Raw genomic sequence first — 56,695 nt, 5'->3', positions numbered from 1 at the left:
CGCGGAAATCCGTCAAATACATGAATGCCGGTATGCGGGTTGCGAACTTGATCAGTTTTTCCTGAACCAGCTTACGCTTCGACTTGAACTCTTTTTCCTCAGCGGAAAGCTCTTTCCTTTCCGTGTCAGTGATGTCGCCGGATTTGGCCTTGCCTTTTAGTTCTTTGACTTTCTCGCTTTTGTTGATGATAGTCTCGATGATGTTGTCGCCGAGCGACCGCCACCCTTCGATCCGCTCAACCGCTTTCATTGCCTCTTTATTGTCCATGATCCGGCCCAGGGTGTCGTTATCGACGTTGACCAAAAGTGCGCTTTCCCACTTTCGGGCGAGAAGTGTGGCAGAGGTTCCGGCCATCGCAATGTCCAGAATACCACCCGCGTCAATCTGGGTCATATTCGCCCCGTCGTAGGCAAGTACGGGCAGGAACGATACGAGGTCACGAACTGCGTTTTCCGGGTTGGGTTCGTTGGGCGAAAGCCCAATGCCATATTCGGAAAGTTGTCGAAGCGCTCGGGTCGGTGCGAAGTCGAAGACGAAGCAGACTGGCTTGAGGACCTCCTCTTCGTTGGGGTCGTCGCCATTTGGGTTTTCGATCACCCAAGGGGATTGCACCCGGAACGCCGCCTGAAAATAGGTCTCGGGCGATTTCAGGTTGCGCAGCATCAGGATCGACGACCACTGCTTGACGGTCACGCCGGTCGTGAGCTTGCCGCAGGAAAGGGTGATCGACTTTGTGTCGAAGCCGTTGCCGATTGCCTTTCGAACGGGTGGCAGCGCTTCAAGCCCGATGCCCGCCGAAGTGCCAGCCGACACAACCGCGTTGTATTCATGCCAGAAGGTGTTCTGCCGCTCCGCCAACAGGTTCGCCATTGCGTGACAGGCGGCGACATTCGGCAGAAACCAGAATGAGTGCTGGAGATATGGCAACAGCCGAACGTCGGAATACGGAAATGGCGGGCGCGTTCCGGTTCTGAGATTGTCTACCGTGTGGGCGGCGTGCTGGCCTCTGATGATATTCAGCCAGGTTTGCACTTCGTCCTTGTGCTTGAACTCGGCGTCCGCACCGATGCCGGTTGCGGAAAAGAACTCGTTCAGATCGAACTCGTCAAATTCGCCCGCGCTGGCGACAGACAACAACTCATCGGGCATCTGGTAGGTCAGAAGCCGCATCTCTGGTAGTGCACCGTATGGGTTCCATTGGCTGGGGTTCTGCTCAGCGAACTTTGCCTTCGCTCTTTGCTCGTCAGTGTAAGTCCAATTGAAAATCTGTTCTTCGATGAACTCTCCCGTCGCCAGTGCCTTGAATGGCGTGCCTGACAGATAGAGGTAGGCCCGCGTCGTAATCGGCAAGAAATCGGCGTCATTGCTTGACAAGACTTGCAGGTCGTCGTTTACCTCGTCCAATCTCGGGTCATACTCTTGTTTGGTCTCCTTTTTTGCGACCGCTTCGTCTTCGCCTTCAAAGAGTTCCTTGGCCGTTTCGCGCCACGCACCGAAATGATATTCGTCGAACACCACCAAGTCCCAGTTGACCGCATGGAGCCATTCGTTGCGCGCCTTGATGTTGCCGTGCCGGTCCTTTCCCAGCATGTCCTGGAAAGACCCGAAATAGACTACGGGTTTGACCTTCTTAATATGAGTGGGGTCAGCGTCAGATTTGCGGGACAGGTATTGCCATCCATCGAAATCGACATGGTTTTCAAGGTCGGTCTGCCACGCGTCTTCAACCGCAGGTTTGAAGGTCAGTACCAGTACGCGCTTTGCCCTCATCTTTTTCGCAAGCTGGTAGGCGGTGAAAGTCTTGCCGAAGCGCATCTTGGCGTTCCAAAGAAAGCGCGGAACCGCATTCATGTCCTCGGCCCAGCGGGACATATAGTAGTCGTGGGTTTGCTCTACCGCCTCGCGCTGTTCGCGGCGCATGGGAAAAGTTTCGTGATGCGTGCCCGTGCGCTTTTGACCCGTGCGCAATTCGGTCAGGACGGTTTGCACATCGGCGAGCGAGCAGCGCATCCATTCTAGTGCCGGATTTTCGAAACCTTTAGTCTTAAGCGCATCGCGGACCTCGTGGTCGGTTATGATTGAGCCGTCTTGCCGTTCCGCAGGTTCATCAAGTTCAATGCGGTAGTTTGTGATCGCAGCAGTGTGGAGTTGCTCTCGCACACGTAAGCCCACATCCCGTGTGGTTTGCCCGATTTTGAGAAGTCCCTGATGGGCGGCATCTTCAATCGAATAGGCGTATATGCGCGGGCGGGCTTTGGGTTTTGGCTCAAGGATGTCGTCAACGGTTTGCGGCATCAGTCGTCCACCAGATTGTCGAATAGGTCCGTTTCCTGTGGGGCTATTTGCGACTCAATGAACGCTATTTCCTGGTGGGAAAGATCATAGCGACTATAGAGCTTTTGGTCCGTCCAAACATCTTCGGTAGATAGATCGGGGACGAAGGTATAGACGCTTTTTGCTGCGTCCTGTGTGGACTTTCGAAGAGAAACTAAAAACCTCACAAAGCGGGTGGATAAGTAGCGAGCATAGTTCGTGGCTTCGATTTCCGTTTCAAAATGACCGGCGACCAAATATGTCTCGGTACACGCTGTCCGTGGCTCGGCAATGATTGGTTTACTCAAGAACTTGGTTTCGATAGCCGCACTTGTTCCTTGAACTCGTGTCATTAGCACTTTCCACCTATCTATCAATTCAGGGTTGGTAGCGATGACAGTACGCTCAGTCCAAGCGATGCTCTGATTTTGAAAGAGTTTTATCGGGTCAGAAAGCCCATCAGGTTTTGGCGTGCCTTTGAAATTTGTAGGTAAACCGAAGGGTTTTCTGCTTGAAACTCTCTTCTCTAAAGTCGTCTCATTCTTCGATCTCACCTTGTTCAAGATGGGAACCGCCTCGTTTCTTCGGACAATCACGTCGTAATCATTCAAATGCCGATCAACTGCTGGGCCGGTAGGCTCCCCGTCCCAAATGGTTTGCATTGTGCAGGGACCGTTATGATCTCTGTCCCACACGAAATAGGAAATGCCACCGCGAATTTTGACGCCTGGGAATCCTTCGTAGAGCTTCGGGTAATCAACAATTGCGCGAAGGCTTTTGTCAGAAAGCATTCTCTTTCGGTACCCATCTAAACCTTTGCCACCAGCCATCCAACGTGAAGGTGTGACCATGACGCAAAAGTGCGGCTCCAACCTGAGCGCCTTTTCAACGAACAATTGGTAGATCGGCGCTGCGCTTGTGCCATGCCCGCCATCGTCCAATTGATAGGGTGGATTCCCGATTATTACGTCAAATTGCATGTCGTCTCCGAACAGCGCGGCCACGCGCTTTTTTATATTGCCCGTATGAATGAACGCGTAGGCGTGACTTTCCCTATCGTCGCCTCGGTCCAATTTCGTTCGGCTGGCTCCGCAATTGATGCATTTGCCCTTTTTGTCCCAGCTATGTTCCACCCGCTCAAACCAGACATTGCCAGCCTCGGTGTTGAACGCCCGCGTGATCGAATGCGGGCCGTTCGCGTGCTTGGAGCAGTAGAGCGAGCGCCGGGCAAGCATGGCCGTCAACTCGGTGATACCGATGCCGAAGACCTGCCGCGTCAGGATGTGATCCACACGCTCTTGCAGGTCGGGCATTCGTGGCTCAAGGCCGTTGATCAGGCGCTTTGTGATCTCCCGCAGAAACACGCCCGACTTGGTGCAGGGATCAAGGAAGGTGAGTGTTGGATCGGTCCAGATGCTCGCCCCGTCATTGTCTGTTGCCCAAGCCTGTTCCAGCGTGTCGAGCATCCGATTGGCGAACTCGGGCGGTGTGAACACCTCATCGTTGGACAGGTTGGCGATGCAGGATAGAACGTCCGGGTTCCGCCCGCGCAACGTGAAGGCGGCTTTGCTCATGCGGCGGCCACGGGCGCAGAGCCGCTTTGATTGGCCAGGTCTTTGATCGTCATGGTTGTATACGTTTTGCTGGGTTGAAAAATCTCATGCTTGCCCGCAAACAGCGACCCTTCCGCATTGAATGCGGATGCGCCTGTCAGAGCATCCAATCGGAAATCCCGGCGCTGAAACTTGCCCTTGCCGATGTAGCCCCACTCCGCGAAAGCAATTGGTTTGCCCTCGGCTGTCTTCATGGTCAGCGCATCCCCATGCACGAGGTTCACCGCAAGAACATGGGAGGCTGCGCGATAAAGATCATCTTCGGGTGAAAGGCGCAGATAGTCAGACATAACTTCAAGCATGTTGGCGCGACACTCCTTGATATTGTCTTCAAGGAGTTCGATGCCGTAGCAGCACATGAGACCCAATAGCGCGTGGTGCCGCTTGTTGAAACCGGACTTCCCGAACTTCAACTCTACTGCGGCGAGTTTTCGTTGCAGAATCGGCACGATGAAGTTGCCACTGCCGCAGGCCGGTTCAAGGAAGCGGGAATCAATCCGCTCCGTCTCACCTTTCACGAGGTCGAGCATAGCGTCTACCATCCAAGTCGGGGTGAAGACTTCGCCATGATCTGCGACACGTTTTTTGGAACGGATAAGATTCATATCAAGACAGGTTCGTTTCAGGTTCATATCAGCACTATCGCAATTTTCACCAACCGCGCATATAGTGCGTTTCTATCATCGCATGGCGATGCCGTCTTTTTCAACCGACGGGCAGCAACGGGTATCATGAATCGGCTGGACCCCATTACAGTGAAGACGATCCCCCGTCCGAAGCGACGGACTGGCTGCGTGACCCTTACAACACCACCCGCCAACTTCGATTACCTCTGATGCTGTCCGGCCCGCGTCCTCTTGTGAGTGCGGAGCAAACCTTCGGCTATTTCCTGCACGAGTACCTTGCGCGGAATGACAGTTCGCACCGTTCGGCCAACCGCTGGCACGGCGCGGGCGCGGAGGCTCTGGGGCTGGGCCAGCGCGTCGGCAAGCGCAAGTTCATCTCGATCCTGTCCGGCGAGGTTCCCGGCACGGAGATCACGCTGGGGCGTATCATCGACGGGGAGCGCCAGCACCGCCCCGGCTGGGACATGACCTTTTCGGCCCCAAAATCTGTCTCGCTGGAAGCGCTCTACCGGGGCAGGCGGGCGGTGATGCACGCCCATGATGCCGCCGTGCGCGCAACGCTCGACTGTATCGAGGCCGAACACCTCCAGACCAGGGGTTACGACCCCGCGACGGGACGGCGGCCACGGGAGGCTGCGGACGGGATGATCGCGGCAACGTTCCGGCACATGGCGAGCCGCAACAACGACCCGCAGCTTCACACGCATGCGGTGGTCGCGAACATGACGCGCAACAGGGACGGCGCATGGCGCAGCATCGAACCCACGCTGCTGCGCCGCAACCGGCGGGTGTTCGGCGCGTGGTATCGCAACGATCTGGCGCGGCGGCTGCGGGACCTCGGTTACGAGTTGATACCGACGACCGTGGGCGGGCTGCCAAGCTTCGAGATTTCCGGCTGGTCGCAGGAATGGCTCGATGCGTTTTCCACGCGGCGGCGGGACATCCTGCACTACATGGCCGACGAAGGCCGGGACTACACGACGGCCAACGCGCAGGCTGCCGCGTTGGTCACGCGCGGCAGGAAGGCGGAGCCGGTCAAGGGCGAACTTGTGAAGCTGTGGCACCGCCGGGCGGAGCGCATGGGCCTTGTCGAAGAAGCACGGCCCCGGACAACAGCCAAGCCTGCGCTGACCAACACGGCGCTATCCCCGCTGGAGGCCGTCTGGCAGGCCATGGATCATCTTGAGGAACGCCAATGCGTGTTCCGGCGCACCGACCTGCTCGCCGCCGCATTGGGGCGGGATCCCGGACGCCATTCGCACAGGGAACTGGAAGCGGCCATCGACCAACTGCGCCGGGACCGGCATCTCGTGGAGACCACCTCTGGTGATCTGACCACGCGCCGGACCCTTCGGGCGGAACGCGCCGTGATCACGGCCATGCGGGACGGACGATCCGCGCCGCTGGCGAACGCGCAGGACATCACCGCACAGCTTGAGGCCACGTCGCTGACGGACGGCCAGCGGGACGCGGTGCGCACGATCCTGCTGTCCGGGAACAGGATCGTCGGGGTTCAGGGGTTCGCGGGCACGGGCAAGACCCACATGCTGAGAGAGGTTGTCCGGCTTGCGGGGGACCATCCGGTGATCGGGTTGGCCCCGTCCTCGGCAGCCGCCCGTGTTCTGGCGCTTGAGGCCGGGATCGGCACAACCACGCTGCAATGGATGCTGGCGCGCTACGGGCATCTGGGCGATGGCCCTGATCTTGAGGCGGCGCGCAAACGGTACCGGGGGGCGGTGATCGTGGTGGATGAAGCCTCCATGATTGGCACGGTCCAGATGCGCGATCTGCAACGCGTGGCGGAGCGGCTCGGGGTTGCCCGGCTCGCGCTTGTCGGGGACAGGCTCCAGCTTCGCTCCGTCGAGGCGGGGCAGCCGTTCCGCCTGCTTCAGAACGCGGGGATGGAAACGGCGCGCATGGACGATGTGCTGCGGCAACGCGCGACGGACCTCAAGGCCGCCGTCACGCATATGATCGCGGGGGACGCGGACCTCGCCGTCCAGAGCCTTGGCAGCGATGTGCGGGAAATCCCCCCGGACAGGCTGGCGGAAACGGCGGCCCGGCTCTGGCTTGCGCTTCCCCCGGACGCCCGCAGGCGAACCATGATCCTTGCCCCGACCCACGGGCAGCGTGAAGAGATCAACGCCGTGCTGCGCAAGGGGCTGGCAGAGGAAGGGCTGCTCACCGGGCGCACGCTTGAGATCGAACGGCTCGTGGACCGCCGCCTGACCCGTGTTCTGGCAGCCAATCCCATGAGTTACCGCGCGGGCGACATCGTTGTCGCCAACCGCGACGTTTACGGCTGCAAGGAGGGGGAGGCGTGGCGGGTCACGGGCAGCACCAAGGACCGGATCGCGCTGGAGCGGCGCGGGGTCTCCGGCGGGTTCAAGCCCTCGGGCAACGCCGCGCGCAATGTGTCGGTCTTCGAGACGCGCCCGATTTCGCTGCGCGCGGGGGACGAGATCGTCTTCACGCGCAATCTCCGTAGCCTCGGGGTGGTGAATGGCGAACGCGGGCGGATCGAGGAGATCGGGCGAACACGCCTGCGTATCCGGCTTGGTGACGGGCGGCGGCTGGAGCCGAGGACTGACGATGACCGGCTGCGGCATATCGACCACGCCTGGACTTCGACAGTGCATCGGGCGCAGGGCATGACCACGGACAACGTGATCGCGGTGCTGGACGCGGACAGCATGATGACGGATCGCGCGCTGCTCTACGTGGAGATGAGCCGCGCCCGCGACGGGTTCGTGCTGCTGACCGACGACACGGAACAGCTTGTGCACCGGCTGGAACAGGAGACCGGCGTGTCACATTCCGCTCTGGAAGCAACCGGACAGGTGCTGCATGTCCCGCAATCCCGTGGGGTATCACCGAAGGAACCGCTGCGTCCGGCGCTGCGGGACTGGCGGGCGCTGGAAGCGGAGGCCGCACAGTTGGGGATTGCGCCGTTCCTGATGCCCGAGGCCGATGCGCTGCTGGAGCGGCTGCGTCGGCGGGCGTCCGTGGAAGACGCAACGTCAGAGACCGCATCCCAGGAGATCGCGCGGATATTGAAAGACCACGAGGCCCATATCCGGGGTCAGGCGTACGAGGCCATCGGTCAGGGCTGGCAGGACCTGCGGGCGCGGGCGGCACGGGTCGATAGTCACGTCGCACTTCAGCCGGGCGTGGATGCGCTGCTGAAGCGGACGGGCGGGTTGCGCCAGGCCGATCCGCTTCAGATCGGCCCACTTCCCGGAGCGGTCAACGAAGGCGTCAGGGACTGCCGTGCGCTGCTGGACGGTCTTGGTGACCGGCTGAAGCACTGCGGGACGTGGATCAGCCGGGCAACACAGGCGCGAGCGGATGCGATTGCCGGGATCGAACAGGGTTGGGCGGGACAGCGGAGCAGGGCCATGATGGGCGAGGATGACATTGCCCTCTTGCCGGACACGGAAGCGGTGTTGGCGCGGACGCGCGCGGTTGCCGAGCAGTATCCCGGCGCGCTTCCGAAACGCGTGCTGGACCACATGGAAGACTGCGAACGGGTGCAGCACAGATGGAAGCGGCTCGTGCATGCCGCAGATGTGCTTGCGACCTGCGCAAAGTCAGAGCAGCCCGCCGACGAGACGGTCTGCAAGGCCATGGCCGAGGCGGAGGTGTTGATCGAAGACGAGCGCTTGTCCCACAAGGCGCTGGTCGATGGCGTTGCGCTGTCCGTGGAGTCCGCCCTCATCAAGTTGAACAAAAGGCGCAGCCTGGAAGACCGGGCGCAGGACCTGCGCACCGGCTGGAAGGCGCTGGAGGCGGAGGCGCAGCGGCAGGATTGCCATCCGTTTGAGGTCGCGGGCTGTGATCGCTTCCTGAAACGGCTCTCGGGTTTCAAACACGACCTGCCCCCGGACCTTGCGGCCCTGCCTGATCTGGCGGTCAGGCATCGCAGGGTGCGGCAGGAACGGGACGCGGTGATCGCGTTCGACGCCAAAAGGCGGAAGATCATCAGGAGGGCTGCGGCATGGCTACCTGATACGCCGCTCGACCGCAGCCTGCTGACCAGCTACGGACGCTGGGCAAGGTCCGCCCCGAACATGATCGAGCGGGGAAAGCGCCTGTTGGATGACGCACTTCTGTCCTCAGAGGACCGCAAGACGCTTGAGAAAGCACTGGAGCGCATCACGTCCTCGCTGGATGGATGCGGCCTTGAGGCGCGGCACCTCGGTATCTTTGAAGAGATCATGGACAAGGCGGAGGCGCAGGGGTGCCACAGATATTTCGTGGAAGGCTATGACGCGTTCTACAAAGGTCTGGATATGCGGATGACTTTTGGACCGGGACGGAACATATTTGCAGCCAACGAACGGGCCGTGCATGACGAAATGGAGATCGATGCGTATCACGTTCACAGCCTTGATAAGGAACTCACCGAGGCCTTGCAGCAGCGGGAAGACGGTGGGGACGCGTTCGTGGGGCAGGTGCACCCCTACCACAAATGGAAGCGCGACACGCAGGACAATCTCGAAACCGTCCGCTACGTGTTGAACGACAGGGACACCTACGGCCCGCATCTCGACCGGGTTCCGGGGCTTGAGGACCGCCTGCGCGCGACAGCGGCCTCGGTCTCGCAGATCATCAAGCGCGATGCGCCCGTCAGAACGCAGGTCGAAGCCGAACATGTTGAGAATGTCAGGCAGCAATCCGCGCGGCGGGCGCAGGAGCGGGCGTTGGACAGGGAGTTCGGTCCGTCCCGTTCCATCGGCATCGATTTATGGTAGCCGGGCTTTCATCCGTGTGACGCCGGTTCTGACGACTGTGGCGTGAAGGCTTGTACAGCAAGGTCGGCCTGTTCGGTCGAGGCCGGTGCTGCTGCACAGGTGCCGCAGGCGAAGAACGGACCCAGCCTGCGCAGATCACATTCCCGCATCACATGCGCTGTTTCGGGTCGTGGACCTTCACCTCGACCGATTTCGCGCCGTGCCATTCCTTGATGGCCTTTGCCAGAAGGGCTTCCGCCTTGTCCGGCCCGAAGAGCTTTTCGAAGGCCAGCAACAACTCGTCCAACCGGTCTTCGGCGATCAGGTCCGTCACCTTCGCATCGCGCAGGAATGCGATCTGGTTGCCGAGTTTTTCCATCCAATCGGAAGAGGGTTTGAGTAGGTCCATCAGAAACCCGATCTGGTCATTCATCCGCTTCTGGTCGTCAGCACCCAACACCAGCGGCTGCGGGCGATTGCCGAAGATCGACAGGTCAGCCGTCAATGCCCGCTCTACGAGCCAGGGCGAGGTCTTCATCCCGGCCTCAGCCGCCCGCCTTTTGGCATCCTCCCATTCCTGGTCGGTGCAGGAGATGTAGAAGGTTCTTTTCTTCGCCTCTGTCATTCTTGCGCCTCTTGCGGGTTATACTCAAGTTCGTCGAGATGCAGGCGATAGAGAAGCGCGACCGCATCGACCAGTGCAGGGTCGCCGTCGGCCCTGACGAAAAACATTTCACTGAGACGCCGACACAGGTCGTTCACATTCCGCAAAAGGTCACGCTGCTCCTCCGGCGTGAGAACAAGCGGACTGGTAGATGGTGGGGGCGCATCCTGCAAAGCACAGGTCATCACGAACTCAGAGACACTCTTGCCGACTGACTGCGCCCGTGCCCTGATCCGATCCCAATCGTCAGGGGTCCTGCAATAGACAGGTCGTGCCCTCTTCATCCAAAACCCCCATCTCCTGATCCGACCACGACTGTTCCGCCCGTATCAGACCCCGCGCGTGTCGGGTCCGTGCGCAGCCGCAACGCGACCCGCCGAAGCGCCTCCGTCCAGCCATCGTCTTCCCCGCGCTCCGCCAACCGCATCCGCTCCACTTCGCAGAGCGTCAGAACAGCACTCTCGATCCGGTCCAGCCGCGCCGACAGCGTGGCGCGTGAGGGGCTGTCAGACACGTCCGGGGCCAGCGCCCGCTGGACGACATATGCGCTCACCGACATGCGGGAAGCCTTGGCCCGCGCCCGGACAATCTCCCATTCGCTATCGGTTGCCTTGACCGCGCGTTGTTTTGTAGCCGAAGTGTTTGTCATGGCCGGGTCCTGCTATATGTAAGCACCAAACGCTATATGCCTACGACTTCAAAGTGCCGGATTCCTGTTCAAAAATCGCTATGCTTTGTATATAGCATATATGCTTACATATACCGTGATCAACGCGAAAGCAGTGCAAAACGCGGGATTATGCGTACATAGTTCTCACCGAAAATGCAACTTTTTGCGACAGAGTGCCCGCAAAAAACATATATGTAGCACATATAAACTCTGCTTGCAGTCACGCGCAACATGCTGTATTAGTTGCGTTAATGAGAGGAACGTAGAAAGCTATGTAAGAGGCATAACCCCTGATTTGACGGGTTATAGGTTTTCACACCAGCAGATCGCGCCTGGGCAGGCCGCAGCCAAGCGCTCCGGCCTTGATCCGAATGGGCCGCAATTTCGGATTTTGGATCAGCTCAGCAACGCCTAGCGCCCGCGCGCCGATCCAGCGAATGCGCTGGGTGCCGTGGTCCAACGTCAGCACTTCGTCGCCTACCGACAGCGTCTCTATCGCGCGTAGACCGCCAGGGGTCGCGATTTGGGTCCCGCTGGTAAAACACGGAACAACAGTATCGACGGGTATGTCCGGCTCATTCGTCGAGGTGCCACCGCTTATAATGTTTCCGATTGTTAGTGTGGTATTGAGTGGTGGAACATTGCCCCCGATGAAGGCCAAGAAATACCCTTGTTCCGCGGTTGGATAGTCGAAATCCCCGTCTCCGTTTTCATCCCAATCCATGAAACCGATCTGGTAGGTGTTCACCCCATCGCTGACTTCGAGCGTGAAGTCCCAGTCGATGGCTTCGCCAAGGTATGTCTGGGTGGGATCATTGGGTGCTTCGTTCTCGGCACTGTCGCCGTCAATGATCGTGCCATCCGCACCATCCGTGATGGTTATCTGGCTGTATTGCGAAATCTGAAAGGTGGCGCCTGTCGTCGCATAGGTGGCCGCATTGTCTGACAGGGTCGTATCGCTGCGGAAGGCTCCGTAAATATTGATTGGCATCTTTTACCTAACAACTGGGTTCACAAATGTCCTTTTGCGCTTTCGCAAAGGAGAAATCGCTAAATTTTCATGCGGATTAGTGCAGGGGGCGTAACTTGTTTTCAAGGCGTCATCGGGGCGTTTTTAGGGAATTGCTACATAGTTGCCACCCCCATATCTCGCTGTCCGCGACTGGCAAAGCCAAGCCCCGCCAATAATATTCGCCCGCCAGTCTTGACTTTCGTTAAGGCAGTGCCGGTGCCGACCAACCATTTTAAACAAACTAGCTAATCTGCGCAAAGGAGAGCGCAATGCGAGAAGTCATGACAAAGAGCATGGCTCGCAACATATTTTATGGCGGGTCCCTGTTCTTCATCCTCATCTTTCTGGCCCTGTCGGCCCATTCCCACCTGTATATCGTGCGGTCCGAAAACGCGGCGAAGCTTGATGAAAGTGTGGTCCGGGGCAAGCATGTCTGGGAAAAACACGCCTGTATCAACTGTCACACGATCCTAGGGGAAGGGGCCTACTACGCCCCCGAAGTTGGCAATGTGATGACTCGCTGGGGCGTTCTGGATGACCCGGAATCCGCCTATGAGGCACTCAAGGGCTGGATGGAGGCGCAGCCGACCGGAATTCCCGGTCGCCGGCAGATGCCCAATTTCAACCTCAGCGACGAAGAGATCCGTGATCTGACCAACTTCCTGATCTGGACCGACAATATCGACGCTCAGGGCTGGCCGCCCAACGAGGCAGGCTGAGAAGGGGAACGGAGCAATGAAATACGAAACCCAAAAAATCGCCTATGCCTACTTTGCAGTAGCCATGGCCCTGTTCGCGATACAGGTGATCGGCGGCCTTCTGGCCGGTTTCATCTATGTCTTCCCGAACTTCCTGAGCGAGCTTCTGCCGTTCAACATCGTGCGGATGCTGCACACCAACTCTCTGATCGTCTGGCTGATCCTGGGCTTCTTCGGCGCGGCCTACTTCCTGATTCCGGAAGAGGCGGAACGTGAAATCCACTCACCCAAGCTGGCCTATCTGCAGCTGATCATTCTGGTGGTCGGTACTTTGGGGGTGGTCGTGACCTATGTCTTCAACCTGTTCGAAGGCAACTGGCTGCTGGGCAAAGAAGGGCGCGAGTTCCTTGAGCAGCCCAAATGGGTCAAGGCGGGCATCGTCGTGGCCGCGCTGATCTTCCTTTACAACGTGTCGATGACCGTTCTGAAGGGCAAGAAGACCGCCATTACCAACATCCTTCTGTTGGGTCTGTGGGGTCTGGCGCTGCTGTTCCTGTTTGCCTTCTACAACCCCGGCAACCTGTCCTTGGATAAGCAATACTGGTGGTATGTCGTCCACCTGTGGGTCGAAGGCGTGTGGGAACTGATAATGGCGTCAATCCTCGCCTATCTGATGCTAAAGCTGACGGGTGTGGACCGTGAGGTGGTTGAAAAATGGCTGTACGTCATCGTTGCCGCCGCTCTGTTCTCGGGCATCCTTGGCACCGGTCACCACTACTACTGGATCGGTACGCCCGCGTACTGGCAGTGGATCGGGTCAATCTTCTCAAGCCTCGAAGTGATCCCGTTCTTCGCGATGATGGCCTTTGCCTTCGTTATGGTCTGGAAGGGCCGTCGTGACCACCCCAACAAGGCCGCGCTGCTGTGGTCTCTGGGCTGTGCCACATTGGCCTTCTTTGGGGCCGGTGTCTGGGGCTTCCTGCATACGCTGCACGGGGTGAACTACTATACCCATGGTACGCAGATCACGGCGGCCCACGGTCACCTGGCCTTCTACGGTGCCTATGTCTGCCTCAACCTGGCGATCTTCACTTACGCAATGCCGATCCTGAAAAACCGTGACCCGTACAATCAGGTGCTGAACATGGCCTCGTTCTGGCTGATGACCAGCGGTATGGTCTTCATGACCTTCGTCCTGACTTTCGGCGGAACCGTGCAGACTCACATGCAACGTGTGGTCGGAGACTACTTCATGGACGTCCAAGACCAGATCGCCATCTTCTACTGGATGCGTCTCGGCTCTGGTGTGGTCGTGGTCCTAGGCGCGCTGCTGTTCATCTACTCGATCTGGGTGCCCCGGAAAGAGGTGATTGAACCCGGTGCAGCCAAAACTCCTGCGGAGTGATGGATATGGACGGCTCCATGAAACTGACAGAGGGGGCGGCAAACGCCCCCTTCTACCTCGCCCAGGGCGACGAATGCGATGTATTCGCCGCCGCGTACACCAACAACCTGCCGGTCCTGCTGAAAGGGCCGACCGGCTGTGGCAAGACCCGATTTGTGGCCCATATGGCCGCCAGCCTTGGCCGCCCGCTTTATACCGTGGCCTGCCATGACGATCTGGCCGCCGCTGACCTGATCGGGCGGTATCTGCTGAAAGGCGGCGAAACTGTCTGGGTCGATGGCCCTCTGACCCGCGCGGTGCGCGAAGGCGCGATCTGCTACCTTGATGAGGTGGTTGAGGCCCGCAAGGACGTCACCGTCGTGCTGCACCCGCTGACCGACGACCGGCGCATCCTGCCGATCGACCGCACGGGCGAAGAGCTTGAGGCCGCGCCCGGCTTCATGCTGGTGGCGTCGTATAATCCCGGCTACCAGAATATCCTGAAAACCCTGAAACCCTCGACCCGCCAGCGGTTCATCTCGCTGGAATTCGACTTCCCGTCGCCCGAGATGGAGGCGCAAGTCGTCGCCCAGGAAAGCGGCCTGCCGCTGGAACGCTGCAAGCCACTGGTCCGTCTGGCGGGCAAGCTGCGCGGGCTCAAGGGTCAGGACCTTGAGGAAGGCGTCTCCACCCGTCTGGTCGTCTATGCCGCGACGCTGATCGCACAAGGCATGTCCACCGACCGCGCCATCCTTGCCGCCATGATCGAACCTCTGACCGATGACGAGGATATCAAACGCGGGCTCCTCGATCTTGTCACGGCTGTCTTTGGGTGAGGCCGGCCGATGGTCAAGATCGACTTTGAGCCATGGGAACCCGAAGAAACGATCGGGAAACTGTGGCACACCCTTGCCAGCCGCCTCGATGCACCTTTGGTGCATGATGGAGCCGCGGTCGACCTCTCAGAGGTCGCGGGGCGGCTGGCTGTCCTCTTTCGGGGGCTTGGGGGTAGCCCGGGCGTCGAATTGCGCCCGGTCTCACCCGAGGTTTCGCGTCACCGGTTGGGTTGGCGCCGCAGTCTGGGAACCGAAGCTGAACTTATGCCGCGCGCGTCTTTCGATGGAGAGGTGCTGCGCCTGCCGGATCGGCTGGCCGTTTTTCCTGCCCGTGAAGCGAATGGCGCGCTGTATGTCTGGCTGGCTGCCGCCGTAGCCCATGCCGTAACCCGCATTGACGAAGATGACCCGCTGCGCTCTGATTTGCGCGCGTTGATCGCGGCGCAGAGCATGGTCGAGGCGACTTTGGATGACGCCCCTGGCTGGCGACCGCTCTATTACGAGCTTTGTAAGGGCGTGCTGCACCATCGCGACGTTCCCGGCCTGCCGCCGGTTGAGGCTGCTGTTGAGGAACTGGTTCGCCATATGCTTGAAGACCCCGCGCCTCTGTCGGACCGGGCCGAGCAGCTCCTGGCACTGGACGACGACCTGACTGCACCGCGCGGCTATCAACCGATGCGCCCGGTGCCCCTGTGGCCCGAATTGCGCGCAGTCGGGTTCTCGGAACACAACGAAGTCGAAAACCCCGATACCGAAGGTCCACCCGAAGAATCCGGCGAGAAAACCCATCGCGCCCGCCGCCGCAAATCGGACCAGGCCAATCGCAGTGACAGTTTCATCCTGCACAAGTTCGAAGCGATCCTCAGCTGGGCCGAGTTCCTGAATATCAACCGGCGCATTGATGATGACGATCCGGATAACGCCAAGAAAGCCGCCGATGATCAGGAAGAGATTGGTTTGGGTCAGATCTCTAAAGCACCGCCTACCAAACTGAAACTGCATCTGGACCTCGCACCCGAGGATGTGAATCGAGAACGCCTGTCAGGCCGCATCCTTTATCCCGAATGGGACGTGCGCACGGGGCAGTACTTGCCGGATCACGTCAACGTCCTGCTGTCGGATGCCGATATCCGCGAAGACTCGGCTGAATTTGGCAAAGACCCGGCCACCGCCCGCCGCATCCGTGCCGTAAAACGCCAGTTCGAGGCGCTGCGCCCGGGCCGCGTCATGACCCGCGGCCATTTGGACGGCGATCAACTGGATATCGAGGCCGCCGTGCGGGCGCAGGTCGACCGCTGCGCCAATGGCGAAGGCGCCGAACGCATCTGGATGCAATCCCGCCCCGAGGCGCGCGATCTGGCCGTATCGATCCTGCTGGATGTCAGCCGCTCGACCGAAAGCGCCGTCACCGGCCGCGCCGTGATTGACATCGAGCGCGAGGCGCTGGCCGCGCTCGCCTGGGGCCTGAACGCCTGTGGAGATGACTTTGCCGTCCACGCCTTCAGCTCTCTGAAGCGTCAGCGGGTCTACGTGCAGCGTTGTAAACGGTTCGATGAGCCGATGGGCACAAGGGTCGAACAACGCATCGCCTCACTGCGACCCGGTCACTACACTCGGCTTGGCGCAGCGATCCGTCATTGCTCGGCTGATCTGGCAGAGCAATCCCGTAAACGCCGTCTGCTGCTGGTCATCACGGACGGTAAGCCCAATGATCTCGACCATTACGAAGGCCGCCACGGCATCGAAGACACACGGCAAGCCGTGCGCGAAGCGCGTCAGGCCGGACAGTCTGTCTTCGGCGTCACCATCGACAAAACCGGCAAAAGCTGGTTCCCGCGTATGTTCGGACAGGGCGGTTTCGCCGTCATCCCCGACCCGCACCGCCTGACAATGGCACTGCCGCAGATCTACCGCCAATTGGTCGGCGCATGAGCGACACCTCTCTGATCGACGAGCTTCCGGGTGAGTTGCTGATGTGGGTTCTGATTATCAGTGAGTTGTTGGTCTTCGGGGCCGGTCTGATTGCCTTCATGGGCGTGCGCCTGACCGATCCCGCGGGATTTGCCGAGGCACAATCGCATCTCTACCGCACCGGAGCCGCGCTCAACACGGCAGTGCTTGTCACCTCGGGCTATCTGGCCGCGCAAGCCTTGCACTGGCGGCAGATCGCACGTCGAGCCTCGGCCCGCATGGCTCTCATCGCAGCCGCCGCGCTAGGAGTTGTTTTTTTGATCATCAAAAGCGCAGAGTACGCAGACAAAGCCGCGCAGGGGATCACGTATGAAACGCACCCTTTTTTCTTGTTTTATTACCTGCTGACAGGTTTCCACGCCGCGCATGTGCTGGCAGGAGTCGGCATCCTGCTATTGGTCGCGTGGCGCGATGATACCCGCAACATCGAAGCTGGCGCTCAGTTCTGGCACATGGTTGATCTGGTCTGGATCATGCTCTTCCCCGTGATCTACCTGCTGGGATGAAAACGATGCCAACATCTTCATCTTTTCCCAAATACTCCCGCCGGAGGCATCCGAACCCACTCACCCGAGCCTGGCTCACCCTTCTGGCGCTCAGCGTCGTATCTGCACTGCTTACAGTGCTGCCCATCTCGCCGGCATTTCTGGCTGGCGGAATCCTGATCCTTGCGCTGGTGAAATGCCGGGTCATCCTTGCAAGCTATCTGGATCTTGCAGCCAGCCCATCCTGGCTGCGGGGGTTCTCAATGGTGCTGACCGCCTATACCTTCGTTATCTTCGCCCTTTACCTGATCTGAAAAAAGCCGCCCTTGAAGGGCGGCAGTCGACAAAGCAAAGGGAGCTTCGATTATTGGGCGGCCATCGGCATCCGCGCGATCTGGCAGCGTTGCCACAAGGTCGACAACGCGCCAACCAGATGGTCGATATCGGCATCTGTATGAACCGGTGAGGGGGTGATCCGCAGACGCTCGGTGCCTTTGGGGACTGTTGGGTAGTTGATCGGCTGGATATAGATGCCGAACTCCTCCAGCAGCGTGTCCGAGATGAATTTGCACTTCACCGGATCACCGACCATCACCGGGATGATGTGGCTGGGATTGGGCAAGTGTGGGATACCCTCGGCATCCAATCGGTCGCGCACCTGTGCCACGCGGATCTTTTGCAGATCACGCTCGGAATTGGACTGTTTCAGATGCCGGATTGACGTCGCGGCCCCGGCGGCAATCGAGGGGGGCAGGGCAGTGGTGAAAATGAACCCGCTGGCAAAGCTGCGCACGAAATCGCACAAAGCAGCTGAGGCGGCGATGTAACCCCCGACCACGCCGAATGCCTTGCCGAGCGTTCCTTCGATCACTGTCAGGCGGTCCATCAGGTCGTCACGTTCAGCGATACCGCCACCGCGCGGTCCATACAGGCCAACGGCGTGGACCTCGTCCAGATAGGTCATCGCGCCGTATTTATCGGCCAGGTCGCATATCTCTTTGATCGGGGCGATGTCGCCATCCATGGAATAAACCGACTCAAAGGCAATCATCTTTGGCGCTGTCGGATCGGTGGCGGCCAGTTTCGCCTCAAGATCTTGCAGATCATTGTGCTTCCAGATCACCTTCTGCGCCCGCGAATGGCGGATGCCTTCGATCATCGAGGCATGGTTCAGTGCGTCCGAAAAGACGATCAGGCCCGGAATTTTCGCGGCCAATGTCCCCAAGGCAGCCCAGTTCGAAACGTAGCCAGAGGTAAACAGTAACGCAGCCTCTTTTCCGTGCAGATCGGCCAGTTCGGCCTCCAGCAGCACGTGGTCATGCGTGGTGCCCGAGATATTCCGAGTGCCACCTGCACCTGCGCCGCAGCGATCCAAAGCATCATGCATCGCGTCGATTACCGACGGGTGCTGGCCCATGCCAAGATAGTCGTTGGAACACCAGATCCGCACATCTCGCTGCACTGTGCCATCGGTTTGGCGGGCGTTTGGAAACGCGCCGCATCGGCGTTGAAGGTCGATGAAGACACGATAATTGCCTTCTTCCCGCAAGTCATTCAGGCTCTGGTCAAAAAATCGCTCGTAGTCCATCTTGCTTGCTCCCCGGAATACTGGCTTTGGAGCGAGGTTAGTCTTCCTGTCCGGGGCAGGACATGACAATAGTCAAGTTCGATGGCGGAAAAGACTGGTGCCCCGCGCATGGGTTTGGCATAGCCATTGGACCAGGGGATGCACCGGTTGGACCAACGATCGGCAGAGTAGGGGAGCTTTCGTGGCGCACGAAACACAAAAGGCCATCGCACGTCAGTCGCTGCTTTTGAAAAGCCTGCCGGAGCAACATGTCGACACACTGCTAAGCCACGCGATCTGGCGACAGTACGACCGCGGCGAGACGATCTTTCTTCAGGAAGAAGAGGCAAAGGCGGTTCACGTCGTTTTGGCCGGTTGGGTGAAACTGTTCCGCATGTCCCCGACCGGTGCCGAGGCCGTGGTGAGTGTCTTTACCCGAGGCGAAAGCTTTGGCGAAGCCGTGGCCCTGCGGAATGTTCCCTATCCGGTGTCGGCCGAAGCTGTGTCGCCATGCGAGGTCATGCATATTCCCAGCCCCGTTCTTCTGTCGCTGATGCGTGAAGATCCCCAGATTGGAATCTCGATCCTGGCGGCAACCTTTACGCACCTGCATTCCTTGGTTGCTCAGCTGGAACAGCTCAAGGCGCAGACGGGTGCGCAACGGGTTGCGGAATTCCTGCTTAATCTGTGCGAATGCCAAGCGGGCGAATGCGACGTCGAGTTACCTTATGACAAAATGCTCATCGCGGGGCGTTTGGGGATGAAGCCGGAAAGCCTGAGCCGCGCCTTTTCGCGGCTGAAGTCAGTTGGCGTCAAGATTAACCGAAACCATGCCGAGATCGCAGACATCAAAGGCTTGCGCGACTACGCCGAAAGTGATCCGTCAGAGAAGTAAACCCTGTGACATCCAATCCACCAAGCGCTGAAACTTTGCGCGGCCATGATGCATAGCGACTCATAAAAGTTAACAAAACTGTCAATTTGATATAGTGTTGCAGTGTTAACGCTAATAACGCTTCGGTTTTTGTTGTGAGTCAGACTATTTACGAGAAATACGGTGGCTTCAAAACCATCAGCCGCATCGTAATGCATTTCTATGATTTGGCACTGGATTCTGAGCAGATCGGCGATCATTTCGACGACATCGAAATGCCGCGTCTGATCGATCACCAGACCAAGTTTGTGTCTTCGCTTGTCGGAGGCCCTGCGTCGTTCAGTGATGACCGGATCGAAACTGTGCATCGGCATCTGAATATCACGCATGAAGACTTCGACGAAATGGGAGCCCTGTTGACCGAGGCTCTTGCCCATCACGGCATGGCGGATGCGGACATTGAAATCGTGATGGATGCGATTGAATCAAAACGCTCCATAATTGTTGCGCGGACTGCTGCATGAACATTCAGGCCATCAACGAACACCTGCTGCGCGCGATTGGTGTTGGGGTGGCCGTTCTGCGCGCTTCGGACATGACGTTCATTTTTCACAATGGTCCCTTTGCGGAATGGTTTGGAAAGCCCGAGCCAGGGCAGACGTTGCCGGATGTTCTTCCAGGGCTGGACCTGAAAGAACTGGAAGATGTGAAACAATCGGGCCTCCGGTATTCTGCAGAATTGCAGATCAAACCCAAGCGCCGCACATTGATCTTTGCGACCACAGTCTCGCTGGCCAACGGGGTTGATGAACAGCTTTTGGTTGTTGAATGCCAGAACATCACGCGTATCCGCGAGTTGGAAAGCATGATCGACAGCTATTCGACCATGGTTGAGCGCAATACGCGAGAGTTGGAGCGCGAAAAAGAAAGGGTCGAGCGCCTGTTGCTGAACCTGATGCCGCGCGCCGTTTATGAGGAATTCAAGACATTTGGGGTGGTCACACCGCAGCTATATGACAACGTATCGGTGGTCATGCTGGACTTTGTCGGCTTTACCGATTTTACAGCCAGGACCGACCCGACGGTTACGCTGAGCGAGTTGAACGACATCTTCACCGCATTTGACCGCATCGTCGAGCAATTCGGCTGCGAGCGGATAAAAACCATAGGCGACGCTTATCTGGCCGTGTCCGGTATGCCAGACGAGACACCGGACCACGCCACCGCAGTGGCCCATTGCGCCGTCCGCTTCCTAAGGTATCTGGAGCGGCGCAATGAAAGCCATCCTCATAAATGGCAGGCCCGAATTGGGCTTGGAACGGGTGCAGCCGTGGGTTCAGTCGTGGGAATCCAAAAATATGTCTATGACGTGTTCGGCCCGGCGGTAAACATCGCCTCGCGCCTTCAGGTCTTTGCTAACCCAATGCACATTGTTGCCCCGGAAGAAATGAAGTACGCGCTGATTGACGAGTTCCAGATTACCGATCTGGGGCCGGTTGATATCAAGGGGATGGGGAAGATGGACCTGATCAATGTCACATCCCGACTAAGTACACCTCAGAAAACCCGGATGTTCTGAGTTCAGTCATCCTGAGGCAACAGCCCCAGACCGCGCAGGTAAATTCCAATTCCCGATTCCAGCAACTCTTCGGGCGGGAAGGGGGATGAGGCGCCGGTGTTTCGGGCATAAAGCTCTACGACGCCATGACTCATCGCCCAGATATGCGCGCTGAACATCGCGGCCGGAGGGCGTTTTTCAGGTGGAATATGCTGCGAGAGGTCGGCAGCGGCCTTTTCCAGAACGCTTCTGGCACGGTTCGCAGCGATGGCCAGTTCGGGTGTCCGATTGACCGAAATGCCGCTTTCGAACATAGCAATGTAATGGCCGGGATGCTTGCGCGCAAAGGCAAGATAGGCACGACCCGTTGCCTCAAATGCGGCCAGCGCCGAGGGTTGGCCTTTGTCGTAAGCGAATTGCATCAGGTCGGCAAACATCTCGAAACCTTGCCGCGCGGCCTCGGCGATCAGGTCCTCGCGACCTTCGTAATGCCGGTAAACGGCCGCCGGGGTCACACCAGCGGTTTTGGCGGCTTCGGACAGGGTGAATCCCGTTGGGCCTTTCGCCTCGATCAGGGACAATGCCGCTTCGATCAACGCTTGTTTGAGGTTTCCGTGATGATAACCGCGTTTCGTCATTCGCGCGTCAGGTGTCCCTGCAAATCAACTGTAAGAGACAGTTAGATATAGCATTTTTTCAAGCCCGTCCAATCGTTGAGAAACACTGAGTTGCATAGCGTTGAGCGCGGCTGATTTGGCTCAAACCCGTACTTTTGGGGCTTCTTCCGCGTTACCATGTGCCTTGGTCTTCTTTTTCCTTCTTTGCGGAGAAACCAACGCCGCGCGCCAACCTTGGCGAGCCAAGTTGAAAGCGTTCTTAAACGGGCGGAAGTACAGCACGAGTGCATTGTTCCAGGTACCATCTTCCCCATTGCCCAAACCGTAGTCCAGGTTCTCTTTGGATTTTGGCGAATACAAGGTTCCCGCGCTCCAATCCCACAAAGAGAAGATGAATCCCATGTTCTTGTCCCAGTGCTTTTTGGCCTTTGAATGATGGATTTGGTGTTGTGCGGGGCTGACAAAAATATGCTGCAGCCAGTTCGGATACTGCAACCAGACATGGCTATGGCGCAGATTGAAGGCCGCCAGGAAGAAAACGAACAGGAAAATGTTGATGTCGAACATCTTAAAGATGCGCGCGCCCGTACCAAAGTACTGATCCAGAAGGGCAAAAACCACACCAATCGCAAATCCACCGAATATTGCCGAGACCGCTTCTTCCAGGGGGTGCATGCGGCTGGCTGTCAAAGGTGTCATAACCTCAGCCGAGTGATGTACTTTGTGAAATTCCCAAAGAATGGGGATCTTGTGAAAAATGTAGTGACCGAACCACAACGCGGCGTCCAACGCCAGGATCAGGGTAACAGTGTATATCGCGGACACATACCAAGATGTTTCAGAGGGGCCGACCGGGGCAGGCCCAAGAAGGCCCGCGACAACATCGTACCAAAATGGTGATTGGATCAGGATCGACGCGTAAATAGCCAATATTACGGATTTATTCACGAAGAACATCACATAGTCTGCCTTTGCAGACTTATGCGTCAGAACATCCCACGGCAGTAGCCAGTCCAAAAGACCTAAGAAGCCGTTTTCGCGCCTGGCATCCTGGCTGCGAAAAAACACAAAGATTGCCGCAATCAACGCCGTCGCCAAATATACATATGACAACCGGTATGAAGGGTTAGCCAGCAGCGCAAACGGATTTGCAAGCACCTCTGAAATATAGTCAGCCATGTCACGTTTCCTGCCCGGATTTTGTTCTGCTTAACGCATTATTGTCGGAAGTGTATGTGAATAGCTGGGCAAAATTGCGGCACAAAGCCGTACAAGTTCAATCCTTCAGGGTGACGGGCTTTGTACGGGCCCGAATTATGTTTCCCAAATGTCTGGCCCGCCACTGATATTCGGATCAGGAGAGCTAACGGTCTTGGCGTCCTTTTCATCATAATCCAGGGCACTCAGAACCGTGCGTATCGTCGCCAAACGCGCCCGTTTCTTGTCATCCGAGCGGACAATGGTCCACGGACAACGCTCGGAATGTGAACGCGTCAGGGTCTCGGCGATGGATTGGGAGTATTCGTCCCATTTGTCCAACCCGGCGACGTCTATGGGGCTGAGTTTCCACTGTTTCAGCGGGTCGGTCTCACGCGCCAGGAACCGGTTCAATTGCTCCGCTCGCCCGACATTCAGCCAGAACTTGAACAGTCGGATGCCATCATTGACGAACCCGGTCTCCAGCGGCAGGACCTGACGAAAGAACCGCTCACGTTCTTCGGGTTCGCAGAAACCAAAGACATTCTCGACAACACCCCGGTTGTACCAGCTGCGGTCGAAGAACACGATTTCGCCGGCAGAGGGCAAGTGCGAGATATAGCGCTGAAAATACCACTGGCTGCGTTCGGCATCCGATGGCTTGCTGAGTGCAACATTGCGCGCGCCACGCGGGTTCAAATTCTCGCGGAAGCGCTTGATCGTGCCGCCTTTCCCTGCCGCGTCCCGGCCTTCAAAGATAATGGCGATACGTTGGCCCGTGTCCTTGACCCAGGACTGCATTTTGACCAATTCAACCTGCAGAGCGTCCATCTGCTTGTTGTATTCCTTGCTTTTCATGCGTTCGGAATACGGGTAGGTCGGGTTCAGGATATCGTCTTTCCCGGAGTTCTCGATGGCCTTCCGAATGTCATCCGGAGCAGCCTTGCGGTAGTATTTTTCAATTGCGCCTTTTTCTGATCGGGTCATGAACGCCTCGTCACAAAATCCATAACTAACTATGGATTACGGATGGGCTTAACGCAAACCCGCGCGTTCGGCAGCACGATCAATCGCGGCAGCGACCTCAGGTGCGGCGACAACCTGTGGCATGTGCCCGATACCATCCAACTCGATCAGTTCGGAGCCTGGAATCTGTTCCAGCAAACGTTCCGAATGCCAGTCGATGCCTACTGTCGTGTCTGCGGTCCCGTGCACGATTTCCGTAGGTACAGTTATCTCGCCATAACGTGGTTGTAACGCAGTGACTTCGTCCAGCAAATTGGCGCGCTGCTTTGCGTTGGCATGCATTGAGGCCCGGCGCATGGTCAGGCCGGGGCCAAAGTGCTCGGCATATCCCTCGGGTGTTTTTTGCGGTGCAAAGACGGTATCGAGTGCCTGGTTGACGTACCAATCCGGAACAAAAGCATTGACCAAGGGCAGGGCGAGCGTATTGCCCACGGAAGTCGCGCCGATGGTATTGAATGCATCAAGCGGCGTGTCCCATGGAATTGCCGCCGGGGCAATCAGTACCAGCGCCGAGATGTTTTCTGGCCATGTCACAGCCCATGCCAAAGAGACTGAGCCGCCATAGCTTTGGCCCGCAACGATCGGCTTCGTGGCCCCAAGTTTCGCGGCAGCTTTTTGCAGGATTTCTGCTTGCTCAACAATGGTTTCGCCGTCGGGATTGAAGCTTTCCGAATAGCCCAGCCCCGGGCGGTCGAAAACGATCACACGGTAGTGTTCGGCCAGTATGGGTGCCAGCGCAAAGGTCATATCGCGGGTATTGCCGCTGGACCCATGGATCAACACGACATCGGGACCTTCGCCCATCACCACCGCATGAACTGAAACCCCATCGACATCAACAATCTGACCTTCGGGCTGAAAGGTTGCCTCGGCCAAGGCTTCGTTGCGCGCCGCGCGCCAGACCGCATATCCCCAGATCAAGATCAGAAGGACAACAAGTATGACGGCGATACGTATCATCTGCGTTACGCTCTCAGATCGGTCTGTTCGACACCGATCCGATTGATGTCATAGGGCGTGGTCTCATAGATTTCGCTGATCCAGTTGCCATAAAGCAGATGCGCATGGCTGCGCCACCGGTTCTGCGGCGTCTTGCTGGGATCGTCATCCGGATAGTAGTTCAGCGGCACATTGATTTCGGCGCCATTGGCCACGTCGCGATCATATTCCTGCTTTAGCGTGTCACTGTCATATTCGAAATGGTTAAAGATATAGAGTGCGCGATGCGCCGGATCTTCAACCAAACAGGGTCCGACCTCATCGCTGCCCAGCAGGGTTCGCAGACCTGTCGCAGTGTCAATCTCGGCCTGTTTCATCTCGGTCCAACGGCTGACCGGGATGACGCAATCATCCGAGAAGCCGCGCAGGAACGGCGAGGACGAGTCCAGATTCTGATGCCGGAAACAGCCAAAGGCCTTGGCGTCCAGCATATGCTTTTTGACCCCGTGAAAATGGTTGATCATCGCCATTCCACCCCAGCACACGCCGAACGTGGAATGGACGTTGGTCTGTGTCCAGTTGAACACTTCGCTGATCTCGTCCCAATAGGTGACGTTGTCGAATTCCAGATGCTCGATCGGTGCGCCGGTGATGATCAGACCGTCAAACTTGCGGTCTTTGACCTCCTGAAACGATTGATAGAACTCGGCCATGTGCTCGGCGGCGGTGTTTTTGGTCTGATGCTCGGTCATACGGATCAGCGACAGCTCGATCTGTAGTGGAGTCGCCCCGATCAGACGCGCAAATTGGTTCTCGGTCTGGATTTTCTTGGGCATCAGATTCAGCAGGCCGATCCGCAAGGGGCGGATGTCCTGGCGCGCGGCCTGATCCTCGGACATGACCATCACGCCCTCTTGGCTCAGGACGTCATAGGCGGGCAGGTCGGAAGGAATCTTGATCGGCATAGGGTCACGCTGTTGAAGCTGCGAGGGAAATCTGGAACTTAGGTCGGGTTGGCCTGGGTCTCAAGGGCGCTTTCGATCAACTCGTCGAAATCGCCTGCGTCCCGCACCCTGCCAACTTCGTCGGCAGTGATGGTGATGCCCCAATTGTTGGCCATAGCCTCATATCGGGGTTGCCGATGCGCCAAGGCGCGGGCGTATGTCCAGCGGATGAACGCGTCCGGATCAACCTTGTCGGCGGCGCAGTCATTCTGCGTCAGGTATTCATCCCAGACCTTCGACAGAAACTCGGGTTGATAGGACATCGGTTTAGGCGCCTTGTCGAACCTGCGGACCAACTCAGCCGTATGCGCCTCATCCCCCTTGATCCAAATCATTAGGGCGTGCCGAGACAACTCGGACAAAACCTGATCCTTGGGATCGTTGGGATCGACCCATTCGCAGATGGACCCACCGGTATCGCAGATGAAATTGGGGTACTGGTACAGCTTTTGCGCCCGGTCGATAAAATACTTGGTGTCCAGAAGAGCATGGATTTCAGCAAGCCGGAATTGTTCCTGACGGCGGCGATATTCCGAGATTTCCAGTCCCCCCAACGCCGGATTGCCGGGTTTTCCGAGGTAGGCAGACACCGGCGTCAGGTTCTCGAACGAGATATTCGAGCCGATAAAGATCGAATCCGACAGCAGCAGGTCACGCAGAAAAGGAACCTTCATCGCTTCGGCCTTGGCGTTGTCAGTGATGTATTCACCCATGTAACGCGTGCCGATGCGGTAATCGATCGAGTAGTGGAACCAGCCTCCGGAATCCCTCAGACGGTTCGAGACAAAGGATTTTCCCAAGCCGGACATGCCGAAGAACAGCACTTTCTTTCGCGCCGCGTCGCGCCAGTCCTTGGCTGAGGTATAGATCATCGTCCGCTGTCCCTTGTTTTGCCCTAGCTAAAACGGGCAGGGGGCGGCGTCAATCGCGTCTGCCGGACCGGCTGAGGATTATCAGCCCAACGGACAGGATGGCAAAGCCCAGATAGGCGTTCGAGGGAAGGGCTTCGTCACGAACCAGCGCACCCAGCAGGATCGAGATCGGCGGAATGATCAGGGTCACCAGCATCAGATTGCCACTGCCGGCTTGTGCCAGCACACGGTAATACAACAGATAGGCCCCCGCTGTGGCGAAGACCGCGTAGTATGCAATAGCTGCCCAAGTGTCCCACGGCAAAGATATTGACGGGACCCCGTCAATGGCAATCGTAATCGGCAGCATGATCAGGGTCGATGCGCTGAGCATTCCAGCTGCGGCTATTACTGGCCGGAGCTTGTCCAGCTTCAACCGTGCCCAAATTGATGCAAACGCGTAGGACAATGTGCCGCTTAGAATGGCGAGTTGCGCCAGGCTGTTTGGATTGAGTTGGGTGAAATTTCCAAGGCCTATTGCCACGGCCACTCCAAAGAAACCGATAACCACTCCGAAAAGCCGCGCGGGGCTGAGCCTTTCATCCGGAAAGAACGCCGCAGCCAGGACGACGCCGAAAATTGCCGTTGCAGCATTCAGGATCGAAGTGAGGCCAACTTCAACCGAAAGCTGACCCCATGCCATCAGTGAAAACGGTAAGACGTTGTTAAGCAAACCCATGACCAGAAACGCGCACCATATCCTTGGGTCTCGGGGAACAGGTATGCGGCGTATGAAGATTATTGCCCAAAGGACGGCGCTGGCCCACAAAACCCGGTGCAGAACCGAGGTCATCACCGGGATTGTGTCCAGCGCGATGCGAATGGACAAAAACGACGCGCCCCACAGAACTCCGAGCAGAAACAGTTCGGACAATGCGCGGGGGGAGAAGGATTTTTGAGGCGACATGCCTTGTTCTGCCATCCGGCGTCAGATGACGCGACCCGTATCTTGCGACAAAAAAGCCCCGCCGAAAGGGCGGGGCTTCCAAGCCGTATGATGTGGGTTTGCTCTAGCAGCTGTCCCCGAGATCAGAAGCTATAACCGATACGAATACCAAAGCTCACGGCGTCATTGTCCCGGAAGTCAGCTCGGGCAACGTCTGGCGTACCAGTCTCAGCGAATGCATCGCCCAAATCGGTATAGCGAACGCCGCCGCTTACTTTAACGTTCTCGTAAGTGTACTGCAGTCCCACAGCTACACTTTTGAACCCATTGGTGGGCGCGAGCGGTGAAACCAGGTCGTCGCTGTCTTCCTGCTCGTATCCAAAGCTGATTGATGCGGCCCAGTTTTCGTTAAGACGATGCGCCAGCCCGAGATTGAACGTGGTTGTATTGGTCAGATCAATCAGCTCTGCACTAGGCAACATGCCAACTGCAGTTGTGCTCAATTGGGTAACGCTATGGTCGACCCAGCGAATGTTGCCGAACAACAGCGTAGCTGGGGCAACCCCGGTCTGGAAATCCAGATTTACCGACTGAGGTGTTTTTACATCCTGCGCACCCGCAAGCTGGCTGGGAAGGAACGCAAACGTCTCTGTCGTTGAGAAGTCATGTTCGATTTCAGACTGATACGTTAGCGCGACACGCAGGGCTATCTCGGGGCGCTCATAAGCAGCGCCGACCAGCCAGCCGAAGGCACCATCGCGCGCAACGTCAATCTCGTAGCCCGAATAGGGACCATAAGCCAGGCCTTGCAAGCGAATGGTGCCATCCAGACGCTGATAACGGACACCACCGTGCACGCTCCAGTTGCTGTCGAATTTATAGCGAAGGATACCGGTATAGCTATCCGAGTCAGCAAACGCTTCGGTGCCCCCCAACAGAAGAGAACCAGGTTCATTTGGATTACCAGATGGAACCGGATAGCTGACATCCGACCCAAAGGGCTGATCATAAAGCAACGAAACAGACAAGCGGTCGTCTATGTCGTACTTGATACCGGCTGTTACGTGATTGAAGTCCTGTGCGACATTTCCAGATGGTGTACCAAACGGGTTCTGATTTGTAAGATCATTGCCGGTAACATCCGGATTGGTTTGAGACACCGAAAACTCGGCATAGTTCCCATCTTCAAAAATCAGGGTAATCGGCTGACCGCTTCGGTCAAGACCACCTGCCTGTACTGTGGTTGCCCCAACGCATAACGCGCACGCTTGCAAAAGCGTTTTTTTCATAGGTTCCTCCCTACACTGTCCGCTCATTCACCTATGCGCGAAGCTGCTGCACACATCCCCGGCTCATGAGATTGGGTGATACAACATTAGACATAAAGAAATCGTCAACCGGTAACCGAACGTTACTTTGTAAGGGACGGGCGCGCCGGTGTTGCGGAATTGTTACGGTTCTCGGACCAGACATTCAGGAATATTCCGGCGAAAATGACGACTGCCCCAAGCAGCGTCCAGTGATCCAGCGGTTCGTTGTAAAGGATCATTCCAACAATTGCGATTGTCGGCAGCCGCGCAAAATCAAAAGGTACAACAACCGTCGCAGGCGCGATGGCAAGGGCATTTGTTATGCAGAAATGCGCAAGCAGGCCGGCAAGGCCAACCAGCAACAGAAACGGCGCGGTCTGAACCGAGGGCAATCCCATCTGACCGTCGATTGCAGACGCAATCAGGCCAAATACCGCCTGCATCAGCGTCAACCAGAACATGATGCATCCGATGCTGGCCGTGCGCGTCAGCGATTTGGTGGCGATGTTCGTAAGGGCAAAGAAAATCGCAGCGCCGCCTGCGCAAAAAACGCCAAGGCTCAGCGGGGCGGCGCCGGGGCGGGCGACGATCAGGATACCTGCAAACCCGATCAAGGCGGCCATCATGCGTGTGGCGGTCAGCTTCTCGCGCAATAGCAGCGGAGACAGCAGGATGACCCAGATCGGGTTGGTAAATTCCAGCGCAAAAACCTGTGCCAACGGGGCAACCCCAACGGCATAAAACCATAGATTCTGACCGGAAAAATGCAAAGCGTTTCGCACCGCATGCAGGCCAAGCCGGTCGGTGTTTACCTGATGCCATTTCCCGGTCACCGACAGAACAAGCGCCACCACGAAGAAACCAACGACGCTGCGGTAGAACATGATCTCGAACGTGTCATGAGAAACACTCAGCTCACGCCCGGCAATCGCCATGGACGAGAACGAGGCAATCGCCCCCGTCATCCAAAGCGCGGCTTTGCCGATCTGGGCTTTGGGAGCGTCCACAGCTCTCTCCTTGAATGTAGTCGGTTATGGTTTTGTTTTATTTTGGTTTTCGCTGATTTTGTAAAATGAAAAAAGCCGGGTTGAGGCCCGGCTTTGAATTATTCCCACTCAATCGTACCCGGAGGTTTTGAGGTTATGTCATAGGTGCACCGATTGATGCCTTTAACCTCATTGATGATCCGGGTGGCGGTTTCGCCAAGGAATTCATGACTGAAGGGGTAATAGTCCGCAGTCATCCCATCGACCGAGGTGACCGCGCGCAGTGCGCAGGCGTAGTCATAGGTCCGTCCGTCGCCCATTACACCAACTGTGCGCACGGGCAGAATCGCCACGAAAGCCTGCCAGATCTCGTCGTAAAGGCCGTGTTTTCTGATCTGATCAATGTAGACCGCGTCCGCTTCGCGCAGAATTTCCAGCTTCTCGCGCGTGATCTCACCGGGGCAGCGGATGGCCAGCCCGGGTCCGGGGAAAGGATGGCGGCCGATGAAGCTTTGCGGAAGGCCCAGTTCCCGACCCAGGGCGCGAACCTCGTCCTTGAAGAGTTCACGCAGAGGTTCGACCAGTTTCAGGCCCATCTTTTCGGGCAGGCCGCCGACATTGTGGTGCGACTTGATCGTAACCGAAGGGCCGCCCGAGAAGGATACGGACTCGATGACATCCGGATACAACGTTCCCTGCGCCAGGAACTCGGCTCCTTCGATGGTATCCGCGTGTTTTTGGAACACGTCGATGAACAGCTTGCCGATGATCTTACGCTTGGTCTCGGGGTCCGACTGGCCCTCCAACTCGCCCAGAAAAAGTTCGGATTCGTCGGCATGGATCAACTGGATGTTGTAGTTGTCGCGGAACATACCCACGACTTCGGTTGCTTCGTTTTTGCGCAGCAAACCGTGATCAACGAACACGCAGGTTAGCTGATCGCCGATCGCCTCGTGGATCAGAATCGCCGCGACCGAACTATCGACCCCGCCAGAGAGGCCGCAGATGACCTTTTTGTCGCCAACCTGCTCACGGATTTTCCGGATCATTTCGTCGCGGTAGGCGCCCATGGTCCAGTCGCCTTTGAACCCGGCGAGCTTGACGAAGTTCTCGTAAAGCTTCGCGCCTTTTGGGGTGTGGTGTACCTCGGGGTGGAACTGCACGGCATAGAAGTGGCGCGCAGGATCGGCGGTAATCGCAAAAGGCGCATTTGGCGAGGTGCCGAAGACCTGAAAACCGGGGGCGATTTCACTGACATGGTCGCCGTGGCTCATCCAGACCTGTTCGTCGCCATCGGTAAACCAGCCATCCAGAATATCCAGCTGATGTTGCGGTGTTACGAAGGCACGCCCAAACTCGGCGGTGCCATGGCCGCTTTCAACCTTGCCGCCAAGCTGATGCATCATCACCTGCTGGCCGTAACAAATGCCCAGGATCGGTACGCCATAGTCAAAAATCTCTTGCGGCACGCGCGGGGAACCATCCCGCGTCACGCTGTCAGGCCCACCCGAGAAGATCACGGCACGTGGGGCCATCTGGCGCACGAAGTCCATCGTGACGTTCTGATAGGGGTGAATCTCGCAATAGACATTCAGCTCGCGCAGGCGACGGGCAATCAACTGCGTTACCTGGCTGCCGAAGTCGATGATCAGAAGGCGGTCATGGGTGTCTTGGGTCATGCTTGGCTATTAGGTTGCAAGCCTTGCTTGTGCAAGCGCAATGACGTCAATTGGACGCCTGAGCTTTGCGCTGACCGTGATGAAGAGGGCGAAATGACACAGCAGAACCCGCGCCGCGCGACTTTGGCGGATGTAAAGGCTATCCGAGACTGTCTTTCCAGCGCCTATGCCGAGGCGATACGGGATATTCCCGATCTACCGGACGTCACCGGCGGGATTGAGGAAGATATCCACGCGCATAGTGCCTTTGTAACCGAACAGGACGGGCGAATTCTGGGTGTGATCATATTTGGTGTAACGCCGGATGCGGTCATGATCTTCAACCTCGCTGTAAATCCGGATGCGCAAGGCGGTGGCATCGCCCGAAAGCTGCTGGATCTTGCCGAATCTGCGGCGTGCGTCGCAGGACTTCCTGCTCTTAGGCTGCGGACGCATGTTCAGATGCAGAATACACGAGCCATGTACCGGCATTTGGGCTGGCACGAACTTGAAGTCGTGAAAAACACGGTTCTTATGGAAAAGCCGGTCGTCTGACTTGTGCCGGTGTCCTGGGGCGGGATACCGCGCGTAGATGTCGCTTTTCCCCCGATAGCGCCGTAATATACCTGCAGCGTCCTGCTCAGTTCTTGTAGAAAAATCGCCAAAGGAAACAGACGGACCGGATTGAACTTATGGCAGAGGCAAACACCCGGCGTAGAGCCCGGGGCGGCGGCGGTGCCGCCCGACGGGCAGAGCGTACAGCGGTTGTCATCGAGACCGCAAAATATATCGAACGCAACATCCCGAATTTCGAGGTCCTCAATGAAGAGGCCTTGGAAACCATCGAATACAACGCGGAAACCGTGTTGGAGGAAGTCGGGGTCAATTTCGTTGACAACCCAGCTGCGCTGGAACGTTGGCGCGATGCCGGGGCGGATGTAGATGGTGAGCGGGTCCGCATTCCGCGCGGCCTGGCCCGCGAGCTGATCAAGACCGCACCCAGTGAATTCACGCAACATGCCAGAAACCCCGAGAAATCGGTGGTTGTTGGTGGGCGCAATTTGGTTCTGGCCCCGGTATATGGTCCACCCTTTGTGCGCGATGCCAATGGCGGTCGTCGCTATGCCACGATGGACGACTTCAGCAAATTCGTGAAGCTGGTCTATATGTCCAAATGGCTGCACCATTCCGGCGGAACCGTGTGCGAGCCGACCGATGTGCCGGTGAACAAGCGGCACCTTGATATGTTGATGGCGCATATCACCTTGTCGGACAAACCCTTCATGGGATCGGTCACAGACCCCAGCCGCGCGCAGGATTCGGTTGAGATGTGCGAGATCCTGTTCGGCAAAGAGTTCGTGCAGGAAAACACCGTCATGACCTCGCTGACCAACATCAACTCGCCGATGACCTTCGACGACGTAATGATGGGTTCGCTGGAGGTTTATGCGCAGAACAACCAGGCCTGCATCATCTCCCCGTTTATTGTCGGCGGTGCGATGGCGCCGGTTTCGGTTGCCGGTACGCTGACCCAGGTTCTGGCCGAAGTTCTTGCAGGCGTGTCTTACAGTCAGATCGTTCGTCCAGGGGCACCTGCAATCTTTGGTGCGTTCGTGTCGTCAATCGATATGAATTCCGGTGCGCCGACCTTTGGAACACCCGAGGCTTCTTTGGTGACCTACGGGGCCGGTCAGCTGGCGCGGCGTCTTGGTCTGCCATACCGTTCGGCGGGATCGTTCTGTGGCTCGAAACTGCCTGACGCACAAGCGGCTTACGAAACAGCGAATTCGCTGAATATGGGGCTTATGTCGGGCGTGAACTTTATGCTGCATTCCTGCGGCTGGCTTGAAGGTGGTCTGGTCGCGGATTTCGAGAAGTTCGTGATGGACGCCGACCAGTTGGGCGCGTTGCACGGTCTGGCCAAAGGCGTTGCCTATGATGAAAACGCTCAGGCCATGGACGCGATCCGCGAGGTTGGGCCCGGCGGGCATTACCTGGGGTGCGCGCATACACAGGCCAATTTCAAAGAGGCGTTCTGGAGGTCCGAAGTTCTTGACTACAAACCGTTCGAGACTTGGGAAGAAGAAGGCGCCCGCGATACGCAGGCGCTGGCAATGGCGCGGGTCGAACATCTGTTGGCCAACTACCAGCAGCCAAAGCTCGACCCGGCGATCCATGAAGGGCTGAATGACTATGTCGCCCGGAAAAAAGAGTCCATGCCGGACGCCTTTACCTGATCACGCATAGTGCGAGGCGCGATTGGCCTGATACAGTTGCGCCTCGCCGATCAAAGCAATCATCAGATCCAGATGACGGACCAGGGAATAGGCGGCGTCCTCTTCCTTTCGCTGGTGATTGGCATCCCGTTCCAGCTCTAGCAACCGTATCAAAGCCGATCCTGAACCGGGCAGAGCGCCATACCCCAATATCCTTTGCAAGTGCCGATCGCGGTCATAATCCTGCGCACCGATCCTGGCAGCCCGGGTCAAAAGGCGAGGGCGGCGGAGTGTGGTGATCATGCTCATTAGGTCCTGCACGTAGACGTTCCTTTCATGCGAGTGTTTTGCGGGAGTTTATGCACAACTTAAACGGGTGTTGCCTTGCACTTCTTCGCGCCGAACGATGGTTTCACCACTGCTTATCTTTTTGAATCAATTCTTCATCGTGTCGTCTGTGGTTAACGAACGAGTAACGAAAGCGGCTCTAGTTAGATTTGGTTAACTAAGAATCCGACGACGAACATTGACAGTTTGTTTTGTCGACGAGGGCATAAGACTATGGAAAACAGTTTGGCATCTACCGTTCCCGCATGGGTTCCTGAAGGGGCGCAGAGATATCTTGCCCATACGGAATCAGGCCGGTCGATACGGGATATCGCGCGATCGGCGGGATGCCATGCTTCGACAATTTTGCGCCAGATCCGCCGGATCGAGATGCGCCGTGACGATCCTTTGGTGGACGCAGCACTGCAATCCTTGGCCGAAACGCACTTTGGTGCGCAGGATCCGTATCAGGACATGGGCCAGTTTGACGGTGCACAGGATCTGATGACCGATCAGGATGAAGCATTTGAGCGTGAAGCCCTGCGGGTGCTGCGCCGCCTGTGTGAGACCGGGGCCGTATTGGCCGTGGCTGAAGATATGGACAAGGCTGTAATCGTCCGGGACAGCGGCAGCACCGGGGCGACCAAGACGGCAGTTGTCGACTGCAGTCTCGCGCAGGCATTGGCACTAAAAGATTGGATTTCCTGCGACAATCCCGGACGCATCTCACGCTATCGCGTTACCACTTCAGGCCGATCAGCACTTAGCCACCTGGTCGCAGATGCGGAAAACCGCGCACGGACGCAGAACGAGTTTGGCTTGGCAGAGGCGCAAGCGCCGTTTCACGCGGCCAATGCCGGACGGGTGCCAGATGCGGCTCGTCCAAGGCGTCAATCAAGGGCGCGATACAGTACGGCGGAAAGCCCTTTGGTCGCGTTGTCCCGGCGGCGTGACAAGGATGGCAAACCGTTTCTTGACAAAACACTTGTCGCGGCAGGTGAGCGCCTGCGCGAGGATTTTGAGCTGGCGCAGATTGGCCCCCAGATCACGCAAAACTGGGATCGCTTTTTAACCGGAGGAGGCCGGGGCAGGTTCGAAGCTTCGACTCCGTCTGCTCATGGCTCGTCCGGGGCACGTGATCGGGTTGCACATGCGCTGGCGGACTTGGGGCCGGGGCTAAGCGATGTTGCCTTGCGGTGTTGCTGCTATTTGGAAGGGCTGGAACTGGCCGAAAGGCGGATGGGTTGGTCGGCGAGGTCGGGAAAGATCGTCCTACGGATCGCTTTGCAACGGCTCAAGCGTCACTACGAAGATCAAACCGAACGGGACCGTATGATCGGGTGATCTCTGGTAGTCATTTGCGCATCTTGTGGTTTGCCGTGCAAATGATAGTCAGAGGTTATGAATTTCACGCTCAGGCAGCTCCAGTATTTCCGCGCGGTAGCCGAAAAACGCAATTTCGGGCGCGCGGCAACTGCGTGCCATGTTTCGCAGCCTGCTTTGTCTGTTCAGATCAAAGCGCTGGAGGAAACGATGGGCGGGCCATTGTTCGAACGTCAGGCGCGAGACATTCTGCTAACACCGTTGGGGCGTGACGTTCTGGATCGCGCCAATCAGGTGGTCGAAGCGGCTGGAAGGCTGGACAGGTTCGCCCGGGATCATTCCGGCGGACACCGGTCGTTGGCAATTGGTATCATCCCGACCGTTGCGCCATATCTGTTGCCGGGTGTTCTGGCTGCATTGCGTTCAGGGGATGTGTCGCTGCGGGTTCAGATTCGGGAATCCAGAACCGAGCATTTGCTGATGATGCTACGCAGCGGCGAGATTGACGCGGCCGTTTTGGCTCTTCCGGCGGGGGGCGAGGGGCTCGTCGAAGAACCACTGTTTCAGGACATGTTTCTTTTGGCGGGCAGCCAGACACGCCTGAACCGACTGACCGTTAGCCCCGAGGCTTTGCGCCCGACCGATCTGCAAAAGGCCCAACTGATGCTGCTGGAGGATGGGCATTGCCTCACCGATCAGGCGCTTGAAGTGTGCGGGCAGGACCGGGGCAGCGGTCAGATCAATATGGGCGCATCCTCATTAGCGACACTATCGCGTTTGGTCGCTGAAGGGTTCGGGTTGACGCTGATGCCGGAATTGGCGTCGAAAGCTGAATCCGAGGCCGTCCCCGGCCTGAGACTAGTGCGCTTTGGGTCGCCCCAGCCTGCGCGGACGATTGGGCTTGTTCGGCGTGCCTCAACTCAACAGGAAGACTGGTTTGAAAAACTGAGCCGGGTGATGCGGCAGGTCGGCGAAGGAATTGTCGAACAGGCGCGAGCCTGACGAAAAAGGCCCGCCAGTGGCGGGCCTTGTAAGTATTCCATTCCGGCAGATCAGGCCAGTTCGGGCGCGCGGGCCTCGTCCAGATGCTTTGACAGGTTTTCGGGAGATGAGACGCCATAGGGGTCTTCGGGGCAGTTGTCCATCAGCCCGGGCTCTTCGAACCAGGCCTCGACAACACCGTCATTGACGATGGCCGCATAGCGCCACGAGCGCATGCCAAAGCCCAGATTGTCCTTGTCGACCAGCATGCCCATCTTGCGGGTGAACTCACCCGAGCCATCAGGGATGACTTTGACATTTTCCAAACCCTGATCCTGCGCCCATTTGTTCATGACAAAGCTGTCATTGACCGACATGCAGTAGATGTCGTCGATGCCTTTGGCGGTGAAATCGGCAAAGCCTTTCTCAAAACCCGGCAGTTGGTAAGTCGAACATGTGGGGGTAAAGGCACCGGGCAGCGAGAACAGGATGACGCGCTTGCCCGCGAAATAGTCAGCGGTGGTCTTGTCTTCCCAACGGAACGGGTTCGGTCCTTCGACCGCTTCGTCGCGCACGCGGGTATGGAAGGTCACGTCAGGCAGTTTGGTACCGGATTTCATGTTCAACCTCTTGTGAATCGGTGGATTTCCAGGTCGATTTATAAGGATTCTAAATCCGCTTCAATGTCGGATTTGCTGCAAGCGCGTATATTTTTATCTGATGTAAAATCAACGGATAACGACCGGAAGCGCCTCGTCTTTCTGCAGTCGCATCGGGTGGGCGCATAGCGGCCATGCGTCGCTGGTATAGTGGTTGATGGTGGAATATGTTAGGGACAGTTCAAATGGACCCAAAGTCAGGAAATCCGTCCGTGCGTGATCTGAAAATACCCGAGCAACGCCATCCTGAAAAGGCACATCGGCCCGACAACGCTCAGCCGAAGAAACCGAAATGGATCCGGGTCAAGGCCCCCGGCGGCAAGGGCTATGCGGAAACGCATAAGATCATGCGCGAAAACAATCTGGTCACCGTGTGCGAAGAGGCCGGATGCCCCAACGTCGGTGAATGCTGGAGCCAAGGCCACGCCACCATGATGATCATGGGCGAGATCTGCACCCGCGGCTGCACCTTCTGCAACATCGCAACCGGACGTCCGGACTCTCTGGATGCGTTCGAACCCGGCCGCGTGGCCCATGCGGTAGAGAAACTAGGCCTGAACCATGTTGTCATCACCTCGGTTGACCGGGATGATCTTGAAGATGGCGGGGCCGAACATTTCGCCCAGACCATCCGGGCGGTGCGTCATCGTTCACCCAAAACGACAATCGAGATTCTGACGCCGGATTTCTTGAAAAGCGATCCATCGGTTCTGGAAACTGTGGTAGAAGCCCGCCCGGACGTGTTCAACCACAATCTGGAAACCGTTCCGGGCCTTTACCCGCAGGTGCGTCCCGGTGCGCGTTATTTTCACTCTCTGCGCCTCTTGCAGCGCGTGAAGGAAATGGACCCGTCCATGTTTACCAAATCCGGCATTATGGTCGGGTTGGGTGAGGACGAGCAGCAAGTCCGTCAGGTCATGGACGATATGCGCGCCGCCGATATCGATTTCCTGACCATTGGTCAGTATCTGCAACCAACGCCGAAACATCACGGCATTGACCGCTTTGTCACTCCCGAAGAATTCGCAGCTTATGAAAAGGCAGCCTTTGGCAAAGGGTTCCTGATGGTTTCGGCCACGCCTTTGACCCGATCCTCCTACCACGCAGGCGACGATTTTGCCCGTCTGCGCGACGCCCGTCAGAAAAAACTGAGCCAGGCGTGAGACCTGAAGTCAAAGCATGGCTGACAGAAATCCGGCACGAGTTGCATGAAGTGCCCGAACTTTCGGGCGAAGAACGGGGCACCGCCGCCAGTATCGCAAATCTGTTGCAGACCTGCTCACCGGATCAGGTTCTGACAGGCATCGGCGGGCACGGTATCGCCGCGATTTTCGATAGCGGTCAGTCCGGTCCTACGGTAGCCATCCGGTGTGAGTTGGATGGGCTTCCGATTCAAGAGCTTTCGGACATCCCCTATGTCTCGCGCTATCCAGGCAAAGGGCATTTATGCGGTCATGACGGTCATATGGCGATGGTTTTGGGCGTGGCTTTTGGTTTGAGTGAAACGCGCCCTAAGAGCGGACGCGTTGTTCTGATCTATCAACCGGCTGAGGAAACCGGCCAGGGCGCCGCGGCTTTTCGGGCTGATCCGCAATTTGCGCAGATCGCGCCGGACTACGTTTTTTCCTTGCACAACCTGCCGGGGCTGGAGCTTGGTAAGGTTGAATTGTGCACCGGTCCGACCAATTGTGCATCGCGCGGGATGCAAATTGTCCTGACGGGCAAGACTTCCCACGCTGCGGCACCGCAGGATGGGGTTTCTCCGGCTGAGGCGTTGTCAAAACTTATGCCCGCATTGGCCAAGCTGGGGCAGGGTGGAAACCTTGATGAAGACTACGCCCTGGTGACGGTGACACACGCGAGCCTGGGCGCAGCGACCTTCGGAGTCGCGCCGGGACAGGCCGAGCTTTGGGTGACGCTGCGCACGGTCTCGGACAATCGCATGTCCCGGTTGATTGAAGACGCGGAAGCATTGGTTAACCAAATCTCAGCAGATGAGGGTCTGTCGGTAACTATCTCGTATCAAGATGTTTTTGAGGCGTGCCAGAATGATACCGAGGCGGCGGAAATCTTGTCGAAAGCCTGCAAGTCGCAGAGCGTTGTATGTAACCTGACCAGCGCTCCTCAGCGATTTTCCGAGGATTTTGGCCAATTTGGCAAGGGCGCTAAATCAGCGATGTTCTGGTTGGGTGCTGGTGTGGAGCAGCCGCAACTGCATAACCCCGATTATGATTTCCCCGACGCACTGATCCCCGTCGGAAGCGATGTCTTTCTGGCGGCAATTGATCAGGTTCTGGGCCTCAGGGCCTGAATTTCAACGGCTCTCGTTCCGCCCAGTCGGGCCACCATCCCATGTATTCCAGTCCGAAAAGCGCAAAGCACAGCAGCAAAATTACCACCACCATGATAACCTGCTTTTCCGAAGGCGGGTTTCTGGCCCATTTGGACATGCGCAGGAGGTGCCGTAGATTCATGGTTTAGTCTTCGACAAATCGCACTTTGCCAATGAAAGGCAGGTTGCGGTTGCGTTGGGCATAGTCGATGCCATAGCCCACGACAAATTCATCCGGAATTTCGAACCCGATCCAGTCCGAGCGGAAATCGACCTCACGCCGACTGGGCTTGTCCAGCAGGGCGATGGATTTCAGGCGGCTGGGCTTGCGGCTTCGCAGCAGCTTGGTGACATGATTCAGGGTGTGACCAGTATCGACGATATCCTCAACAACCAGCACGTCGCGCCCTTCAATTGCGCCTCGCAAGTCTTTGAGAATGCGCACTTCACGACTGCTTTCCATCGAGTCGCCGTAGGACGACGCCTCAAGAAAATCCACCTCGATCGGCAGATCCAGTTCGCGCACCAGATCGGCGATGAAGACAAAGCTGCCGCGCAGCAGCCCGACGACGATCAGCTTGTCGGTACCGCCAAATTCCGCTGTGATGTCACGACATAACTCCTCGATCCGGGCAGCAATGGCCTTGGCCGAGATCATCTCATCTATCACATATGCGCGGTCGCTCATCACTGCCCCCTTGATCTTTCGCGCGCAACATACGAAATCACGCGCCATTGTCACCTGTTAATGCCCCGGTAAACCATGCCCACTCATTCAGAAACCCGTCCGCTGCCTTACACCGCTCAGCAGATGTACGATCTGGTGGCGGATGTGGCGAAGTATCCGGAGTTTCTACCCTGGTGTTCTGCCGCGCGCATTCGCAGGACCTATGAGTTGGGAGACGGACAGGTAATGGAGGCTGATCTGGTGATTTCCTTCAAAGTCTTCCGCGAACGGTTTGGCAGCCGGGTGACGCTGTTTGACGCGCAGAAACGGATCGATACCGAGTATCTGGACGGACCGTTCAAATACATGCGATCCGACTGGCAGTTCGAGGATACCGATACCGGCTGCAACGTCTCGTTCCATGTGGATTTTGAGTTCAAGAATGCCGTATTGCAGGGCATCATTGGTGTTGTATTCAACGAAGCCATGCACCGCATCGTGCGTGCCTTCGAACAGCGGGCCGCAGATCTCTACGGCTGAGCCTTTACGCCCACGCCGCGCGCGCTAGACTGCGCGCTATGGCTGATCTGACCTCTAAACTTGCCGAATTCGCTGCTGGTCCTTTGACGACGACCTTGCAGACAAGGATTGTAACGTCACTGTCTGCTTTGGATTGGATCGCGGTCGGTCGGGCTGGCGCGGACGAACCTGTCTCTCATATCATCCGAGACATGGTTCTATCCGAAGGCGGCGCGGCCCAGGCGCATCTGTTCGGAGGAGAGGAAGCCCCGTTGCGGGCGGCGGCTTTGGTCAACGGCACGATTTCGCATGCGCTGGATTACGACGACACGCATTTCGCCCATATCGGTCACCCCTCCGTCGCCATATTTCCCGCAGCTCTGGCCCTGGCAGAATTCGAAGACCGTCCGATTGTCGACTTGCTTGAGGCCGCATTGGTCGGGATGGAATTGTCGATACGCATCGGTTTGTGGCTGGGACGCGGTCACTATCAGGCAGGGTTTCACCAGACAGCCACGGCAGGGGCCTTTGGGGCTGCAGTGGCGGCGGGGCGGATATTGGGGTTTGACGTCGGGCAGATGCGGGCTGTTTTGGGGCTGGTCGCCACGCGGGCGTCTGGTCAGAAGGCGCAGTTCGGAACGATGGGGAAACCCTATAACGCGGGGCTTGCGGCCTCGAACGGTGTCGAAGCTGCCGTGCTGATCCACAAAGGGTTCCAACCAAATGCAGATGCTATTGAAGGCGAGTTTGGATTTGGGGCCACGCATCTGGGTGCAGATGACCCGACTGCCGCGCTGAAAGGACTGGGCGAAGATTGGCTGTTCGAAAGTGTCAGCCACAAATTTCACGCCTGTTGCCACGGCTTACATGCGGCTCTTGAAGCCGCGCGCGATCTGGATATCGCCGAGCCCGAAGTGGCTGAGATCAAAATGAAAACCCATCCGCGTTGGATGAGCGTCTGTAATCAGCTGGTCCCGACCACCGGTTTGGGGGCCAAATTCTCCTATCGGACCGTGATCGCGATGCAGGCGCTGGGGTATGACACCGCCTTGCCCGACAGCTATTCCGACAAGATTTGCCAAAACTCCAAGCTGAAATCCCTGCGTGATCGGATCACGGTCGAAGCGGACGACAGCCTGTCAGAAACACAGGCACATCTGTCCCTACTGCGCAGGGATGGTGCGCGGCGCGAGGCCCAGCATGATTTGCTGACCCCGATGTCCTTGTCGGATCGTGAGGACCGGGTGCGCGAAAAGGCTTCGAAACTGATCGGAGGCGATGAGGCCGATGCCATCTGGTCCATGCTGCGCACCGGTGGGCGCGCAGCAGATCTGGCTGACAGGTTAAGCGGTTAAACCACGCGCCAGTGCAAGGGAAAACCTGGGTCGAACACTGTGACAGGCCCTTCTTCTGACTCGATCTTGGACGGGTATTCGACCGGCGCGCCTTTTGCCAGCGTAATCGTCTCGTCATTCACCGGCAGGTGATAGAACGTCGGGCCGTTGAGCGAAACAAAACCCTCCAGCTTGTCCAGCGCATGGGCGCGGTCAAACATCTCGGCTACCAAAGACATCGTGTTTGTCGCCGTAAAACACCCGGCGCAACCGCAAGCCATTTCCTTGTTCTCATCCGTATGCGGCGCGCTGTCCGTGCCCAGAAAGAACCGTGCATCGCCCGAGGTCGCTGCCGTCACCAGGGCCAGCCTGTGTTCTTCACGTTTGGCGACCGGCAGGCAGTAGTAATGCGGCCGGATCCCACCGACGAGGATGTGATTGCGGTTGATGATCAGATGATGCGCCGTAATCGTCGCCCCCAGATCCTCGTCATTGGCCCTGACATACTCAACGCCGTTTGACGTGGTGATATGTTCCATCACAACGCGCAGACCTGGCGTGGCTTTCCGGATCGGATCAAGCACCCGGTCAATGAACACCGCCTCGCGATCGAAAATGTCGATCTCTGCATCGGTCACCTCACCATGAACGCAGAGCGGCAGGCCGATCTCGGCCATCTTTTCAAGCACCGGTCGTACCTTGTCGAAATCCCGCACACCGGAATGAGAGTTTGTCGTGGCCCCTGCCGGGTATAGCTTGACCGCCTTGACCAGACCGCTGGCATGGGCCGCAGCCACATCCTCGGCATCCGTATCCTCGGTCAGATACAGCGTCATCAGCGGCTCGAACGTCATATCGCCGGGCAGGGCAGCCATGATGCGGTCGCGGTAGGCAGCCGCCTGATCGCCACGCACCACGGGCGGCACGAGATTTGGCATGATGATTGCACGGGCAAAGTGACGTGCGGTTTCGGGCAGAACGGCCTGCAACATTGCGCCATCGCGCAAGTGCAGATGCCAGTCATCAGGGCGGCGGATCGTGAGCGTATCGGTCATGGTGCCCCCGCTAGCACACGAGGGGTCGGTGGAAAAGACCTTGCCGACCGGGCGGATCGGCGTAAATCCCGGAAAGACCATGGCCTTGACGCGCGCGCCCCGCCATGACCTGTTGTGCCGAGGGAGAGAATTGAACATGACGCAGCCGGATACAATCGACACGGTCCAACAAATGTTGGGCGCTCAGGGTTATATCTGCGGACGTGCTCTGGCGACTGTCGTGTTCTTGTCGCTGCAACTCGGGCGGCCGCTTTTTCTGGAGGGTGAGGCTGGCGTCGGTAAAACCGAAATCGCCAAGGCGCTGGCGGCTGGGCTGAACCGCCGCCTGATCCGGCTGCAATGTTATGAGGGCCTGGATGCGTCCTCGGCTGTCTACGAATGGAATTTCCCCGCCCAGATGGTGGCCATCCGCACCGCCGAAGCCGCTGGCGGTGCCGACCGTGGCGCGCTTCAGGCCGAGCTGTTCTCGGACGACTACCTGATCGAACGTCCGCTCTTGCAGGCGATGCGCCCGGACGAAAACGGCGCGCCTGTGTTGCTGATCGACGAGCTTGACCGCACAGATGAACCGTTCGAGGCGTTCCTGCTGGAAGCACTCAGCGATTTTCAGGTCACCATCCCGGAACTCGGTACCATCAAGGCCCCGGAACCGCCCATTGTCATCGTCACCTCGAACCGCACGCGCGAGGTGCATGATGCCTTGAAACGCCGGTGCCTCTATCATTGGGTCGACTATCCCGATTTTGACCGTGAAATCGAAATCCTGCATGCCCGAGCCCCGGAAGCCGCCGAAGCGCTCAGCCGTGAGGTTGTTGCCTTTGTTCAGCGCTTGCGCACCGAGGATCTGTTTAAGAAACCGGGTGTGGCCGAAACCATCGACTGGGCCAAATGCCTTCTGGCGCTCGACGTGATCAACCTCAGCCCCGAGGTAATCGGAGACACTTTAGGCGCGATCCTGAAATACCAGGACGACATCCAGAAACTGCAGGGGTCCGAGGCCAAGCGAATTCTGGACGAAGCCAAAGCCACCCTCGAACCCGCCTGATGCTTCATCTTTTCCCAAATACTCCGGGGGTATGGGGGCAGCGCCCCCATGAACGCTGATGGCAGAAGAACTTCCCCTCGACATCCCCGACAATCCCAAACTGGCGCAGAACATCACCCATTTTGCGCGAGCGCTGCGTAAGGCGGGTCTGCCGATTGGAACGGGGCGCGTTGTCGATGCGATCCGGGCAGTGCAGACCGCCGGGTTCACTGAGAAACGGGATTTTTACTGGACCCTGCACGCCTGCTTTGTGAACCGTCCGGAACACCGCACCGTGTTCGCGCAGGTCTTTCGCATGTATTGGCGCGATCCACGTTATATGGAGCATATGATGGCCATGATGCTGCCCGCCATTCGTGGCGTGCAGGAAGAACGCAAAGCGGATGCTGCTGAAAAACGCGCTGCCGAGGCGCTGTTGGACGGTTTCGAGCAGGACGGGCCGCAAACCACCTCGGCGCAAGAAGACGAAACCCAGATTGAGATAGACGCAACCCAAACCGCATCCTCTGACGAGCGGCTGCGCAATCTGGATTTTGAACAGATGAGCACCGCTGAAATGGCGCAGGCCAAACGCGTGCTGGCGCGCCTGACTCTACCGGTCAAACCCATCGAATCCCGCCGGGGACAGTCCAGCCATCTGGGGCAGCGGCTTGATCGGGCCCGCACCTTACGGTCTGCCATGCGCCAGGGGGGCGAGTTGCGCGATATCGCCCGCCTAAAGCCTAAACTACGCTGGCCAAATCTGGTCGCCCTCTGCGATATCTCTGGCTCGATGAGCCAATATAGCCGCGTGATCCTGCATTTTCTGCACACAGTTTCGAATGCCAAAGGGGCGGGCTGGGCCAGGGTTCATGCCTTCACCTTCGGCACGCGATTGACCAATATCACCCGCCACCTGCATCAACGGGACGTGGACGCGGCCCTTGCTGCTGCTGGGTCCGAAGCACAGGATTGGGAAGGCGGCACCCGCATCGGGGATTGCTTGCATCAGTTCAACCGCGACTGGTCGCGGCGCGTCATGGGGCAGGGCGCTGTGGTGCTTCTGATCACCGATGGACTGGAACGCGGCGATCCGGATTTGTTGGGCAAAGAGATCGAGCGCCTGCACTTGTCGTCCCGCCGCCTGATCTGGCTGAACCCGCTATTGCGTTGGGACGGCTTCGCACCCAAGGCGCAGGGCGTGGTCACCATGCTGCCGCATGTTGACAGCTTTCGCGCCGGGCACTCGATTGCCTCGCTCGAGGATCTGGCCGCCGTGATCTCAAAACCCGACGACCAGGGGCAGAAAGCACGGCTGATGGCCGCGCTTTCCAGTTAGATCAGGAAACCTGTTCTTCGTTGCACTTCCGGGCCATCTCCATGGCCTTGTAAGTTCCGGTCAGGTCCACGGTGAAGGCGAACTCTTTCTCAGGGAACACCACCATGACCTTTTGTTTGGCCAGGTCTTCGGCAAATTGCGGATCGTCGGACAGGACATAGCCACCGGAATAGCCCTTGGTGATGTTGCCCTTCATCCCAGTGGCTTCGCCGACATAGATGTTATCGCCCAGCAGGATGGCGACGCCCTCGGTTTCACCGCGTTTGATATTTGTTTCGGCCTTGGTGAAGACACCCACATAGCCAACGCCGCGATCCTCGGTCAGGCCCATTTGGACCACGTTTTCCGAGTCGTCGACCGCCTCGATCAAGCAGGATTTCTTGTCCTGATCGATAAAGACTTTCCAGCCTTCAACTTCCCCATATCTTAGAAATGTATCAGCCCAGCCTGCGGTTGCGGCCATCAGGCCAACCGCAGCTCCCAGTGTAAGAATGCGTTTCAACTCTTTGTCTCCGCTTTGAAATGTAAAGGGGTTCGCCGGGCCTGCGCCCGACTCAAGGGCACGCTAGAACCTGAGCTGATGAGATTCAACAGAATGTGAATATGATCGCGAAATCGGCTTTTTAGCGCCGGAAAACACTTAAGCCCGCGGCTTTTCATTGCGGCAAACCTGCCTATGTTGGGGCGGGAACAGGCCGGAGGTCTCAATGGAACGATTCGACAGCAGTCCGGAAACCGCCCTGAACTGGTACCGCGCTGGCAAAGGCGCAGCCTTGGCAACGGTCGTAGAGACGTGGGGCAGTGCGCCTCGTCGCGTCGGATCGCAGTTGGTGATCGGCGGGGACGGGCGGATTGAAGGTTCGGTGTCGGGCGGGTGCGTCGAAGGTGCTGTGATCGTTGAGGCGCTGGAAGCCATAGACGAAGGCGAAGCACGCTTACTTGAATTCGGGGTCAGTGATGACGACGCCTTTGCCGTCGGTTTGGCTTGTGGCGGCACCATACGGGTTTTGGTCGAACCTATCGGCTCGGTTCTGCCCGAGGCGATTTTGGCGGAATTGGTCGCTGCACGTGCCCGGCGCGAAGCACTTGCCTATGAGGTCAACGTTGAAACCGGTCATCGTGCGCTGCGCCGCAATGCCTATGCGGATCGCCTAAAGATGGACAGGTCCGGTTTCGAGGCGGATGGGCAGACGTTTGTCGCCGTGCACAATCCGCCGCTGCGGTTGATCGTGGTGGGGGCGGTTCATATCGCGCAGGCGCTGATCCCGATGGCGCGCATTGCAGGTTACGACTCGGCCATCATCGATCCGCGTGAGACATTTGCTTCAAGTGCCCGTTTCCCCGGCGAAAAGATACTCAATGACTGGCCCGATGAGGCGGTGACCAAACTGGGCCTGGACGCCCGGACGGCGCTTGTGCTGCTGACTCATGACCCGAAGCTCGATGATCCGGCCCTGCAAGCAGCCTTGCGATCCGGAGTGTTCTATATCGGTGCTCTGGGATCGACCCGCACCCATGCCAAACGGGTTGAACGCATGACGCAAGCTGGTTTCAGCCCAGCTCAGATCGCCCAAATTCACGGACCAATCGGTTTGGACATCGGGGCAGCGGACCCGGCCGAGATTGCGGTTTCTATTCTGGCACAGATGACCGCCGTCCTCAGGGGTAAGGCGTGAAGTTTGGATCTGTCCCATTGCCACAGGCCGAAGGCGCGATCCTGGCCCATTCCGTTCAGGTCGGAGACCGCAAGCTGCGCAAGGGAATTACCCTGACCGTCGAACATGTCGATGCGCTGGCGCAAGCAGGTGAAATCGAGGTCACAGTTGCGCGGCTGGAGCCAGGCGATTGCCATGAAAACGAGGCCGCCCAACGGCTGGCGGACTCTCTTGTGCCAGATCCGGCGCGTGCAAATCTGCGGATAACCGATGCGTTTACAGGTCGGGTCAACCTTTTGGCCGATGGCCCCGGGGTTGCGGTTCTGGATATTGATGCGTTGCGGCAGTTCAATCTGGTCAACCCGATGATCACTATCGCAACGGTGCCTCAGTACCAGCAGATGAGCGTTGGGGGGATGGTGGCGACGATCAAGGTCATCTCCTATGCGGTTCCCGGCGCGGATGTGATGCACGCAGCGCGCTTGGCGAAAGGGGCGGTTCGTCTGGCGGCTCCGGCGCGTCAAACGGCGGGTTTGATTGTGACGGAAATCCCGGGCGGCCCCGGACATGACAAGGGCATCGCCGCCATCCGCGCACGTGTTGAAGCGCTGGGAATGACGCTGGCCGATACAAAGATCGTGCCTCACAAGTTGGACGCGCTTGCGGCTGCTTTGACCGAAATTAACGGAGAGGTCACTATGATCCTGACCGGCTCTGCAACCTCCGACGAAAACGATGTCGCGCCAAGCGCCGTGCGCGCCGCCGGAGGGGTGGTGGACCGGTTCGGCATGCCCGTAGATCCCGGCAACCTTCTGTTTCTCGGGGCGTTGAAGGGACGACCGGTTATCGGGTTGCCCGGCTGCGCGCGGTCTCCGGCGTTGAATGGGGCCGATTGGGTTTTGTCCCGCGTCGTCTGTGGGGTTGAGACCACGGCAGATGATATCGCGGCCATGGGTGTTGGTGGATTGCTAAAAGAGATTCCGACCAGACCACAGCCGCGAGCCGGTCGAAGAAAGTGACGTAACGGTACTTTTGCCCTTTTGTCCGGGCGCCTCACCTTCAAAAGGTTGAGCACGAAAACTGCGGAAAAACCGGGGGAAAATTTTTGTTCTCAAACGAAAATTCCCGTGTTTAACTCGGTTGCAAGGGAGAAATACAAAATTGGGAGGATCTTATGACACAGGTCTCAATGACTGTGAACGGACAATCCGTGAGCGGTGATGTCGAGGGCCGGACCTTGCTGTCCAGCTTTCTGCGCGATCACCTGTCACTGACCGGGACGCATGTTGGCTGTGACACCGCGCAATGCGGTGCCTGCGTCGTTCATGTGAATGGTGAGGCGGTCAAATCCTGCAACATGCTGGCGCTGGAGGCCGATGGTGCGGATGTGGGCACCATCGAGGGGCAGGCCAATGCCGATGGTTCACTGAACGTAATTCAACAGGCGTTTCAGGATCACCATGGCCTGCAATGCGGCTTCTGCACACCGGGTATGGTGATGAGCGCGGCTGCGCTGCTCAAGGACAATCCACGCCCGACCGAGGCGGAGATCCGCAAATATCTCGAAGGCAATCTGTGCCGCTGCACAGGCTACCACAACATCGTGAAGGCGATCATGGCCGCATCGGGTCAGGACGCCAGCAGCATCGCTGCCGAATGATGCCACTGCGGGCGTAAGAGGAGAGACGCCCGTGGGATGACATAGGGTGCATCAGCATCCGTTTAAGGGAGGAGAACAAGCAATGCCCAAAGACAGTGGCATCGGAGCCAGTTCCAAACGGCGCGAGGACGTGCGCTTTCTGACCGGAGCGGGGAATTACACCGACGACATCAACGTACATGGCCAGGCCTATGTACATTTTTTACGGTCCGACATCGCGCATGGGCGGATCAAATCCGTGGACACCTCGGCAGCCGAGGGCATGCCGGGTGTGGTCAAGGTTTTCACCGGCAAGGATTTCGAAGGCGTGGGCGGTATCCCCTGCGGCTGGGAAGTGACGGATCGGCATGGCGCACCTATGCAGGAACCGGCGCACCCCATTTTGGCGCAGGGCAAAGTGCGACATGTAGGCGATCCCATAGCTGCCGTTGTGGCCGACAGTCTAGAGCAAGCGCGTGACGCGGCAGAGGCAATCGATGTGGACATCGAGGAACTGCCAGCCGTCATCGACATGAAGGCCGCTGCGCAGGAAGGCGCCACGCTGGTCCATGACGATCTGAAGAACAACATCTGTTACGACTGGCATCTGGGTGAGGCGGATAACGACAAGGTCAATGAGGTCTTTGCCAATGCGGCCCATGTGACGACGCTCGATCTGGTCAACAACCGTCTGGTTGCCAACCCGATGGAACCACGCGTGGCGGTGGCCGAATATAAACGGGGTACGGATGAGTATACGCTCTACACCACCTCGCAGAACCCGCATGTGATCCGGTTGCTGATGTGCGCCTTTGTTCTGGGCCTGCCCGAGCATAAGGTCCGTGTGGTAGCCCCGGATGTGGGCGGCGGCTTTGGCACCAAAATTTTCCACTACGCGGAAGAGGCCTTCTGCACCTTTGCTGCGAAGGCCTGCGGTCGTCCGGTCAAATGGTCCTCCAGCCGGTCTGAGGCGTTCATGTCGGACGCGCATGGCCGTGACCATGTCAGCACGATTGAGCTGGCGCTGGATGCAGACAACAACTTTGTCGGTCTGCGCACAAACACCTACGCCAATCTGGGGGCCTATTTGTCGACCTTCTCTAGCTCGGTTCCGACCTGGCTGCACGGCACGCTTATGGCGGGCAACTACAAGACGCCGGTCATTCAGGTGAACGTAAAGGCGATGTTCACCAACACCGTTCCTGTGGACGCCTATCGTGGCGCGGGCCGCCCCGAGGCGACGTTCCAATTGGAACGGGTGGTGGACAAGGCTGCGCGTGAGTTGGGCGTTGATCCGATTGCTCTGCGTCGTCAGAACTTTGTCACTCAGTTCCCCTATGACACGCCGGTGGCGCTGACCTATGACACCGGGGATTACAACGGGACGATGGACAAGCTGGAGGCAGCCGCCGACCTGTCGGGCTTTGCTGCGCGTCGGTCTGCCAGTGAGGCCAACGGCAAGCTGCGTGGTCTGGGCATCAACTGCTATATCGAGGCCTGCGGTATTGCACCGTCGAACATCGTTGGGATGCTTGGGGCCCGCGCGGGCCTGTACGATGCAGCCACGGTGCGGGTGAATGCCACCGGCTCGATCAGCGTCATGGTTGGTGCGCATAGCCACGGGCAGGGGCATGAGACGGCCTTCCCGCAGGTTGTGGCCGACATGATCGGGATTGATGAATCGATGGTTGAGATCGTGCATGGCGACACCTCGAAGATTCCGTTTGGTATGGGCACCTATGGCTCGCGCTCGCTGGCGGTCTGTGGCTCGGCCATGGTCAAGGCGACTGAGAAGGTAATCGAGAAGGCCAAGAAGATCGCGGCCCACCTGCTGGAAGCGTCCGAGGCCGATATCGAGCTGAAGGACGGTCAGTTCAGCGTGGCAGGGACCGACAAGTCGGTGGCCTGGGGCGATGTGACCTTGACGGCCTATGTTCCGCATAACTATCCGCTGGAAGTTGAGCCCGGACTAGAGGAGACCGCGTTTTACGATCCGGCCAACTTCACTTTCCCGGCGGGGGCCTATGCCTGTGAGGTCGAGGTCGACCCAGAGACCGGTCAGGTTTCGATTGCACGATTCACGGCAGCGGATGATTTCGGCAATATCGTCAACCCGATGATCGTGGATGGCCAGGTCCATGGCGGTATCGGTCAGGGCATCGGTCAGGCTCTGCTGGAGAACTGCGCCTACGATGAGAACGGTCAGCTGTTGAGCGCGTCCTATATGGATTACGCCATGCCGCGTGCGGATGACGTGCCGTTCTACGCGGTCGACCATTCCAGTCAGACACCTTGCACCCATAATCCGTTGGGAGTGAAGGGCTGTGGTGAAGCCGGGGCCATTGGCTCGCCACCGGCAGTGGTCAATGCAGTTTTGGATGCGTTGAACTCGGGTGGCAAGGCGGTGGATCACATCGACATGCCGGTGAGCCCGTCGCGCGTTTGGGCGGCGATGAACAGCTGAGAGGTTGGGGTGCGAGGGGCCAGCCCCTCGCGCTCCCCGGGATATTTATAGCCAGATGAAGAACGGATCCGCGTTCTTCGGAAAGGAAAACGAAATGTACAGTTTCGAGTTTGAGAAGCCCTCGACCATCGCCGATGCGGTTGCCGCATTGGGAAGCGAGGATGCGCAGGCGCTGGGAGGCGGGCAGACACTGATCCCGACTTTGAAACAGCGGCTGGCGGCGCCGTCAAAGCTGGTGTCGGTAAGTGGGATCGCCGAGATGAAAGGCGTGTGTGTCGAAGACGATGGCTCGATCGCCATTGGCGGGGCCACGACCCATGCGGAGGTGTCGCGCGAAGCGGCGGGCAGCTACCCGGCACTAGCGGCGCTGGCGGGACAGATCGGGGACCCGGCGGTGCGCAATCGCGGGACCATCGGCGGATCGATTGCGAATAACGATCCGGCGGCCTGTTACCCGGCAGGTGTGCTTGGGTCTGGCGCAACGATTGTCACCAATTCGCGCCAGATTGCGGCGGATGACTTTTTTCAGGGCATGTTCACCACCGCTTTGGCAGAAGGTGAGATCATTACCTCGGTGCGTTTTCCGGTGCCGCAGGCTGCGAGCTATCAAAAGTTTCTGCAGCCGGCGTCTCGGTTTGCATTGGTCGGGGCCTATGTGGCGCGATTTGCCGGCGGTGTGCGCGTGGCCGTGACCGGAGCCAGTGAAGATGGCGTGTTCCGGTGGGCGGAAGCCGAACAGGCGCTGAACACGGCTTTCCGCCCGGATGCACTGATGGATCTGAGAGTCAATCCGATGAATATGATTGCCGATCTACACGGCAGCAAAGACTATCGCGCGCATCTTGTGGGGGTCATGACCCGACGGGCGGTTGCAGCCTGTATGTAGGCAAGTTTAGTTGGAGAAGGCCGAGGGGATATCCCGGCCGTTTTCATGTTTTGCGGAGCTTTGGAAGACCCGAAGGTCGCCAATAGGCACCGGTGTCTTCACGCGCTTTTTGGTAGTGGTCGACGCGTTGTCGCGCGGCTTCACCTCCGGCTTCAAACAGGTGTCCGAGAAGGCATTCGAGGACGGCCATCGCGCCAGAAAAACTGGAGAACTGGTGCATGGCGCGTGTGCTGGCGAGAAGGGTGACGTCTGGCTCGACCCCCGGCGCAATCACGTTGCTGTCGGACAAGAGAACAATCCGCATGCCCCGCTTGCGAGCAAAGCGCATCGAGCGAATGGTGTCGGCGGAATAAGGTTGGACGGTAATCGCGAACAGGCAATCGGTGGGTTCGGCATCGATCAAGTCGTCAATGGCTGATCCCATGTGGCGCGGCACAAGATGAAAACCGGGATGCGCCATGCGACCTGCGTAGTGGAAATAATAAGCCAGTGCAAAGCTTGCACGGGTGGCTGTGACAAAGCATCGTTTTGCCTCGGTCATATGCTGGACGGCCTGTTTGGCCTTTTGCGGCTCCATCAACCGGAGCGAGCGTGAGACGACATTCAGCTCATTCTGAACAAACCCGGCCTGGGTTGCGCTGAAGGTGTCCGCATCGGCCATGCGGCTTATCCAATCCTGTCCCAGGCGATCCTCACGATCGGTTACAAGTGTTTGGCGAAAAGGGCGGCGGAACGCCTCAAAACTGTCAAATCCCATGCGTTGCGCCAATCGGACCAGAACGTTGGAGCTGACGCCGATGCGATCTGCCGTGGTTCGGATCGGGTCCAGGCCGAAATCTCCGGGATTGTCGATAATATATTTGGCAGCGGATTGCATCTGTGCGGGCAGGCCGTCAATCTCGTGCCGAAGGCGATTGACCAGGTGAGAGGTTGAATGTTCCATTCCAGAATAAAAACATATGTTTTTATGTTTTGAAATTGAAAACAAGAACGCTGTTGGTAGATCGACGAACATCAGAAAGGTGATGAGGCATCATTCATAATGAAAATCAACGCTGATCTGCCATATGTACTTGTTGCCCCGAACGGTGCGCGACGGGGGCGTGTCGATCATAGGGCGCTGCCGGTTTCGACAGCGGAAATCGTTGACACGGCGCGGGCCTGTCACGTCGCCGGAGCGAACGGATTGCACCTGCATATTCGCAACGCAGAGGGGCGGCATACGTTGGATGCCGGGCAGTACCGCGAAACCGTGAATGAGGTGCAGCGTGCCGCCCCGCGGATGGACATTCAGATCACGACTGAAGCTGTTGGTATTTATGACGTTTCTGCGCAGTACAAGTGCTTGCTGGACGTGCAGCCGGCCTGGGCCTCGATATCTGTTCGAGAGATCGCGCGGGACATTGAGCTGGCACCCCGGGTTTATGCGTTGTGTGCGGATCAGGGGACGCGCGTGCAGCACATCTTATACGATGCAGCGGATGCAGAGTTGCTGAAGTATTGGCAGGATGAGGGCATCGTGCGTTCAGAGCAGGTGGACCAATTGCTGGTGTTGGGGCGGTACTCTGAGAACCAACGGTCGGTGCCCGAAGATCTGGACGCTTTTCCTGCCCCCGCCTCACCCTGGATGGTCTGTGCCTTTGGTGCGCAGGAGCATGCCTGTTTGGCCGAAGCTGCCGCGCGCGGTGGCGATGTGCGGGTGGGGTTCGAAAACAGTTTGTCTGGGTCGGACGGAACGCATTGGGCGGATAACGCGGCTTCGGTCGCGGCGCTGGTGGATTTATTGAAGAGGGATTTGAAATGAGTCATGTATTTCCACGTCACACCAAATCTGTCCTGCCGGTGGCTGCTGGTGGAGAGGGGTGCTATCTGATTGACGCACAAGGTAAGCGCTATCTAGATTGTGGTGATGCGGCTGTGTCTTGCTTGGGTCATTCAAACCCCGCGGTGATCAAGGCCGTGCAAGAACAGGTCGAACAGATCGCCTTTGCGCATACCGGCTTCATGACCTCGGAACCGGCCGAGGCGTTGGCCGATCTTTTGATCGAGCATGCGCCGGGTGACCTGGATCGGGTTTATTTTGTATCCGGCGGGTCCGAGGCGACCGAGGCCGCGATCAAGCTGGCGCGGCAGTATTATCTTGAGATCGGACAGCCAGAGCGTCGGCATGTAATCGCGCGCAGGCAGAGCTATCACGGCAACACGCTGGGCGCATTGTCCGCCGGTGGAAACGCCTGGAGACGGGCCCAGTTTGCACCGATGCTGATCGAGATGACCCATATCTCGCCCTGCTATGAATACGCCGAAAAGCCGGACGGCGAGAGCAGCTTTGACTATGGGCAGCGCGTTGCCAACGAGTTGGAAGCCGAAATCCAGAGGCTTGGTCCTGAAACGGTGATGGCCTTCATGGCCGAGCCGGTGGTGGGCGCAACCCTTGGCGCTGTTCCGGCGGTCGAGGGTTATTACAAGCGCATCCGCGAGATATGCGATCAATATGGCGTGCTGTTGATCCTGGATGAAGTGATGTGCGGTATGGGGCGGACGGGCCATTTGTTTGCCTGTAATCATGACGGCGTGGCGCCCGATATTCTGTGTATCGCCAAAGGGTTGGGGGCAGGGTATCAGCCAATTGGTGCGATGTTGTGCACAGGCCGGATTTATGACGCGATCCGTGATGGATCGGGCTTCTTTCAGCATGGGCACACCTATATCGGTCACCCCGTCGCGACGGCTGCCGCCCTGGCCGTTGTTCGCGAGTTGATCGAACGGAACTTACCGGCCCGCGCGGGTGTGATGGGGGGCCGGTTGCAATCCGCGCTTGAGGCTGCGTTTGGTCAGCATCCGAATGTCGGTGATATTCGCGGGCGGGGGCTGTTCCGCGGTATCGAGTTGGTGGCCGACCGGGACAACAAGACTCCGTTTGATCCTGCGATGAGTGTAGCGGGTAAAATCAAAAAGGCGGCAATGTCCGAAGGGCTGATTTGCTATCCTATGTCAGGAACGCGGGATGGAAAGAACGGTGATCACATTCTGCTGGCACCTCCCTTTATCCTTGAGGAGGAGCAGATTGGTGAACTGGTGGATAAGCTGGGCAAGGCGATTTCGGCTGCGATATCGAAATGACTTACACCGCGTTTGCAGCCCTCGGATCGCGTAAGAAAACGGTGTTGGGATAGGCCTGGTCGCCAAGCCGAAAGGCCGTTTCGCCAACTTCGATAAATCCCTGCATGAGATAGAATCGGATGGCTGGGGTGTTGTTGGAATTTGTCGCCAGCCAAACCGGACTTGTGCAGGTCTCCAAAGCTTTGCTCAGTAGTATCCGGCCGATGCCTTTGCGGTGCATAGCCGGGCGGACATAGAGCTTTTCGACCTCGGTGTCGCAGGAAATTCCGTTGGGGGCCGGGCGGTCGCCCGAGATCTGAGCGAACCCCGCGATCCCGTCTTCTACTTCAGCGACGACTAAGCGGGACTGGCCCCTTTGGATCGTGCCCGCAAAACGTTCAGGCGTAAAATCGGAAAGAACGTATTGCGCAAAAGCATCGTTGATGGCTTGCTTGAGATAGGTGCCCAGCCAGACCTCAATGCTCAACGCGGCCAGGATGGTGGCATCATTCGGCGTCGCTGGGCGGATGCTCACGCTGGTCATGGCGCAGAATGTGCTTCCAGGAAAGAGCCAACAAAAATGCCCCGCCGATCTGGTCCGACGGGGCTGTTATTCGGGGTTGCCAACCGGAGTTACTTCTGCGGAAGGGGGCCGATCATCATGATCATCTGACGGCCTTCCATCTTCGGCATATTCTCGACCTTGCCGATTTCCTTGATGTCCTCGGCGACGCGCTCCAGCAACTCGCGGCCGAGATTCTGGTGCGCCATCTCACGGCCACGGAAGCGCAGCGTCACTTTGACCTTGTCGCCGTTTTCCAGAAACTTGACCACGTTCCGCATTTTGACGTCGTAGTCATGGGTGTCGGTGTTGGGCCGGAATTTGACCTCTTTCACCTCGATGACCTTTTGTTTCTTGCGGGCTTCGCTTTCGCGTTTCTGCTGTTCGTACTTGAACTTGCCAAAATCCATGATCTTGCAGACCGGCGGGTTCGCGTTGGGCGAAATCTCGACCAGGTCCAGGCCGGCATCGGCTGCAAGTTGCATGGCTTTGGCAGGATGAACCACCCCGACATTTTCACCTTCAGCGCCGATAAGGCGAATTTCGGGGGCACGTATCTTGTCATTGACGCGCGGGCCGGTATCCCTTTGTGGCGGCGCGTTGTGAGGTCTGCGGGCTATGGGTTCATTCCTTTGATGGTTGAAGAATTTCGAGCCCGGAATTTAGACCGCCCCGCACGGTGTTTCAAGCGGCATAAGTGGTGGCACGCACGAAAATCGCAGGTTTTATCGGCGGTTTTGGGTGACCGGGCCGTATATGGCCCGGCCGAAAATCCAGATCAGCCGACAAAGGCCTTTTCGATAACGAATTCCTTGGGCTCGGAGTTTGCGCCTTCGCGCAGGCCAAATTCTTCAAGGATCGCTTTGATATCAAGGTTGAATGCCAGAGAACCGCAGACCATCGCACGGTCGGTGTCAGGCTTGATGCCACCTTCGATACCCAGATCGGCAAATACGGTGCCATCTTTCAGCAGGTTGGTGATACGGCCCATTTTAGGGCTCTCTTCCCGCGTAGTGGTTGGGTAATAGCGAATCTTGTCGGCAAAACCCTCGCCAATCAGTTCGGCCAGCAA

The 56,695-nt window shown here is 57.9% G+C and carries 54 protein-coding genes and 1 pseudogene (1 of these 55 cut by a window edge); 27 read left to right on the top strand and 28 right to left on the bottom strand.

Annotation, left to right across the window (positions count from 1 at the left end):
- The 3 genes in view from ACP0GE_RS04055 to ACP0GE_RS04045 are tightly spaced (each overlapping or abutting the next) and all read right to left on the bottom strand, a layout consistent with a single transcriptional unit that may run on beyond the window.
- On the bottom strand, positions 1 to 2,296 hold the 5' portion of the coding sequence (locus ACP0GE_RS04055; protein WP_424830719.1) for a DEAD/DEAH box helicase family protein. Its footprint begins 242 nt before the window's first position; 2,296 of the gene's 2,538 nt are visible here — the first part of the coding sequence; its start codon is at positions 2,294 to 2,296; its stop codon lies beyond the left edge, outside the window.
- Positions 2,296 to 3,888, bottom strand: a complete 1,593-nt coding sequence (locus ACP0GE_RS04050; protein ID WP_424830718.1) for an Eco57I restriction-modification methylase domain-containing protein — start codon at positions 3,886 to 3,888, stop codon at positions 2,296 to 2,298. Before ACP0GE_RS04050 ends, ACP0GE_RS04055 begins: the two co-directional genes overlap by 1 nt.
- On the bottom strand, positions 3,885 to 4,559 hold the full coding sequence (locus ACP0GE_RS04045; protein WP_424830717.1) for an SAM-dependent DNA methyltransferase: 675 nt from the start codon (positions 4,557 to 4,559) through the stop codon (positions 3,885 to 3,887). The genes ACP0GE_RS04050 and ACP0GE_RS04045 overlap by 4 nt, the downstream gene beginning before the upstream one ends.
- Positions 4,560 to 4,762: 203 nt before the next feature.
- Between ACP0GE_RS04045 and mobF the strand changes: the two genes are divergently transcribed.
- Positions 4,763 to 9,307 (top strand): MobF family relaxase, encoded by a 4,545-nt coding sequence (gene mobF, locus ACP0GE_RS04040; RefSeq protein ID WP_424830716.1) that lies wholly within the window; start codon positions 4,763 to 4,765, stop codon positions 9,305 to 9,307.
- A gap of 148 nt (positions 9,308 to 9,455) precedes the next feature.
- Here the strand turns inward: mobF and ACP0GE_RS04035 are convergent, their stop codons facing one another.
- The 4 genes from ACP0GE_RS04035 to ACP0GE_RS04020 all read right to left on the bottom strand — a co-directional run bounded on the left by ACP0GE_RS04035 (position 9,456) and on the right by ACP0GE_RS04020 (position 11,611).
- On the bottom strand, positions 9,456 to 9,911 hold the full coding sequence (locus ACP0GE_RS04035; RefSeq protein ID WP_424830715.1) for a hypothetical protein: 456 nt from the start codon (positions 9,909 to 9,911) through the stop codon (positions 9,456 to 9,458).
- Positions 9,908 to 10,234 (bottom strand): hypothetical protein, encoded by a 327-nt coding sequence (locus ACP0GE_RS04030; RefSeq protein ID WP_424830714.1) that lies wholly within the window; start codon positions 10,232 to 10,234, stop codon positions 9,908 to 9,910. Before ACP0GE_RS04030 ends, ACP0GE_RS04035 begins: the two co-directional genes overlap by 4 nt.
- The gene (locus ACP0GE_RS04025; protein WP_424830713.1) at positions 10,231 to 10,599 is read right to left on the bottom strand and encodes a plasmid mobilization protein; all 369 of its coding nucleotides are present in this window, start codon (positions 10,597 to 10,599) and stop codon (positions 10,231 to 10,233) included. The genes ACP0GE_RS04030 and ACP0GE_RS04025 overlap by 4 nt, the downstream gene beginning before the upstream one ends.
- 334 nt (positions 10,600 to 10,933) lie before the next feature.
- Entirely contained in the window at positions 10,934 to 11,611 is a 678-nt protein-coding gene (locus ACP0GE_RS04020; protein WP_424830712.1) for a Hint domain-containing protein, read from the bottom strand.
- A 290-nt stretch (positions 11,612 to 11,901) separates the two neighbouring features.
- On the opposite strand from ACP0GE_RS04020, the gene ACP0GE_RS04015 reads away from it, so the two are divergent.
- The 6 genes from ACP0GE_RS04015 to ACP0GE_RS03990 are packed head-to-tail and all read left to right on the top strand — an operon-like array spanning position 11,902 to position 17,320.
- Positions 11,902 to 12,351, top strand: coding sequence for a c-type cytochrome (locus tag ACP0GE_RS04015; protein ID WP_424830711.1), 450 nt, complete (start codon positions 11,902 to 11,904; stop codon positions 12,349 to 12,351).
- 16 nt (positions 12,352 to 12,367) lie between these two features.
- Positions 12,368 to 13,735: a cbb3-type cytochrome c oxidase subunit I gene (locus ACP0GE_RS04010; protein WP_424830710.1), complete on the top strand. Its 1,368-nt coding sequence runs from the start codon at positions 12,368 to 12,370 to the stop codon at positions 13,733 to 13,735.
- Between the two features lie 17 nt (positions 13,736 to 13,752).
- Positions 13,753 to 14,550, top strand: a complete 798-nt coding sequence (locus tag ACP0GE_RS04005) for a CbbQ/NirQ/NorQ/GpvN family protein (protein WP_424830709.1) — start codon at positions 13,753 to 13,755, stop codon at positions 14,548 to 14,550.
- 9 nt (positions 14,551 to 14,559) lie between these two features.
- Complete coding sequence (locus ACP0GE_RS04000) at positions 14,560 to 16,482, top strand: nitric oxide reductase activation protein NorD (protein ID WP_424830708.1); 1,923 nt, start codon at positions 14,560 to 14,562, stop codon at positions 16,480 to 16,482.
- Positions 16,479 to 17,027: a cytochrome c oxidase subunit 3 gene (locus ACP0GE_RS03995; protein ID WP_424830707.1), complete on the top strand. Its 549-nt coding sequence runs from the start codon at positions 16,479 to 16,481 to the stop codon at positions 17,025 to 17,027. The genes ACP0GE_RS04000 and ACP0GE_RS03995 overlap by 4 nt, the downstream gene beginning before the upstream one ends.
- Positions 17,028 to 17,032: 5 nt before the next feature.
- A complete protein-coding gene (locus ACP0GE_RS03990; protein WP_424830706.1) occupies positions 17,033 to 17,320 on the top strand; it encodes a cytochrome C oxidase subunit IV family protein in 288 nt (95 codons plus the stop codon).
- 50 nt (positions 17,321 to 17,370) lie between these two features.
- On the opposite strand, the gene hemA is transcribed toward ACP0GE_RS03990, so the two are convergent.
- On the bottom strand, positions 17,371 to 18,594 hold the full coding sequence (gene hemA / locus ACP0GE_RS03985; RefSeq protein ID WP_424830705.1) for a 5-aminolevulinate synthase: 1,224 nt from the start codon (positions 18,592 to 18,594) through the stop codon (positions 17,371 to 17,373).
- A 181-nt stretch (positions 18,595 to 18,775) separates the two neighbouring features.
- On the opposite strand from hemA, the gene ACP0GE_RS03980 reads away from it, so the two are divergent.
- The 3 genes from ACP0GE_RS03980 to ACP0GE_RS03970 all read left to right on the top strand — a co-directional run bounded on the left by ACP0GE_RS03980 (position 18,776) and on the right by ACP0GE_RS03970 (position 21,026).
- Positions 18,776 to 19,468: a Crp/Fnr family transcriptional regulator gene (locus ACP0GE_RS03980; protein ID WP_424830704.1), complete on the top strand. Its 693-nt coding sequence runs from the start codon at positions 18,776 to 18,778 to the stop codon at positions 19,466 to 19,468.
- Between the two features lie 134 nt (positions 19,469 to 19,602).
- Positions 19,603 to 19,971, top strand: a complete 369-nt coding sequence (locus ACP0GE_RS03975) for a group I truncated hemoglobin (RefSeq protein WP_424830703.1) — start codon at positions 19,603 to 19,605, stop codon at positions 19,969 to 19,971.
- A complete protein-coding gene (locus ACP0GE_RS03970) occupies positions 19,968 to 21,026 on the top strand; it encodes an adenylate/guanylate cyclase domain-containing protein (protein ID WP_424830702.1) in 1,059 nt (352 codons plus the stop codon). The genes ACP0GE_RS03975 and ACP0GE_RS03970 overlap by 4 nt, the downstream gene beginning before the upstream one ends.
- Positions 21,027 to 21,028: 2 nt before the next feature.
- On the opposite strand, the gene ACP0GE_RS03965 is transcribed toward ACP0GE_RS03970, so the two are convergent.
- The 10 genes from ACP0GE_RS03965 to guaA all read right to left on the bottom strand — a co-directional run bounded on the left by ACP0GE_RS03965 (position 21,029) and on the right by guaA (position 31,560).
- Positions 21,029 to 21,643, bottom strand: a complete 615-nt coding sequence (locus tag ACP0GE_RS03965) for a TetR/AcrR family transcriptional regulator (RefSeq protein WP_424830701.1) — start codon at positions 21,641 to 21,643, stop codon at positions 21,029 to 21,031.
- 120 nt (positions 21,644 to 21,763) lie between these two features.
- Positions 21,764 to 22,801, bottom strand: a complete 1,038-nt coding sequence (locus tag ACP0GE_RS03960; protein WP_424830700.1) for a sterol desaturase family protein — start codon at positions 22,799 to 22,801, stop codon at positions 21,764 to 21,766.
- A 135-nt stretch (positions 22,802 to 22,936) separates the two neighbouring features.
- Entirely contained in the window at positions 22,937 to 23,806 is an 870-nt protein-coding gene (gene ppk2, locus ACP0GE_RS03955) for a polyphosphate kinase 2 (protein WP_424830699.1), read from the bottom strand.
- A gap of 48 nt (positions 23,807 to 23,854) precedes the next feature.
- Complete coding sequence (locus ACP0GE_RS03950) at positions 23,855 to 24,805, bottom strand: alpha/beta fold hydrolase (RefSeq protein WP_424830698.1); 951 nt, start codon at positions 24,803 to 24,805, stop codon at positions 23,855 to 23,857.
- Between the two features lie 5 nt (positions 24,806 to 24,810).
- Positions 24,811 to 25,749, bottom strand: coding sequence for a homoserine O-acetyltransferase MetA (metA, locus tag ACP0GE_RS03945; RefSeq protein WP_424830697.1), 939 nt, complete (start codon positions 25,747 to 25,749; stop codon positions 24,811 to 24,813).
- Between the two features lie 38 nt (positions 25,750 to 25,787).
- Positions 25,788 to 26,660: an ATPase gene (locus ACP0GE_RS03940; protein WP_424830696.1), complete on the bottom strand. Its 873-nt coding sequence runs from the start codon at positions 26,658 to 26,660 to the stop codon at positions 25,788 to 25,790.
- Between the two features lie 49 nt (positions 26,661 to 26,709).
- Positions 26,710 to 27,606 (bottom strand): DMT family transporter, encoded by an 897-nt coding sequence (locus ACP0GE_RS03935; RefSeq protein WP_424830695.1) that lies wholly within the window; start codon positions 27,604 to 27,606, stop codon positions 26,710 to 26,712.
- A 122-nt stretch (positions 27,607 to 27,728) separates the two neighbouring features.
- The gene (locus ACP0GE_RS03930) at positions 27,729 to 28,874 is read right to left on the bottom strand and encodes an OmpP1/FadL family transporter (protein ID WP_424830694.1); all 1,146 of its coding nucleotides are present in this window, start codon (positions 28,872 to 28,874) and stop codon (positions 27,729 to 27,731) included.
- A 122-nt stretch (positions 28,875 to 28,996) separates the two neighbouring features.
- Positions 28,997 to 29,902 carry a DMT family transporter gene (locus ACP0GE_RS03925; protein ID WP_424830693.1) on the bottom strand — a complete coding sequence of 302 codons (906 nt, stop codon included), beginning with the start codon at positions 29,900 to 29,902 and terminating at the stop codon, positions 28,997 to 28,999.
- A 98-nt stretch (positions 29,903 to 30,000) separates the two neighbouring features.
- Positions 30,001 to 31,560: a glutamine-hydrolyzing GMP synthase gene (guaA, locus tag ACP0GE_RS03920; protein WP_424830692.1), complete on the bottom strand. Its 1,560-nt coding sequence runs from the start codon at positions 31,558 to 31,560 to the stop codon at positions 30,001 to 30,003.
- 93 nt (positions 31,561 to 31,653) lie between these two features.
- Here guaA and ACP0GE_RS03915 point away from each other — a divergent pair, with 93 nt between their 5' ends.
- Together ACP0GE_RS03915 and ACP0GE_RS03910 are read left to right on the top strand one after the other, a co-directional pair.
- Positions 31,654 to 32,094 (top strand): GNAT family N-acetyltransferase, encoded by a 441-nt coding sequence (locus ACP0GE_RS03915; protein WP_424830691.1) that lies wholly within the window; start codon positions 31,654 to 31,656, stop codon positions 32,092 to 32,094.
- Positions 32,095 to 32,231: 137 nt separating this feature from the next.
- A complete protein-coding gene (locus tag ACP0GE_RS03910) occupies positions 32,232 to 33,776 on the top strand; it encodes a trimethylamine methyltransferase family protein (RefSeq protein WP_424830690.1) in 1,545 nt (514 codons plus the stop codon).
- Here ACP0GE_RS03910 and ACP0GE_RS03905 read toward each other — a convergent pair whose 3' ends face one another.
- A complete protein-coding gene (locus ACP0GE_RS03905; RefSeq protein WP_424833804.1) occupies positions 33,777 to 34,064 on the bottom strand; it encodes a DUF6477 family protein in 288 nt (95 codons plus the stop codon). It lies immediately after the preceding gene.
- A 252-nt stretch (positions 34,065 to 34,316) separates the two neighbouring features.
- On the opposite strand from ACP0GE_RS03905, the gene ACP0GE_RS03900 reads away from it, so the two are divergent.
- Both ACP0GE_RS03900 and ACP0GE_RS03895 read left to right on the top strand, forming a co-directional pair.
- Entirely contained in the window at positions 34,317 to 35,426 is a 1,110-nt protein-coding gene (locus ACP0GE_RS03900; protein WP_424830689.1) for a DUF6456 domain-containing protein, read from the top strand.
- Between the two features lie 57 nt (positions 35,427 to 35,483).
- The gene (locus tag ACP0GE_RS03895; RefSeq protein ID WP_424830688.1) at positions 35,484 to 36,407 is read left to right on the top strand and encodes a LysR substrate-binding domain-containing protein; all 924 of its coding nucleotides are present in this window, start codon (positions 35,484 to 35,486) and stop codon (positions 36,405 to 36,407) included.
- A gap of 50 nt (positions 36,408 to 36,457) precedes the next feature.
- Here the strand turns inward: ACP0GE_RS03895 and ACP0GE_RS03890 are convergent, their stop codons facing one another.
- Positions 36,458 to 37,006, bottom strand: a complete 549-nt coding sequence (locus tag ACP0GE_RS03890) for a peroxiredoxin (protein ID WP_424830687.1) — start codon at positions 37,004 to 37,006, stop codon at positions 36,458 to 36,460.
- Between the two features lie 251 nt (positions 37,007 to 37,257).
- Here ACP0GE_RS03890 and lipA point away from each other — a divergent pair, with 251 nt between their 5' ends.
- Complete coding sequence (gene lipA, locus ACP0GE_RS03885) at positions 37,258 to 38,208, top strand: lipoyl synthase (RefSeq protein ID WP_424830686.1); 951 nt, start codon at positions 37,258 to 37,260, stop codon at positions 38,206 to 38,208.
- Positions 38,205 to 39,356, top strand: a complete 1,152-nt coding sequence (locus ACP0GE_RS03880; RefSeq protein ID WP_424830685.1) for an amidohydrolase — start codon at positions 38,205 to 38,207, stop codon at positions 39,354 to 39,356. Before lipA ends, ACP0GE_RS03880 begins: the two co-directional genes overlap by 4 nt.
- On the opposite strand, the gene ACP0GE_RS03875 is transcribed toward ACP0GE_RS03880, so the two are convergent.
- Both ACP0GE_RS03875 and hpt read right to left on the bottom strand, forming a co-directional pair.
- Entirely contained in the window at positions 39,346 to 39,519 is a 174-nt protein-coding gene (locus ACP0GE_RS03875) for a hypothetical protein (protein ID WP_424830684.1), read from the bottom strand. The genes ACP0GE_RS03880 and ACP0GE_RS03875 overlap by 11 nt on opposite strands.
- A gap of 3 nt (positions 39,520 to 39,522) precedes the next feature.
- Complete coding sequence (gene hpt / locus ACP0GE_RS03870; RefSeq protein ID WP_424830683.1) at positions 39,523 to 40,065, bottom strand: hypoxanthine phosphoribosyltransferase; 543 nt, start codon at positions 40,063 to 40,065, stop codon at positions 39,523 to 39,525.
- Between the two features lie 75 nt (positions 40,066 to 40,140).
- On the opposite strand from hpt, the gene ACP0GE_RS03865 reads away from it, so the two are divergent.
- Both ACP0GE_RS03865 and ACP0GE_RS03860 read left to right on the top strand, forming a co-directional pair.
- A complete protein-coding gene (locus ACP0GE_RS03865; protein WP_424830682.1) occupies positions 40,141 to 40,584 on the top strand; it encodes a type II toxin-antitoxin system RatA family toxin in 444 nt (147 codons plus the stop codon).
- Between the two features lie 38 nt (positions 40,585 to 40,622).
- Positions 40,623 to 41,918: an MmgE/PrpD family protein gene (locus tag ACP0GE_RS03860; RefSeq protein WP_424830681.1), complete on the top strand. Its 1,296-nt coding sequence runs from the start codon at positions 40,623 to 40,625 to the stop codon at positions 41,916 to 41,918.
- Here the strand turns inward: ACP0GE_RS03860 and pyrC are convergent.
- Positions 41,915 to 42,952, bottom strand: coding sequence for a dihydroorotase (pyrC, locus tag ACP0GE_RS03855; RefSeq protein WP_424830680.1), 1,038 nt, complete (start codon positions 42,950 to 42,952; stop codon positions 41,915 to 41,917). The genes ACP0GE_RS03860 and pyrC overlap by 4 nt on opposite strands.
- 136 nt (positions 42,953 to 43,088) lie before the next feature.
- Here pyrC and ACP0GE_RS03850 point away from each other — a divergent pair, with 136 nt between their 5' ends.
- Positions 43,089 to 43,997: an AAA family ATPase gene (locus ACP0GE_RS03850; protein ID WP_424833803.1), complete on the top strand. Its 909-nt coding sequence runs from the start codon at positions 43,089 to 43,091 to the stop codon at positions 43,995 to 43,997.
- Positions 43,998 to 44,055: 58 nt separating this feature from the next.
- The gene (locus tag ACP0GE_RS03845) at positions 44,056 to 45,315 is read left to right on the top strand and encodes a vWA domain-containing protein (protein ID WP_424830679.1); all 1,260 of its coding nucleotides are present in this window, start codon (positions 44,056 to 44,058) and stop codon (positions 45,313 to 45,315) included.
- A gap of 1 nt (position 45,316) precedes the next feature.
- Here ACP0GE_RS03845 and ACP0GE_RS03840 read toward each other — a convergent pair whose 3' ends face one another.
- Positions 45,317 to 45,817: a hypothetical protein gene (locus ACP0GE_RS03840; protein WP_424830678.1), complete on the bottom strand. Its 501-nt coding sequence runs from the start codon at positions 45,815 to 45,817 to the stop codon at positions 45,317 to 45,319.
- A 205-nt stretch (positions 45,818 to 46,022) separates the two neighbouring features.
- On the opposite strand from ACP0GE_RS03840, the gene ACP0GE_RS03835 reads away from it, so the two are divergent.
- From ACP0GE_RS03835 to ACP0GE_RS03815, 5 genes are all read left to right on the top strand, one after another.
- On the top strand, positions 46,023 to 46,991 hold the full coding sequence (locus ACP0GE_RS03835) for an XdhC family protein (protein ID WP_424830677.1): 969 nt from the start codon (positions 46,023 to 46,025) through the stop codon (positions 46,989 to 46,991).
- Positions 46,988 to 47,989 carry a molybdopterin-binding protein gene (locus tag ACP0GE_RS03830; RefSeq protein WP_424830676.1) on the top strand — a complete coding sequence of 334 codons (1,002 nt, stop codon included), beginning with the start codon at positions 46,988 to 46,990 and terminating at the stop codon, positions 47,987 to 47,989. The genes ACP0GE_RS03835 and ACP0GE_RS03830 overlap by 4 nt, the downstream gene beginning before the upstream one ends.
- Positions 47,990 to 48,144: 155 nt before the next feature.
- Positions 48,145 to 48,630, top strand: coding sequence for a (2Fe-2S)-binding protein (locus ACP0GE_RS03825; RefSeq protein ID WP_424830675.1), 486 nt, complete (start codon positions 48,145 to 48,147; stop codon positions 48,628 to 48,630).
- 82 nt (positions 48,631 to 48,712) lie between these two features.
- On the top strand, positions 48,713 to 51,073 hold the full coding sequence (locus tag ACP0GE_RS03820; protein ID WP_424830674.1) for a xanthine dehydrogenase family protein molybdopterin-binding subunit: 2,361 nt from the start codon (positions 48,713 to 48,715) through the stop codon (positions 51,071 to 51,073).
- 94 nt (positions 51,074 to 51,167) lie between these two features.
- Positions 51,168 to 51,959, top strand: a complete 792-nt coding sequence (locus ACP0GE_RS03815; RefSeq protein WP_424830673.1) for an FAD binding domain-containing protein — start codon at positions 51,168 to 51,170, stop codon at positions 51,957 to 51,959.
- 43 nt (positions 51,960 to 52,002) lie between these two features.
- Here ACP0GE_RS03815 and ACP0GE_RS03810 read toward each other — a convergent pair whose 3' ends face one another.
- Complete coding sequence (locus tag ACP0GE_RS03810) at positions 52,003 to 52,902, bottom strand: MurR/RpiR family transcriptional regulator (RefSeq protein ID WP_424830672.1); 900 nt, start codon at positions 52,900 to 52,902, stop codon at positions 52,003 to 52,005.
- Between the two features lie 99 nt (positions 52,903 to 53,001).
- Between ACP0GE_RS03810 and ACP0GE_RS03805 the strand changes: the two genes are divergently transcribed.
- The gene (locus ACP0GE_RS03805; RefSeq protein WP_424830671.1) at positions 53,002 to 53,763 is read left to right on the top strand and encodes a 3-keto-5-aminohexanoate cleavage protein; all 762 of its coding nucleotides are present in this window, start codon (positions 53,002 to 53,004) and stop codon (positions 53,761 to 53,763) included.
- Complete coding sequence (locus ACP0GE_RS03800) at positions 53,760 to 55,082, top strand: aspartate aminotransferase family protein (protein ID WP_424830670.1); 1,323 nt, start codon at positions 53,760 to 53,762, stop codon at positions 55,080 to 55,082. The genes ACP0GE_RS03805 and ACP0GE_RS03800 overlap by 4 nt, the downstream gene beginning before the upstream one ends.
- Before the next feature lies 1 nt (position 55,083).
- On the opposite strand, the gene ACP0GE_RS03795 is transcribed toward ACP0GE_RS03800, so the two are convergent.
- From ACP0GE_RS03795 to ACP0GE_RS03785, 3 genes and pseudogenes are all read right to left on the bottom strand, one after another.
- Entirely contained in the window at positions 55,084 to 55,605 is a 522-nt protein-coding gene (locus tag ACP0GE_RS03795) for an N-acetyltransferase family protein (RefSeq protein WP_424830669.1), read from the bottom strand.
- A gap of 89 nt (positions 55,606 to 55,694) precedes the next feature.
- Positions 55,695 to 56,243, bottom strand: coding sequence for a translation initiation factor IF-3 (gene infC / locus ACP0GE_RS03790; RefSeq protein WP_424833802.1), 549 nt, complete (start codon positions 56,241 to 56,243; stop codon positions 55,695 to 55,697).
- A 158-nt stretch (positions 56,244 to 56,401) separates the two neighbouring features.
- Positions 56,402 to 56,695, bottom strand: a pseudogene (locus ACP0GE_RS03785) (ferredoxin--NADP reductase); the annotation flags it as partial.

Source organism: Ruegeria sp. (assembly GCF_965243365.1).
Classification (GTDB): Bacteria; Pseudomonadota; Alphaproteobacteria; order Rhodobacterales; family Rhodobacteraceae; genus Ruegeria.
Note: the sequence above shows the minus strand (reverse complement) of the source record. Positions and strands in the feature narration are given on the sequence as shown.

Bases quoted from the DNA above. Each gene is read 5' to 3' on its own strand.
- ACP0GE_RS04050 (WP_424830718.1), bottom strand. From the start codon at position 3,888: ATGAGCAAAGCCGCCTTCACGTTGCGCGGGCGGAACCCGGACGTTCTA.
- ACP0GE_RS04045 (WP_424830717.1), bottom strand. From the start codon at position 4,559: ATGAACCTGAAACGAACCTGTCTTGATATGAATCTTATCCGTTCCAAA.
- mobF (WP_424830716.1), top strand. From the start codon at position 4,763: ATGCTGTCCGGCCCGCGTCCTCTTGTGAGTGCGGAGCAAACCTTCGGC.
- ACP0GE_RS04035 (WP_424830715.1), bottom strand. From the start codon at position 9,911: ATGACAGAGGCGAAGAAAAGAACCTTCTACATCTCCTGCACCGACCAG.
- ACP0GE_RS04030 (WP_424830714.1), bottom strand. From the start codon at position 10,234: ATGAAGAGGGCACGACCTGTCTATTGCAGGACCCCTGACGATTGGGAT.
- ACP0GE_RS04025 (WP_424830713.1), bottom strand. From the start codon at position 10,599: ATGACAAACACTTCGGCTACAAAACAACGCGCGGTCAAGGCAACCGAT.
- ACP0GE_RS04020 (WP_424830712.1), bottom strand. From the start codon at position 11,611: ATGCCAATCAATATTTACGGAGCCTTCCGCAGCGATACGACCCTGTCA.
- ACP0GE_RS04015 (WP_424830711.1), top strand. From the start codon at position 11,902: ATGCGAGAAGTCATGACAAAGAGCATGGCTCGCAACATATTTTATGGC.
- ACP0GE_RS04010 (WP_424830710.1), top strand. From the start codon at position 12,368: ATGAAATACGAAACCCAAAAAATCGCCTATGCCTACTTTGCAGTAGCC.
- ACP0GE_RS04005 (WP_424830709.1), top strand. From the start codon at position 13,753: ATGAAACTGACAGAGGGGGCGGCAAACGCCCCCTTCTACCTCGCCCAG.
- ACP0GE_RS04000 (WP_424830708.1), top strand. From the start codon at position 14,560: ATGGTCAAGATCGACTTTGAGCCATGGGAACCCGAAGAAACGATCGGG.
- ACP0GE_RS03995 (WP_424830707.1), top strand. From the start codon at position 16,479: ATGAGCGACACCTCTCTGATCGACGAGCTTCCGGGTGAGTTGCTGATG.
- ACP0GE_RS03990 (WP_424830706.1), top strand. From the start codon at position 17,033: ATGCCAACATCTTCATCTTTTCCCAAATACTCCCGCCGGAGGCATCCG.
- hemA (WP_424830705.1), bottom strand. From the start codon at position 18,594: ATGGACTACGAGCGATTTTTTGACCAGAGCCTGAATGACTTGCGGGAA.
- ACP0GE_RS03970 (WP_424830702.1), top strand. From the start codon at position 19,968: ATGAACATTCAGGCCATCAACGAACACCTGCTGCGCGCGATTGGTGTT.
- ACP0GE_RS03965 (WP_424830701.1), bottom strand. From the start codon at position 21,643: ATGACGAAACGCGGTTATCATCACGGAAACCTCAAACAAGCGTTGATC.
- ACP0GE_RS03960 (WP_424830700.1), bottom strand. From the start codon at position 22,801: ATGGCTGACTATATTTCAGAGGTGCTTGCAAATCCGTTTGCGCTGCTG.
- ppk2 (WP_424830699.1), bottom strand. From the start codon at position 23,806: ATGACCCGATCAGAAAAAGGCGCAATTGAAAAATACTACCGCAAGGCT.
- ACP0GE_RS03950 (WP_424830698.1), bottom strand. From the start codon at position 24,805: ATGATACGTATCGCCGTCATACTTGTTGTCCTTCTGATCTTGATCTGG.
- metA (WP_424830697.1), bottom strand. From the start codon at position 25,749: ATGCCGATCAAGATTCCTTCCGACCTGCCCGCCTATGACGTCCTGAGC.
- ACP0GE_RS03940 (WP_424830696.1), bottom strand. From the start codon at position 26,660: ATGATCTATACCTCAGCCAAGGACTGGCGCGACGCGGCGCGAAAGAAA.
- ACP0GE_RS03935 (WP_424830695.1), bottom strand. From the start codon at position 27,606: ATGTCGCCTCAAAAATCCTTCTCCCCCCGCGCATTGTCCGAACTGTTT.
- ACP0GE_RS03930 (WP_424830694.1), bottom strand. From the start codon at position 28,874: ATGAAAAAAACGCTTTTGCAAGCGTGCGCGTTATGCGTTGGGGCAACC.
- guaA (WP_424830692.1), bottom strand. From the start codon at position 31,560: ATGACCCAAGACACCCATGACCGCCTTCTGATCATCGACTTCGGCAGC.
- ACP0GE_RS03915 (WP_424830691.1), top strand. From the start codon at position 31,654: ATGACACAGCAGAACCCGCGCCGCGCGACTTTGGCGGATGTAAAGGCT.
- ACP0GE_RS03910 (WP_424830690.1), top strand. From the start codon at position 32,232: ATGGCAGAGGCAAACACCCGGCGTAGAGCCCGGGGCGGCGGCGGTGCC.
- ACP0GE_RS03905 (WP_424833804.1), bottom strand. From the start codon at position 34,064: ATGAGCATGATCACCACACTCCGCCGCCCTCGCCTTTTGACCCGGGCT.
- ACP0GE_RS03900 (WP_424830689.1), top strand. From the start codon at position 34,317: ATGGAAAACAGTTTGGCATCTACCGTTCCCGCATGGGTTCCTGAAGGG.
- ACP0GE_RS03895 (WP_424830688.1), top strand. From the start codon at position 35,484: ATGAATTTCACGCTCAGGCAGCTCCAGTATTTCCGCGCGGTAGCCGAA.
- ACP0GE_RS03890 (WP_424830687.1), bottom strand. From the start codon at position 37,006: ATGAAATCCGGTACCAAACTGCCTGACGTGACCTTCCATACCCGCGTG.
- ACP0GE_RS03875 (WP_424830684.1), bottom strand. From the start codon at position 39,519: ATGAATCTACGGCACCTCCTGCGCATGTCCAAATGGGCCAGAAACCCG.
- hpt (WP_424830683.1), bottom strand. From the start codon at position 40,065: ATGAGCGACCGCGCATATGTGATAGATGAGATGATCTCGGCCAAGGCC.
- ACP0GE_RS03865 (WP_424830682.1), top strand. From the start codon at position 40,141: ATGCCCACTCATTCAGAAACCCGTCCGCTGCCTTACACCGCTCAGCAG.
- ACP0GE_RS03860 (WP_424830681.1), top strand. From the start codon at position 40,623: ATGGCTGATCTGACCTCTAAACTTGCCGAATTCGCTGCTGGTCCTTTG.
- pyrC (WP_424830680.1), bottom strand. From the start codon at position 42,952: ATGACCGATACGCTCACGATCCGCCGCCCTGATGACTGGCATCTGCAC.
- ACP0GE_RS03850 (WP_424833803.1), top strand. From the start codon at position 43,089: ATGACGCAGCCGGATACAATCGACACGGTCCAACAAATGTTGGGCGCT.
- ACP0GE_RS03845 (WP_424830679.1), top strand. From the start codon at position 44,056: ATGGCAGAAGAACTTCCCCTCGACATCCCCGACAATCCCAAACTGGCG.
- ACP0GE_RS03835 (WP_424830677.1), top strand. From the start codon at position 46,023: ATGGAACGATTCGACAGCAGTCCGGAAACCGCCCTGAACTGGTACCGC.
- ACP0GE_RS03825 (WP_424830675.1), top strand. From the start codon at position 48,145: ATGACACAGGTCTCAATGACTGTGAACGGACAATCCGTGAGCGGTGAT.
- ACP0GE_RS03820 (WP_424830674.1), top strand. From the start codon at position 48,713: ATGCCCAAAGACAGTGGCATCGGAGCCAGTTCCAAACGGCGCGAGGAC.
- ACP0GE_RS03815 (WP_424830673.1), top strand. From the start codon at position 51,168: ATGTACAGTTTCGAGTTTGAGAAGCCCTCGACCATCGCCGATGCGGTT.
- ACP0GE_RS03810 (WP_424830672.1), bottom strand. From the start codon at position 52,902: ATGGAACATTCAACCTCTCACCTGGTCAATCGCCTTCGGCACGAGATT.
- ACP0GE_RS03805 (WP_424830671.1), top strand. From the start codon at position 53,002: ATGAAAATCAACGCTGATCTGCCATATGTACTTGTTGCCCCGAACGGT.
- ACP0GE_RS03800 (WP_424830670.1), top strand. From the start codon at position 53,760: ATGAGTCATGTATTTCCACGTCACACCAAATCTGTCCTGCCGGTGGCT.
- ACP0GE_RS03795 (WP_424830669.1), bottom strand. From the start codon at position 55,605: ATGACCAGCGTGAGCATCCGCCCAGCGACGCCGAATGATGCCACCATC.